Origin of the sequence: Dorea sp. AM10-31 (genome assembly GCF_003435815.1) — a bacterium.
Lineage (GTDB): Bacteria > Bacillota > Clostridia > Lachnospirales > Lachnospiraceae > Dorea_D > Dorea_D hominis.
Genome location: NZ_QTUV01000009.1, coordinates 1 through 57,671 on the forward strand (window position 1 = coordinate 1; position 57,671 = coordinate 57,671).

53 protein-coding genes, 1 tRNA gene, 1 other RNA gene and 1 riboswitch (1 of these 56 running past the window's edge) are annotated in these 57,671 nt (G+C 41.3%); of the genes, 54 read left to right on the plus strand and 1 reads right to left on the minus strand.

Going from position 1 to position 57,671, the window contains the following annotated elements; all coding sequences use genetic code 11:
* The first annotated feature begins 109 nt into the window (after positions 1 to 109).
* From DW125_RS11915 to tadA, 22 genes are all read left to right on the plus strand, one after another.
* Positions 110 to 181: transfer RNA gene (locus tag DW125_RS11915), tRNA-Asn, on the plus strand.
* Positions 182 to 547: 366 nt separating this feature from the next.
* A complete protein-coding gene (locus tag DW125_RS11920; protein WP_158549924.1) occupies positions 548 to 1,300 on the plus strand; it encodes a LytR/AlgR family response regulator transcription factor in 753 nt (250 codons plus the stop codon).
* Between the two features lie 16 nt (positions 1,301 to 1,316).
* Positions 1,317 to 2,624 (plus strand): sensor histidine kinase, encoded by a 1,308-nt coding sequence (locus tag DW125_RS11925; RefSeq protein WP_117538282.1) that lies wholly within the window; start codon positions 1,317 to 1,319, stop codon positions 2,622 to 2,624.
* A 166-nt stretch (positions 2,625 to 2,790) separates the two neighbouring features.
* A complete protein-coding gene (locus tag DW125_RS11930; RefSeq protein ID WP_117538283.1) occupies positions 2,791 to 3,009 on the plus strand; it encodes a hypothetical protein in 219 nt (72 codons plus the stop codon).
* Positions 3,010 to 3,100: 91 nt separating this feature from the next.
* Positions 3,101 to 3,574 carry a hypothetical protein gene (locus DW125_RS11935; protein ID WP_117538284.1) on the plus strand — a complete coding sequence of 158 codons (474 nt, stop codon included), beginning with the start codon at positions 3,101 to 3,103 and terminating at the stop codon, positions 3,572 to 3,574.
* A gap of 125 nt (positions 3,575 to 3,699) precedes the next feature.
* Complete coding sequence (locus tag DW125_RS11940; RefSeq protein ID WP_117538285.1) at positions 3,700 to 5,739, plus strand: hypothetical protein; 2,040 nt, start codon at positions 3,700 to 3,702, stop codon at positions 5,737 to 5,739.
* Positions 5,740 to 5,741: 2 nt separating this feature from the next.
* Entirely contained in the window at positions 5,742 to 6,503 is a 762-nt protein-coding gene (locus DW125_RS11945) for an ABC transporter ATP-binding protein (protein ID WP_117538286.1), read from the plus strand.
* Positions 6,504 to 6,588: 85 nt separating this feature from the next.
* The gene (locus DW125_RS11950; RefSeq protein ID WP_117538287.1) at positions 6,589 to 8,211 is read left to right on the plus strand and encodes an ABC transporter ATP-binding protein; all 1,623 of its coding nucleotides are present in this window, start codon (positions 6,589 to 6,591) and stop codon (positions 8,209 to 8,211) included.
* A 305-nt stretch (positions 8,212 to 8,516) separates the two neighbouring features.
* Positions 8,517 to 9,194 (plus strand): Crp/Fnr family transcriptional regulator, encoded by a 678-nt coding sequence (locus tag DW125_RS11955; RefSeq protein ID WP_117538288.1) that lies wholly within the window; start codon positions 8,517 to 8,519, stop codon positions 9,192 to 9,194.
* 5 nt (positions 9,195 to 9,199) lie between these two features.
* Positions 9,200 to 9,943: a nucleoside phosphorylase gene (locus DW125_RS11960; protein WP_117538289.1), complete on the plus strand. Its 744-nt coding sequence runs from the start codon at positions 9,200 to 9,202 to the stop codon at positions 9,941 to 9,943.
* A gap of 73 nt (positions 9,944 to 10,016) precedes the next feature.
* Entirely contained in the window at positions 10,017 to 10,631 is a 615-nt protein-coding gene (locus tag DW125_RS11965; RefSeq protein ID WP_117538290.1) for an ECF transporter S component, read from the plus strand.
* Between the two features lie 30 nt (positions 10,632 to 10,661).
* Positions 10,662 to 11,438, plus strand: a complete 777-nt coding sequence (locus tag DW125_RS11970; protein WP_117538291.1) for an energy-coupling factor transporter transmembrane component T family protein — start codon at positions 10,662 to 10,664, stop codon at positions 11,436 to 11,438.
* A gap of 27 nt (positions 11,439 to 11,465) precedes the next feature.
* Complete coding sequence (locus tag DW125_RS11975; protein WP_117538292.1) at positions 11,466 to 12,305, plus strand: energy-coupling factor ABC transporter ATP-binding protein; 840 nt, start codon at positions 11,466 to 11,468, stop codon at positions 12,303 to 12,305.
* A gap of 17 nt (positions 12,306 to 12,322) precedes the next feature.
* A complete protein-coding gene (locus DW125_RS11980; protein WP_117538293.1) occupies positions 12,323 to 13,126 on the plus strand; it encodes an energy-coupling factor ABC transporter ATP-binding protein in 804 nt (267 codons plus the stop codon).
* Positions 13,127 to 13,148: 22 nt separating this feature from the next.
* Positions 13,149 to 14,309: a phosphopentomutase gene (locus DW125_RS11985; RefSeq protein ID WP_117538294.1), complete on the plus strand. Its 1,161-nt coding sequence runs from the start codon at positions 13,149 to 13,151 to the stop codon at positions 14,307 to 14,309.
* Between the two features lie 236 nt (positions 14,310 to 14,545).
* Complete coding sequence (locus tag DW125_RS11990) at positions 14,546 to 15,709, plus strand: MalY/PatB family protein (RefSeq protein WP_117538335.1); 1,164 nt, start codon at positions 14,546 to 14,548, stop codon at positions 15,707 to 15,709.
* A 301-nt stretch (positions 15,710 to 16,010) separates the two neighbouring features.
* Positions 16,011 to 17,531, plus strand: a complete 1,521-nt coding sequence (locus tag DW125_RS11995) for a Y-family DNA polymerase (protein WP_117538295.1) — start codon at positions 16,011 to 16,013, stop codon at positions 17,529 to 17,531.
* Complete coding sequence (locus DW125_RS12000) at positions 17,528 to 17,980, plus strand: hypothetical protein (RefSeq protein WP_117538296.1); 453 nt, start codon at positions 17,528 to 17,530, stop codon at positions 17,978 to 17,980. The genes DW125_RS11995 and DW125_RS12000 overlap by 4 nt, the downstream gene beginning before the upstream one ends.
* 469 nt (positions 17,981 to 18,449) lie before the next feature.
* Entirely contained in the window at positions 18,450 to 19,640 is a 1,191-nt protein-coding gene (locus tag DW125_RS12005; RefSeq protein ID WP_117538297.1) for a hypothetical protein, read from the plus strand.
* A 15-nt stretch (positions 19,641 to 19,655) separates the two neighbouring features.
* The gene (locus DW125_RS12010) at positions 19,656 to 21,104 is read left to right on the plus strand and encodes a deoxyguanosinetriphosphate triphosphohydrolase (RefSeq protein ID WP_117538298.1); all 1,449 of its coding nucleotides are present in this window, start codon (positions 19,656 to 19,658) and stop codon (positions 21,102 to 21,104) included.
* Positions 21,105 to 21,150: 46 nt separating this feature from the next.
* On the plus strand, positions 21,151 to 22,095 hold the full coding sequence (locus DW125_RS12015; protein ID WP_117538299.1) for a DUF6128 domain-containing protein: 945 nt from the start codon (positions 21,151 to 21,153) through the stop codon (positions 22,093 to 22,095).
* Between the two features lie 19 nt (positions 22,096 to 22,114).
* The gene (tadA, locus tag DW125_RS12020; RefSeq protein ID WP_117538336.1) at positions 22,115 to 22,612 is read left to right on the plus strand and encodes a tRNA adenosine(34) deaminase TadA; all 498 of its coding nucleotides are present in this window, start codon (positions 22,115 to 22,117) and stop codon (positions 22,610 to 22,612) included.
* Between the two features lie 3 nt (positions 22,613 to 22,615).
* Here the strand turns inward: tadA and ffs are convergent.
* Positions 22,616 to 22,879, minus strand: an RNA gene (ffs, locus tag DW125_RS12025) — signal recognition particle sRNA large type.
* A gap of 65 nt (positions 22,880 to 22,944) precedes the next feature.
* On the opposite strand from ffs, the gene DW125_RS12030 reads away from it, so the two are divergent.
* The 32 genes from DW125_RS12030 to adhE all read left to right on the plus strand — a co-directional run.
* On the plus strand, positions 22,945 to 24,732 hold the full coding sequence (locus DW125_RS12030) for a B12-binding domain-containing radical SAM protein (protein ID WP_117538300.1): 1,788 nt from the start codon (positions 22,945 to 22,947) through the stop codon (positions 24,730 to 24,732).
* Between the two features lie 181 nt (positions 24,733 to 24,913).
* Positions 24,914 to 26,440 carry a VanW family protein gene (locus DW125_RS12035; protein WP_242992986.1) on the plus strand — a complete coding sequence of 509 codons (1,527 nt, stop codon included), beginning with the start codon at positions 24,914 to 24,916 and terminating at the stop codon, positions 26,438 to 26,440.
* Between the two features lie 63 nt (positions 26,441 to 26,503).
* A complete protein-coding gene (locus DW125_RS12040; RefSeq protein ID WP_117538301.1) occupies positions 26,504 to 27,385 on the plus strand; it encodes an AIR synthase-related protein in 882 nt (293 codons plus the stop codon).
* Between the two features lie 140 nt (positions 27,386 to 27,525).
* Positions 27,526 to 28,023 carry a tRNA (cytidine(34)-2'-O)-methyltransferase gene (locus DW125_RS12045; protein ID WP_021860239.1) on the plus strand — a complete coding sequence of 166 codons (498 nt, stop codon included), beginning with the start codon at positions 27,526 to 27,528 and terminating at the stop codon, positions 28,021 to 28,023.
* A gap of 155 nt (positions 28,024 to 28,178) precedes the next feature.
* Positions 28,179 to 28,487 carry a hypothetical protein gene (locus DW125_RS12050; RefSeq protein ID WP_117538302.1) on the plus strand — a complete coding sequence of 103 codons (309 nt, stop codon included), beginning with the start codon at positions 28,179 to 28,181 and terminating at the stop codon, positions 28,485 to 28,487.
* A gap of 43 nt (positions 28,488 to 28,530) precedes the next feature.
* Positions 28,531 to 30,549, plus strand: coding sequence for a V-type ATP synthase subunit I (locus DW125_RS12055; RefSeq protein WP_117538303.1), 2,019 nt, complete (start codon positions 28,531 to 28,533; stop codon positions 30,547 to 30,549).
* Positions 30,546 to 31,031, plus strand: coding sequence for a V-type ATP synthase subunit K (locus DW125_RS12060; RefSeq protein WP_021860236.1), 486 nt, complete (start codon positions 30,546 to 30,548; stop codon positions 31,029 to 31,031). The genes DW125_RS12055 and DW125_RS12060 overlap by 4 nt, the downstream gene beginning before the upstream one ends.
* A gap of 22 nt (positions 31,032 to 31,053) precedes the next feature.
* Positions 31,054 to 31,647, plus strand: a complete 594-nt coding sequence (locus DW125_RS12065; protein ID WP_117538304.1) for a V-type ATP synthase subunit E — start codon at positions 31,054 to 31,056, stop codon at positions 31,645 to 31,647.
* 21 nt (positions 31,648 to 31,668) lie between these two features.
* Entirely contained in the window at positions 31,669 to 32,637 is a 969-nt protein-coding gene (locus DW125_RS12070) for a V0D/AC39 family V-type ATPase subunit (protein WP_021860234.1), read from the plus strand.
* Positions 32,630 to 32,950, plus strand: coding sequence for a V-type ATP synthase subunit F (locus DW125_RS12075; RefSeq protein ID WP_021860233.1), 321 nt, complete (start codon positions 32,630 to 32,632; stop codon positions 32,948 to 32,950). The genes DW125_RS12070 and DW125_RS12075 overlap by 8 nt, the downstream gene beginning before the upstream one ends.
* 28 nt (positions 32,951 to 32,978) lie before the next feature.
* Entirely contained in the window at positions 32,979 to 34,745 is a 1,767-nt protein-coding gene (locus DW125_RS12080) for a V-type ATP synthase subunit A (RefSeq protein ID WP_117538305.1), read from the plus strand.
* Between the two features lie 2 nt (positions 34,746 to 34,747).
* Positions 34,748 to 36,121 (plus strand): V-type ATP synthase subunit B, encoded by a 1,374-nt coding sequence (locus tag DW125_RS12085; RefSeq protein WP_021860231.1) that lies wholly within the window; start codon positions 34,748 to 34,750, stop codon positions 36,119 to 36,121.
* Positions 36,122 to 36,149: 28 nt separating this feature from the next.
* The gene (locus tag DW125_RS12090; protein WP_117538306.1) at positions 36,150 to 36,809 is read left to right on the plus strand and encodes a V-type ATP synthase subunit D; all 660 of its coding nucleotides are present in this window, start codon (positions 36,150 to 36,152) and stop codon (positions 36,807 to 36,809) included.
* 98 nt (positions 36,810 to 36,907) lie between these two features.
* Positions 36,908 to 37,831 carry a LysR family transcriptional regulator gene (locus tag DW125_RS12095; protein ID WP_021860229.1) on the plus strand — a complete coding sequence of 308 codons (924 nt, stop codon included), beginning with the start codon at positions 36,908 to 36,910 and terminating at the stop codon, positions 37,829 to 37,831.
* Positions 37,832 to 38,014: 183 nt separating this feature from the next.
* On the plus strand, positions 38,015 to 38,488 hold the full coding sequence (locus tag DW125_RS12100) for a complex I 24 kDa subunit family protein (protein WP_117538307.1): 474 nt from the start codon (positions 38,015 to 38,017) through the stop codon (positions 38,486 to 38,488).
* Position 38,489: 1 nt separating this feature from the next.
* The gene (locus DW125_RS12105) at positions 38,490 to 40,358 is read left to right on the plus strand and encodes an NADH-quinone oxidoreductase subunit NuoF (protein WP_021860227.1); all 1,869 of its coding nucleotides are present in this window, start codon (positions 38,490 to 38,492) and stop codon (positions 40,356 to 40,358) included.
* Between the two features lie 11 nt (positions 40,359 to 40,369).
* On the plus strand, positions 40,370 to 42,073 hold the full coding sequence (locus DW125_RS12110; protein ID WP_117538308.1) for a [FeFe] hydrogenase, group A: 1,704 nt from the start codon (positions 40,370 to 40,372) through the stop codon (positions 42,071 to 42,073).
* A 78-nt stretch (positions 42,074 to 42,151) separates the two neighbouring features.
* Positions 42,152 to 42,580: a hypothetical protein gene (locus DW125_RS12115; protein ID WP_021860225.1), complete on the plus strand. Its 429-nt coding sequence runs from the start codon at positions 42,152 to 42,154 to the stop codon at positions 42,578 to 42,580.
* 268 nt (positions 42,581 to 42,848) lie between these two features.
* Positions 42,849 to 43,364: a shikimate kinase gene (locus tag DW125_RS12120; protein WP_117538309.1), complete on the plus strand. Its 516-nt coding sequence runs from the start codon at positions 42,849 to 42,851 to the stop codon at positions 43,362 to 43,364.
* A 170-nt stretch (positions 43,365 to 43,534) separates the two neighbouring features.
* On the plus strand, positions 43,535 to 44,827 hold the full coding sequence (locus DW125_RS12125; RefSeq protein ID WP_117538310.1) for a UDP-N-acetylglucosamine 1-carboxyvinyltransferase: 1,293 nt from the start codon (positions 43,535 to 43,537) through the stop codon (positions 44,825 to 44,827).
* A gap of 75 nt (positions 44,828 to 44,902) precedes the next feature.
* Positions 44,903 to 45,001: riboswitch (SAM riboswitch) on the plus strand.
* A 163-nt stretch (positions 45,002 to 45,164) separates the two neighbouring features.
* Positions 45,165 to 46,352 carry a methionine adenosyltransferase gene (gene metK / locus DW125_RS12130; RefSeq protein WP_117538311.1) on the plus strand — a complete coding sequence of 396 codons (1,188 nt, stop codon included), beginning with the start codon at positions 45,165 to 45,167 and terminating at the stop codon, positions 46,350 to 46,352.
* 77 nt (positions 46,353 to 46,429) lie between these two features.
* The gene (locus tag DW125_RS12135; protein WP_021860221.1) at positions 46,430 to 47,926 is read left to right on the plus strand and encodes a HAMP domain-containing sensor histidine kinase; all 1,497 of its coding nucleotides are present in this window, start codon (positions 46,430 to 46,432) and stop codon (positions 47,924 to 47,926) included.
* The gene (locus tag DW125_RS12140) at positions 47,919 to 48,608 is read left to right on the plus strand and encodes a response regulator transcription factor (protein WP_117538312.1); all 690 of its coding nucleotides are present in this window, start codon (positions 47,919 to 47,921) and stop codon (positions 48,606 to 48,608) included. The genes DW125_RS12135 and DW125_RS12140 overlap by 8 nt, the downstream gene beginning before the upstream one ends.
* A gap of 91 nt (positions 48,609 to 48,699) precedes the next feature.
* Entirely contained in the window at positions 48,700 to 49,503 is an 804-nt protein-coding gene (locus DW125_RS12145; RefSeq protein WP_021860219.1) for a TrmH family RNA methyltransferase, read from the plus strand.
* Positions 49,504 to 49,733: 230 nt separating this feature from the next.
* Positions 49,734 to 50,177, plus strand: a complete 444-nt coding sequence (locus DW125_RS12150; RefSeq protein ID WP_021860218.1) for an NfeD family protein — start codon at positions 49,734 to 49,736, stop codon at positions 50,175 to 50,177.
* 5 nt (positions 50,178 to 50,182) lie between these two features.
* Positions 50,183 to 51,115 (plus strand): SPFH domain-containing protein, encoded by a 933-nt coding sequence (locus DW125_RS12155; protein ID WP_442873176.1) that lies wholly within the window; start codon positions 50,183 to 50,185, stop codon positions 51,113 to 51,115.
* A 55-nt stretch (positions 51,116 to 51,170) separates the two neighbouring features.
* Positions 51,171 to 52,163 carry an ornithine carbamoyltransferase gene (gene argF / locus DW125_RS12160; protein ID WP_021860216.1) on the plus strand — a complete coding sequence of 331 codons (993 nt, stop codon included), beginning with the start codon at positions 51,171 to 51,173 and terminating at the stop codon, positions 52,161 to 52,163.
* 17 nt (positions 52,164 to 52,180) lie between these two features.
* The gene (locus tag DW125_RS12165; RefSeq protein WP_021860215.1) at positions 52,181 to 53,161 is read left to right on the plus strand and encodes a biotin--[acetyl-CoA-carboxylase] ligase; all 981 of its coding nucleotides are present in this window, start codon (positions 52,181 to 52,183) and stop codon (positions 53,159 to 53,161) included.
* 38 nt (positions 53,162 to 53,199) lie between these two features.
* The gene (locus tag DW125_RS12170; protein WP_021860214.1) at positions 53,200 to 53,529 is read left to right on the plus strand and encodes a DUF6145 family protein; all 330 of its coding nucleotides are present in this window, start codon (positions 53,200 to 53,202) and stop codon (positions 53,527 to 53,529) included.
* Between the two features lie 9 nt (positions 53,530 to 53,538).
* The gene (locus DW125_RS12175) at positions 53,539 to 54,312 is read left to right on the plus strand and encodes a type III pantothenate kinase (RefSeq protein WP_021860213.1); all 774 of its coding nucleotides are present in this window, start codon (positions 53,539 to 53,541) and stop codon (positions 54,310 to 54,312) included.
* Between the two features lie 2 nt (positions 54,313 to 54,314).
* On the plus strand, positions 54,315 to 55,271 hold the full coding sequence (gene dusB / locus DW125_RS12180) for a tRNA dihydrouridine synthase DusB (protein WP_117538314.1): 957 nt from the start codon (positions 54,315 to 54,317) through the stop codon (positions 55,269 to 55,271).
* A gap of 205 nt (positions 55,272 to 55,476) precedes the next feature.
* A protein-coding gene (gene adhE / locus DW125_RS12185) for a bifunctional acetaldehyde-CoA/alcohol dehydrogenase (RefSeq protein WP_117538315.1) crosses the window boundary here: on the plus strand, positions 55,477 to 57,671 show its 5' portion. The gene runs 421 nt beyond the window's last position; only the first 2,195 of its 2,616 coding nucleotides appear in the window; the start codon lies at positions 55,477 to 55,479; its stop codon lies off the right edge, out of view.

Here is a 57,671-nt window from a genome sequence, read left to right on the forward strand (position 1 = left end):
GGTGATAGGTAAAGGATGAAGTATTTCTTGTATGCAGTTTTGAAGGTATATAAAAAATTGTTAAAACCCCTTGCAAAATATATTGCATGGGTTTATACTATATAAGTATTCCTCGATAGCTCAGTGGTAGAGCATTCGGCTGTTAACCGAAGGGTCGTTGGTTCGAGCCCAACTCGGGGAGTTTGTAAACCTGTAAGGCATAAGCTTTACAGGTTTTTACTATATTGTAAGATATTGTGTTATAGAAACTGTAGTGTAGAAACACTCAATGGCAGATTCGGCAGATAAGAGCAATGTTCTTGTTTTCAAATATATTTACACGAAATTTTCTAAGATTTTTCGTTGAAATTCCCCATTATCGTATATAACTTTTTAAGAAAAAAGGATTCGTTTGAAGTGACAGGAGTTACATAAATGAGTACATTGAAAAGGGGGATGTTAATTTTGTAGTGCCGCCTTCAAGTATCTTGGGATGATTTTTTTGACAATTTATGGTAACATTGTCAAGGATATATTAATGCATAACAACGTGGGGGGGGAGAGTTCTATGATACAGGTATATTTGTGTGAAGATCAGGAAAAGCAATTATTATATTTTAAACAAATAATAGAAAAATATATTACGGATACATATAAAGATGCTCGAATTGTATCAGCCAGGAAAAATCCAGAGCATATATTGCTGGACATGAGAGAATGTGGAGAAAATCCGGCATTGTTTTTTATAGACATCCAATTGGATGGATATATTATGAATGGGTTTGAATTGGCGAAAAAAATAAAAAAGAATGTTAAAAATAGTTATATTGTATTTTTGACATCTTGTAATGAATTGGCTTATAAAGCTTTTGAGTATGAATTAGAAGCGGTGGAATATATAGTGAAGGAACCACAGGATTTTCTCGCAGGAAAGATGAGTATAAGAATAGAAAGAAGATTGGACAGAGTATTTCGAAAAATAGAGGAATCTACAAGTGGAGATATACATCCGACGGTAAGAGTAGAGTCAGGAAGTCGGATTATAGAAATTCCGATAAAGGATATTGTTGTAGTACAGGCAATAAAAAGTAGCCATTTGGTAGATATTTATACAACAAGTCAAAAGATACGAATTAAAGTGACATTAAAAAATATGCTTGAGAAACTGGGAGAAGAATTTACATACGTAAATAAATCATGTATTGTTCAGAAGAGATTGATTAGAGAGATTAATAAGAAGAATTATTTTGCAATTATGTCAGGAGGATTGCAAGTAGAGATTTCATATAGAGAAATGAGAAAATTGGTAAAAGAGCAGTAGAGATGGAGGAAGGAGAATGATTTATAATGTAATAAGCTGCCTTTGCACAGGGATTTTTCTTTGTATAGCGACGACGGAATTATTGACACAAAAATTAAAAAGTGTAGAAAAATTATTTATCATTAGTGTAATTACAGGACTAACGTTGGCAGGAAGTATGCTTGGACACTTGGTTGGTCTGATTGTTCTGCCTGTGGTTTTAGTAATAATTTTTTTTACGGTAGATGAAAAAAGAATTATCAATGTAGGATTAGCAGCGGTAGGAAGTATGCTGAATATCTTGCTAAATAATTTTTGCCTTCTGGTTTTAGATTCTGTTTTTCATATAAGTGTGGAAAGTATAGTAGCCAGATATTGGATTTACTTTTACATTTTTTATGGAGTGATTTTAACATATGTGATGAAGGGAGTAGGAAAATTATTATACTCGGAAAGAAGAATGAAAAAAATGTTTTTTACCGTATCTAAGCGTATTCAGAAAGCGGTGGCTATAAATATATTAGTATATATGGTGATATTTATTATAAACATTTCTATGGGTGAAAAAGTGGGTTATCCCACCGGCGGTTTAGCTTTTAATAATATATTATTTTTGTTGTGTTTGATAGTAACAACATGGCTTCTTGTGAATGTTACAAAGGGAATTGAAGCAGAAGAGAAACAAAAGACCATGCTTCACCAGCAGGAATTGTTAGAAAATTATGTAGAAAATCTCGAAAAGATGTTAGAAGAGACAAGGGCTTTTCGCCATGACTATAAAAATATTTTATCCACGATGTCAGGATATATTCGTGAAAATGAAATGGAGGAATTACGGACCTTCTTTTATAAAAAAATTTATTTACCAGAGGGAAAAGTGGAAGCGCAATCTATGGCATGGGGAAGCCTGAAAAATATTAAACCAATGGAAATAAAAGGGTTTTTATATGAGAAATTGTTATCGGCTTTCGCAAAAAACATAGATGTACGGGTAAATATAGCTGAAAATCTGACAGTTGATTATAAGTATATGGAAGAGTTGGTTCGTATATTGGGCATATTTCTTGATAATGCGATTGAGGAAACAGAGTTTATGAAAAATGGCGAAATTGAAATTATTATACAAGAGACTACAAAGGGAGTTCGATTTTGTATACAAAATAATTTTGAAAATCAGCCGGATATTTCTCGCATGACACAGAAAGGACATTCTACAAAAGGGGAAGGAAGAGGAAATGGCTTATACTGGGCAGAACAAGTTTTAGAGAAACATGAAGACATGATTCATAACTTGAAAATAGAGAAAGAGAGAGTGATTCAAGAGTTGGAAATTATAACAAAATAAAGAAATAAGGTATAAAAAGTATCGTAGGAAATGATTCTTACGGTACTTTTTTACATTGGGGATCAAAAAGTGTACGTTGAGGATAAAAGAATGAAAAAATCTGAAAAAAGAATATAATATTCTTAAAAAGAAAGACAAAACAGATTTTTTCAGAGAAGAGGCGATGATGAAGAATTATACAAAAGCATTAGCGGAACAAATAGTTGCAGTAATGGATAGATATAATAATTATGAAGAATTGGAGAAAATAGTGATTTGCTATGGAACGGTCGTTGTTTCAAGATGGTGTATTTGTAATGCTAAATGTCATTGTAGGAATACTCCAGCTGGATATTCTTCCAATTTCAATACGGCAGCACTTCTTGGCGATTATTCCACAGCATAAGGAAATTTATCAATGTATAGCGGTATTTTCCGCTATACATTGATAGTGGGTTAATGCTAGAATATAATAGCATAGAATGGAGGAAGAGAGTATGAAAAGAAATCGTCGAAAACGCGTATTTTCTATTATATGCTATATTATAAATATCATTATTGTTTTTTACCCTTGGATTATTGTAGGTAATACAAAATATAATATTGTTCAACTGAAAAGAAAGATTGAAACGATAGGAATACATACAATGATTAAACGAAACGGGCTAATAGTAGACAATCCTAATTTCGTAGGGGCTATGGTTAAGGTTCAGGTTGTTCTTTACTTTTGCTTTATCCTTTTGTGTCTTGGATATATTGTGTGTGTAGTAATCGGAAAAAACTGGAGACTGAATTTAGTGACATTTTACGCATCAATTGGGCTTATGATTGTTAATATAACTGGATATAGTATAGCGTCTCTTTGTACAAATACCATACAAGGAACACTCTTCCCGATAATAACAGTAATAATAACCCTGATCGAATTATTGAGTTCAGCATTACCGGAAAAAAAAACTGCAAAAAAATAATAGTTGAAGAATTTCAAAACAGGTATAAAAAATATTATTTAAAAATAAAAAATAATGAAGGATATAGTGCGCTTTTTTACAAAATATTATGGAAACTTTTCAGGAGTAATTGGAAAAATTATGTAATGGTGCTGCTCAGTGGCAGTTTAGCATTGGGCATATTTTTCTGTGGCTTTGGCATGCAGAAGTTATTTGCTTTAAATTACAGAATAAATAAGTCAGTGATGGGAAATGATACGCAGTTTTTACTAAAATTGTATGCGCCACTTGAACTTATATTATTATTTACAATCATTTTGCTTCTTCTATATTATGTTAAATGCAGTACAAATAACTATGAGATGCTTGTGACATTGGGAATGGAGAAAAAACTTTCTGTCTATATTAGAGTTATAGAAAGCATTTTTGGAGGAATCATTATTGGAATAGCAGGGATAGTGGCTGGCAAATTGTTGCTGAATATTTTTGTCTACGTGTTGGAGAAATGGGCAAATTTATCAATGGATATACAGAGTATAGGGGCAGATTGTTATATTAAAGCTCTATCCATCACAGGGGTAATATATATTTTTTCCTGTATGTTTACAAGAGATATTTATGGGAGTTTCCAGATGGGAAATTCAGTAGATAAACGTGATATACAAGAGCGTATGCCAAAGCGGTTTCTTAAAGTTTTGACAGCAATTGGAATGGTTTTATGTGTCAGCCAACTTTATCGATATAGTAAAATATACAATTTTGAGTCGTTTTATATTATTGGAGTTTTCTTAGGCGGACTGCTAGTGTTGTTTAGATACATGTCAGCGTATCTTTGTATAAAGCGACGAAAAAAAATCAGCTATTTGTATAAAATGATAGAAGAAAATAAAATGTGGAATAAATCTCTGACACAAACGGGATATTTATACGCATTAACGGTTGTGCATTTATGCGTATTATTTTTATTTTCTTTTCAAATTATCTCTATTATTCTGGTCGTAAAGCCACAACAATTGTATCCCTATGATATAGTTTGTATCGCTGATGATGGAGATAGGTCTGTTTTTAATAAAATGGCAATTGATTACAAAGTAAATATAGAAGAATATCCGATGGTACGTATTTCGAATTTCGATTGTACAGAACGCTTGGAATCTTTTGGAGAAAAAACTGTACAGGGACAACAGATTGGAATATCGGAAAGTACATATCATAAGTTGAAGGAAAAATTAGATCAATCGTATGTGCCAAAACCACTTGGATTATCGAAAGATGGAAAAAATATTTATATTGTTCATCAACAGGATATGTCTATAAAAGCACAACCGACAGATTTTTGGATGCATTCGAGGAAACCGCTTCTGCATATTGGGCAGCCATGTACCAGAATTAGCAGAGAAACAGCGCTTACTGCGCTAAGGAGTGATATAGGATACTACTTTAAGGAAATCCGCGGAGAGGAAATAGAGAGTCTTATAGGTGTTTTTGGACAAGGAATTAAGGAGAATATCATTGTCTTATCGGATAACTATTTTGATGTAGCGCAAGAATGGTGGAAGACAAGAAATATTTATACAGGAAGGGAAATTGAAAATCCGAAGGAGAGAATACCGGATGTAACGATCAGGCAAGGACCAACAAAATTGGTATTAATTAATGGCGTGAAAAAAATAGATATGCCGGGTATAGAGAAAATATTAAAAAAGTATCAAAAAAAACATATTGATGATGAAGAGTATGATCAGTCAATACGTTCTTATTATTTAAAAGATATGGCTGAAAATAATTTGATAATGGAAAGAAGTGTTAAAATCGTCATAAATATACTTATGAGTTTGTATTTCTTTTTGATTGGAGTTTTTTTACTGCTTATTAAATTGATGACAGAAAGGGAAGAGAATAAAAATCGTAATAGGTTTTTAAAATATATGGGCATGCCCCTAAAAGAACGTGAAAAGATATTATTTAAGGAAAATAGTAAATGTATTTATATTTCGGAGGGAGTTGCATTGGTTTCAGCGTGTTTGTTTTCAATTGTGACTTTTTCGGTAAGATTATATCCTATAGAAACATGGTGGAAATTTTCAAAATATCTGATTTTATTCTGGAGTATTTATTGTCTGGCATACATAGTTACAATGCAAGGTGTTGTATTTGGATATATTAGAACTTTGCGGGAGGAATAAATATGGGAATAATTTTTAAGGCAGAAGAGCTGACAAAGGATTACTATTTAACTAATAATGATAGTGAGGAAAGGAATGAAGCAATACATGTTTTGCAAGGAATGGATTTTCAAATAGAAGAAAATGCATATGTAGCGTTTATGGGAAAATCTGGGTGCGGAAAAACAACACTATTAAAAATTTTGGGACTAATAGAAAAACAAACAAACGGAAAACTGTATTATAAAGATAAGAATATAGGAGATATGTCGGAAAATGACAGGACGGTAATAAGAAGGCAACAATTAGGATTTGTGTTTCAAGACTATTATTTGATGAATAGTTTATCGGTAGAGGAAAATATTGTACTTCCAATGTTGATTGACAAGGCTTGCGCAACAGATAGTATAAAAAGAGCAAAAAAATTTGAGGAAATATTAGAAATCGGCAGGCTTGCTAAGAAAAGGCCTTATGAATTATCTGGAGGAGAAAAGCAAAGAGTAGCAATTTGTCGTGCATTAATTAATAATCCGGAAGTAATTCTTGCGGATGAACCGACAGGAAATTTAGATTCTAAAACGAGTGAAGTATTGATTAATCTTTTTCAAGATATTTATGAAAAAATGAATAAGACAATTATCATGGTTACACATGATCCACTGGTGGCGAGTCATTGTAAAAGAATTATCTTTTTGAAAGATGGACAGATATTAGAGGAGTTGAAAAGAGAAGGAACAAGGGAAGCGTTTTATAATCAGATAATTGGACGAATGCAGAACTTATAGATAAGAAACTGAAGGCGTTTTACAGGCTGTTATAGCATGGAAAACGCCTTGTTTCATAATTAGTAGTAGAAAGAGGAAGAATTTCATGAAAAAAATAATAAAAAAACAAAATATTATATGGATTGTTTTTTGCTATTTGATTTTAATAGGTAGTTCTTTTCTGCGCCCAATGATTCTGAAAAGGATAATGGATCAGGGAATTCTTGGGAAAGATATGAAACTGATACTGCAATTTGCATTTTCCCTTATTGTATTGGTAGTCATAGAAGAACTAACCAGCATAATACAGACCAGGCTATTTGTGGATATGCAGAATAGACTTGTGATCAGTTTATATACAAAAGCCGGACAAGTATTATTTAGACTAAAACAAAGTTATTTTATGGAGAATAGTTCTACGGAAATAGTAAATAAACTGTCAACAGATATTAATAGTGTATGTTCACTTTTTGATAGTAATATTATGTATGTATTAGGATATGCTTTACAAATTATAAGTGGTGTTATCGGCTTAGTGGTAATTAACTGGAAACTGGCGCTTTTGGTATTATTGGTTGTACCGATAAAATATTTGCTAATTAAGATGTTTGCAGAGAAAGAAGAAAAATTGTCAGAACAGGAGATAGAAGCGTCTGCAAATTTTTCTTCATGGCTTGGAGATTCTATTAATGGAATACGAGAGATAAAATTATGGAATTTATATAGAGAAAAGCAACAGAATTTGATTAGCAAACAGAAAGAGATTTTGGAAATCAATAAGAAAGGTAAACTTATACAAGCATATAATATGTCGACAGATTCTGCTTTGAAAGGCTTAATAACAGCGGCTCTATATGGAATAGGCGGATATTTTATTTGTAAGAGTAAACTTACAATAGGGAGTCTCACGGCATTTATTACATATAGTAATTATGTGATTAATCCGATATCAATAGTGATGAATTTAAAACTTATATTTGCGCAGATAAAACCATCTATAAAAAGAATAGAAGAATTTATTAAGACAGATGTGGAAAAGAAAGAAAATATAGAGGGAAAAATTTGTCAGTTAAAACATAGTATTAATATGGAAAATATTTCTTTTTCTTACACGGAACGGTCGATAATGCAAAATGTGAACCTCGAAATCCACAAGGGAGAAAAGATTGCCATTATTGGTGATAACGGAAGCGGAAAATCAACATTGTTATCAATGTTGCTGCGTTTTATCGAACCAGAACAGGGAAATATTTATATAGATGGTGTGGATATAAAAGAATATGATATAGACCAATATAGAAGTATGTTTAGTGTCGTAAGCCAGAATATTTATTTGTTTGCGGATACATTGTGGAATAATATTGTCATGGGAAAAAATATAGGACTGGAGGAAATGAATCAAAAGCTTGAGAAAATGGATATGAAAGGATTTTTAAAAAAATTGCCAAATGGGTATGAGAGCAGTTTACAAAAAAATGGAGAAAATCTTTCGGGGGGTGAACGGCAGAAGATAGGTCTGCTTCGGGCACTTATAAAAGATTCACCGATTTTAATATTAGATGAGGCAACCTCCAGCATTGATAAAGATTATGACAAATTTATTCATGATATGCTTCTGAATGATTGTTCAAACAAGACGATTATCGTGATTACACATAAACAAGAAAATTTGGAAGGTATGGATAGAATATTTCAGATGAAAGAACATAGGCTGATAGAGCAGATGTGATGTATATAATTAGGCATATTATGGCAAAGAGGTACCAGAAAGAAAATGTTATATAAAGCTTTCAGTTCTTCTTTATCTAAATAACTGAGAGCTTTATTTTAATGTATAATGACTGTAAAATAGCAAAAGGACAAATGTCCTGAATTCATGGCAGAAATAATTTGATTTTATTTTAACAGAGTAAAACTGCCGGACATAATTCCTACACATTTTTGCGCTATTTTTTTATAATAGGAAATGGAAATAAGGAAATATCCATTTCATTCTTTGATGCCAATAAACTGCAGTGAGGAAGGAAGACTAAAATGGATCAAAATTTAGAAAAACTAGTAGAACTTTTGGAAAAAGACAGAGAAATATTTCAGATGTTGCGTCAGTGCCCATATGAGATTTTGAGACGTTTTGAAGTAAAGGATTATGAGGCAGACCAGTTTGTACTGAACCAGGGTGAGATTCATAACAGATTTTATATCATCGCTTCCGGGTATGTAGATATCTATGTAGAGTCAGCGCATGGAAAACGTTATCTTCTTTGCACATATATGAAAGGCGATTATATTGGCGAACTGGAAATCTTCAAACAGACAGGTTACATCAGCCGGATACAGTCGCGTGGAAAAGTACGGATTCTGGAACTGGATCGAACGTTCTTTTTACAATGGATCCGGACAGATAAGAATTTTAATGAATATATGATTCGTACACTGTGTGATAATTCATACCGGATGTGTCTGAATATGGGAGAAAATACACTATATACATTAAAGCAGAGAATTTGTCAGTATCTGCTTCGTAATATGGAAATGGATGCAAAATTTGTCATGATTTCTTCAGAAGTTTTAAGTCAGCAGATGGCGGTGACAACAAGAAGTGTCAACCGGGTATTGAAACAGTTAAGAGAACAGGGATTTATTGAACTCGAGAAAGGGAAAATATCAATCTGCGATCAACAGGCTTTGGAAGATATATTAAGAAAGGATTGAGAACTATGAGTACATTACAGCCACATATCAGATGCAGCGAGGAAGATGCGGCAAAATATGCGATTCTTCCGGGAGATCCGGCGAGAGTAGACCGTATCAAAGAGCATTTAACAGATGTGAAAGAGATCGCATTTAATCGTGAGATGAAGAGTATCAGCGGATATTATAAAGGTGTAAAGGTGATGGCAGTTTCTACCGGAATGGGAGGAGCGTCTACAGGAATTACAGTAGAGGAGCTTCATAATATCGGTGTTGAAGTTATGATTCGTATCGGAAGCTGTGGAGCATTACAACCGGAGATCAATATGGGAGATCTGATCCTCATTAACGGAGCTGTCCGTGATGAGGGAGCTTCCAAAGCTTATATCGAAGAGATTTATCCGGCAATTCCAGATACAGGAGTACTGATGAATCTGATCGAAGCAACGAAGGATCTCGGATATGCTTACCATGTAGGACGTGGAAGAAGTCATGATAGCTTCTACACAGACCGTGAGGATGAGATCGATTACTACTGGTCAGGCAAAGGAATCCTTGGTGCAGATATGGAAACAGCCGCTTTATTTATCATTGGCGGTTTAAGAGGTGTTAAGACAGCTTCTATTTTAAATACAGTCAGCCTGTATGAAGGAAATCTGGAAGAAGAGATTAATAATTATGTAGATGCGGACAATGCAGCAGCAGTTGGCGAAGAGCATGAAATCATTGCTGCACTGGAAACAATCGTTCGTATGGACAAGAAGAATTAAGAAAGCGAAAGATACAAAGGTAGTGTCAAGTAAGCTATGAAAAAACTGAGACACAAAGGACGGAGGCAGAAAAATGAAAAATAAAAATAATAACAGCCCATGGTCGCTGAAAATCAATACGGCATCACTTGTATTGATCCCGGCGGCAGTAGGTATCAATTATATTGGGAAATTATTTGCAGGAATGTTAAAACTGCCATTATGGCTGGATTCCATCGGAACCTGTCTTGCAGCAGCATTGGCAGGACCGGTTGTCGGAGCGATTTCCGGAGCAATTAACAATATTATTTATGGTGTAACTATGGATCCGATCTCTACTGTCTATGCATTTTCGCAGGCAGGAATCGGAATCGTAGTAGGGCTGATGGCATATTACGGAGCACTTAAGAGTTTAAAGGGTACGTTGCTTACAGGTATATTTGGTGGTGCAGCGGCAGTTGTGATTTCTACCCCTTTAAATATTATTTTCTGGGGAGGAACAACCGGTAACCTCTGGGGAGACCTGGCATATGCGGCAGCGGTTGCCAAACATTTCCCTCTGTGGCAGGCATCTACGATCGATGAGATCATTGTAGATATCCCGGATAAAATTGTAGTACTTCTGTTGGTAGCAGCTCTTTTCAAAGGACTTCCGAAGAGTCTGATGTCCCTGTATCAGAGCAATCACAGAATCGAGAGCCTGGACTAGGCAGGACAGGAAAGAGAATGGAGGCTAATCATGAAAAGTTTGAGTTTGTATGAAGATAAACAGTCCTTTTTAAATGGACTGACTCCGGGATGCAAGGCTTTTTACATTATTGCAGCACTTGTAATTCCGGCAATGCTGGGAAATAAACTGATCAGTATCGGATTTATTGTTTTAAGTATTTTACTTCTTACCCAGTCAAAAGTAATCCGCAGAACACTGCCAATCCTTGCAGTATCTGGATTTGTATTGATCACTGTAATTATTATTCAGGGATTGTTCCGTGCAGGTAACGAGACTGTAGTACTGGATCTTGGACCGGTTGCATTTTATAAAGAAGGTTTAATATTTGCGGCAGATATTGCAATTAATGTGTTAAATATTATTTTTGCTTTCTGTGTACTCGTTCTGACAACAAAACCTTCTGATATTATTGAGAGTATGGTAAGCCGCGGATTTTCACCGAGAATCGGATATGTATTTGTATCCCTGTTCCAGTTGATTCCGCAGATGACAGAGCGTATGTCTACAATCACAGATGCGCAGAGAAGCCGTGGTATGGAAACTGAGGGAAGTCTATTAATCCGAATGAAGGCATTTATTCCGTTGATTTCTCCTGTGATCATGAGTTCTTTTATTGATACAAAAGAGCGTGCGATCGCGCTGGAAGTTCGTGGATTTAACTCAAAAGAAAAGAAATCATTTTTGAATGTATTCCATGCAAATGCTGCAAGCCGTCCGATTTACTGGATTTTATTAATTGCCACAGTGGCATCTGTAGTATGGAAACTTGTGATGATGTTTGCATAAAATACGCAGAAAGGACAGAGACAGACAATGGCTGAGATTAAAATTGAAAATTTAAAATACAGATATCCGGATACGAAAGAACTTGCACTGGATGGAATCACCTGCGATATTAAGCCGGGAGAATTTATCGGCGTGATCGGACGTAACGGATCAGGGAAAAGTACATTTTGCCAGTCCCTTATCGGACTGGTGCCAAACTTTTACCGTGGCGCTTACGGCGGAAAAGTTTTTATTGATGATATTGAAGTACGCAATGTGGAAGTAGACGAACTTTGCCAGAAAGTTGGAATGGTGTTCCAGAATCCATTTAATCAGGTAACAGGTTCAAAATTGACGGTATATGAAGAAATTGCTTTCGGACTGGAAAACTTTGGTATTCCAAGAAACGAAATGAAGAAGAGAATCGATGATGCGCTGGAACTTCTCGATATTGCAAAATACAGAGACCGTGCTCCGTTTGATCTTTCCGGTGGACAGATGCAGAGAATGGCGATTGCAAGTATCATCGCGATGAATCCGGAAATTATTGTATTGGATGAGCCAACTTCACAGCTCGATCCACAGGGAAGCGAGGAAGTATTTAAAGCAGTTGCCAAGCTGAGTGAAAAAGGTATTACAGTCATCATGGTAGAGCATAAGATTGAAAAAATTGCAGCTTACAGCGACAGAATTATGTTATTAGATGGCGGTAAGTTGGTTGCATTTGACACACCACAGGAAATCTTCGCAAGAGAAGATCTGGCTGAACATGGTGTAGTTGCACCGGTTTATACAAGAATCTGCAAAGATCTGGGACTTCGTGTTCCGGGAACAGATTATTATCCGGTAACTTTGGACGAAGCACATAAACTGCTGGCATGTAAGTAGTGGAAATGGAGGACATTATGAATACGATCGAGATAAAAAATCTGCATTTTTCATACAATGCAGGAGAAGAGATCCTGAAGGGACTGAATCTGACGATTGATGAACGCTCCACTGCGATTATCGGACAGAACGGTGCCGGAAAGACAACATTTGTAAAATTATTAAAAGGACTTTTGCGTCCGACAGAAGGACAGATTTTATTTAACGGGCAGGATATTTCCAAACAGACAGTTGCAACCTTAGCAAAAGATATTGGACTTATTTTCCAGAATCCGAATGACCAGATTTTCAAAAATACAGTTTTGGATGAAGTAATGTTCGGACCGATGCAGATCGGCATGAGCAAAGATAAAGCAAAAGAAGTTGCGTTAAAAGCATTGGATATGGTAGGCTTAAAGGGAACAGAGAAGATTAATCCGTATGATCTGGGACTCTCTGAGCGTAAGATGGTATCGATCGCAGCGATCGTTGCGATGGATACAAAGGTAGTTATTTTTGATGAGCCGACGATCGCACAGGATTACATGGGCAAGAAGAGAATTCAGGCTATCATGAAAGAATTACAGAGACAGCATAAGATTGTGATTTCTATTTTGCATGATATGGATTTCGTTGCGGAAACATTTGACCGGGCAATCGTATTTGCAAAAGGAGATGCACTGCTGGACGGAGATGTGAAGAGCGTGTTCAAGGAAAAGGATATTCTTGAGAAGGCATATTTGGAGCAGCCATACACCATGCAGCTTTGTTACGAACTTGGATATAAAGAAGCATTTTTAAACCCAGAAGATTTTGTCGCTTATAAGAAAGCGAATCAATAGTAAGAAGAAAGAAGGGACCGGGATGAGAGCATTTTGGATCGTACTGGACAGCGCAGGAATCGGAAAAGCACCGGATGCGGCGCAGTTTGGAGATGAAGGAAGTAATACCTGGAAAACCTGTTATGATTCAGGAAAATTGAACATTCCGAATATGGAAAAACTTGGCATTTACCATATTGATGATATGGGATATGGAAATCAGGATCAGGCAGCGGAAGGCTGTTATGGAAGACTGTATGAGAGTTCCCAGGGGAAGGATACAACCATCGGTCACTGGGAGATGGCAGGTGTGATCTCACCAAAACCGTTCCCGGTTTACCCGGATGGATTTCCGAAGGAGGTGCTGGCAGAATTTGAGAAGCAGACTGGACGGAAAGTGCTTTGTAATAAGCCATATTCCGGAACGGATGTAATCCGTGACTATGGAAAAGAGCACATGGAGACAGGCGCGCTGATTGTGTATACTTCTGCGGACAGTGTATTTCAGATTGCAGCCCACGAGGAAGTCGTACCGATTGAGACATTATATGAATACTGTAAGATTGCAAGAAAGATTTTGATGGGAGATCATGCAGTAGCGAGAGTTATTGCGAGACCGTTTGTCGGTGAGTATCCGAACTTTACAAGAACAGACCGCAGACATGATTTTTCACTGGTGCCTCCGAAACCGACGATTCTGGATCAGTTAAAGGCAGCAGGAAAAGATGTGATCGGTGTCGGAAAGATTTATGATATTTTTGCAGGTCAGGGACTGACTGAGACAACACCGAATCATGGAAATGCAAAAAATATGGAGAAAGTATTCGAAATCCAGAAAAAAGATTTTGACGGACTTTGCTATATCAACCTGGTTGATTTTGATATGATGTATGGACACCGCAGAGATATTCCGGGTTATACAAATGCGTTGAATGAATTTGATGAAGCACTCGGAACATTTCTTGCAAATATGCGGGATGATGATGTGCTCTTTATTACTGCAGATCACGGATGTGATCCGGGATACAAGGGAACAGATCATACACGAGAGACTGTGCCGCTTCTTGGATACAGCAAGGCATGGAAACAGGGAATCAACATTGGAACGAGAGACACGTATGCAGATATTGCAGCTACGATCGGTGAGTTGTTCCAGATTGATTATACCGGTGACGGCAGCAGCTTTGCGGATAAATTGAGATAATGATAGAAGGGACCCTAAGGTTAAATTCTGTATGAGTTTACTCATGCAAGAAAGACTTTAGGGTCTTTTTGCGTAAATTTTTTCATTAATATGAAGCGCACATTTTAGAAACTCTGCAGCATGATTTGTGCAAAAAGATGATAGGATATATTGGGGGATAGGGGAACAGAAAAAATCGTGCTATAATGACGTTAGCATTGTAAATGCAAGTACAAAAGAAATGGATGGTATATGGTATGGAAGAACTTGTATATGTAGATCGTAAAAATACAAACTGTAACAAATGGGATGGCCAGACAGGCATGTTTGGCGAGGAAGGCTTACATGCAATGTGGGTGGCAGATATGGATTTCCGCGTGCCGCAGGGGGTGGTGGATGCCCTGAAAGAATATGTAGAGCAGGGAGTATTTGGATATTATAAAATACCGGAGTCCTATTATGAAGCATTTATAAAATGGGAAAAGGAGCAGCACGGATTTACGGTAGAGAAGAAATGGATGCGATTTTCACCTGGTGTGGTTGCGGCATTTCACTGGTTTGTGCAGATTCTGTCAGAGCCGGGGGATGCAGTGATCGTCAATACGCCGGTATATTATCCGTTCCTGCATGCAGTGAAAAATAATAACCGGAAGCTGATCTGTTCAGATCTGATCAACGAAGACGGAAAATATCATATAGATTATGAAGACTTTGAGAAGAAAATTGTAGAGAATCAGGTGAAAATATTTATTCTGTGTTCACCGCACAATCCGGCAGGACGTGTATGGAAAAAAGAGGAGTTAAAGACATTATTTGAAATCTGCAGAAAGCATCAGGTATATGTGATTTCGGACGAAATTCATCATGATCTGATCTTCAGTGAACATCCGCATGTACCGTCTTTATCTGTTGGTGAGTATGCAGATATGATGGTAGCAATCACAGCGCCGTCGAAGACATTTAACCTTGCCGGCGGACAGAATTCCATTGTGATCATTCCAGATGATAAGCTCCGGAAGAAATGGGATACATTTGTAGATGGAATCCGTGTCAGAAGTGGTAATCCGTTTGGATATATCGCAGCAGAGGCGGCATACCGGACAGGAGCTTCCTGGTTGAAAAGTGTGAAAGCACAGATCCGTGAAAATGAAGCATATGTCAGAGAAACATTTGAAAAAGAACTTCCGGATGTAGTAGTCTCGCCGTTGGAGGGAACATATTTGTGCTGGATCGATCTGGGCGCATATGTTCCGGCAGAAAAAGTCAAAGAAGTTGTGCAGAAAAGATGCCATCTGGCAGTTGATTTTGGTGACTGGTTCGGTGGTAGCAGATTTGGCACATTTATCCGTATGAATCTGGCTACATCGCCGGAAAATGTGAAAATCGGCGTGGATGCATTGGTAAGAGAACTGAAGAAGTAGTGTGTGTATGAGATCTTAAGATATGACAGATAATGAAAGTATACTTTCCGGCGGAGAGTATACTTTTTGTTATGGCGACGAGGAAAATGTGCTATGCTTGCATAGCAACATTTGACGACCGCTAATCAGCGAGCTGCCAAGCGAGATGGTATACGAATCGAACAGGAGTTAGCCTGTTCGATTATAGCGACGAGGAAGCTACCGGTGGCAGATCCGGTAGGTTCAGATATTTGACGAAATATGAAAAATAGATTATAATAATTAGAACATATGTTCTGATTTGAGAAAAGGAGAATGCGAGATGGAACACACCTATATAGCGATTGATTTAAAATCATTTTATGCATCTGTGGAATGTCAGGAACGTGATTTAGATCCGATGACAACGAATCTGGTTGTTGCGGATCCAAGTCGTACAGAGAAAACAATCTGTCTTGCAGTCTCTCCTTCTTTAAAAAAATGTGGAATTCCGGGAAGACCACGTTTATTTGAAGTAGTACAAAAAGTCAGCGAAATAAACAGGAAGCGAAAAAGTCTGGCTCTGGGAAGAAAGTTTACCGGAGATTCCTATAATATGGAAGAGTTAAAACAGCATCCGGAACTGGAATTACAATACATTATTGCTGTTCCGAGGATGGCGCTTTATATGGATTACAGCCGTCGGATTTACGGTATATATCTGAAATATATTGCACCGGAAGACATGCATGTATATTCGATTGATGAAGTATTTCTGGATGTGACACACTATTTGAAAACGTATGGATTAACGGCGAAGAAACTGGCAGAGAAGATCATACAGGATATACTGAAAGAAACCGGAATTACGGCTACGGCAGGGATTGGGACGAATCTGTATTTGTGCAAAGTGGCAATGGACATTGTGGCGAAACATATCGAGCCGGACGCAAACGGTGTGAGAATTGCATCATTAAATGAAAGATCTTACCGGAAAATATTGTGGGATCACAGACCACTTATGGATTTTTGGCGAGTAGGTCATGGATATGCACAGAAATTAGAAACTGCCGGCCTTTACACAATGGGTGACATTGCGAGATGTTCTATCGGAAAAGAGAATGAGTATTATAATGAAGAACTTTTATACAAGATGTTTGGCGTGAATGCAGAATTATTGATCGATCATGCGTGGGGATATGAGCCATGTACGATGGAATATGTAAAAGCTTACCGGCCGGAGCAGAACAGTATGGGCGCCGGACAGGTATTGCATTGTCCTTATTCCGGGAAACAGGCAAAACTTGTTGTAAAGGAAATGACAGACCAGTTAGTTCTGGATCTGGTGGAAAAGCAGCTGGTGACAGATCAGATTGTCCTGACGATTGGTTTTGACAGGGAGAATCTGGCGAATCAAAAAGGAAAAAGTCAATTTAAAGGTGAAGTAGCGACGGATCGTTATGGACGCAAAGTGCCAAAGCATGCTCATGGTACGGCAAATTTAGAAAAGTGGACATCTTCAACGAAAAAAATTATGGAAGCGGTATTGGAATTATATGACCGGATCGTAGATCCGGAACTTCTAGTCAGACGTATTACAATCACAGCGAATCATGTAGTGTCGGAATCTGCGGCGCAGGAAAAGAACGGCTTTGAACAGCTTTCGCTATTTGACAATGATCCGGATGAACCGCAGAAGAAGCAACAGGAGCAGGAAGAGCTGGAACGGGAAAAGAAAATGCAGAAGGCAGTGCTGGATATTAAGAAAAAGTTCGGGAAAAATGCAATCTTAAAAGGCATGAATCTGCAGGAAGGCGCGACGGCAGTGGAGCGAAACAGCCAGATTGGAGGACACAAAGCATGAGCGTGTATGGAAAATTTGAGAGTGCAGAAAAAAAGTACAAAGATATCATAGATCTTCCACATCCAACATCCAGAAAGCATCCCCGTATGTCGCTGGAAGCAAGAGCAGCACAGTTTGCACCATTTGCAGCCCTGACCGGTCATAAAGAAGAATTGCAGGAGGAACGCCGGTTGACAAAGTATAAGATTATACAGGATGAAGGTTACCGGGAAGAACTGGATTATGCCTTAGATCATATTTGCCAGAGTGAAGGGGAGATTTATATCAGGTGTGAATATTTTGTCGCAGACAAAGAAAAAGATGGCGGAGATTACAAAATCGCAACAGGAATATTTAAAAGGATAGATTCTGAGACAAATCACCTGGTATTAAAAGACGGGATGGAAATTCCGCTGGGAGATATTGTGGAGCTGGAAGAGATAGAAGATCCTACACTGGATAACGTCTGACGCTCTCAAATAATCTGAAAATGAAAATAAATACAAAAAATATATTGACAAATATATAATACAAGGCTATAATGTAATTACAAAATAACAAATCGAAATTATAAGACAGACGCGAGCTGTAAATAATTCATTTGTTATACGATTTCAATTATACAATTGAAAGTGTCCGAGGTGTAACGCAGGAGGACAACGATATTAAGAAAGGAAGGTACGGACCACCAAAAGGTAGAAGGTAATGAAGATGGAAGAACAATCAGAATAAAGGCGGATATCAATGAACGAATTGGTATCCGTCTTTATTTAGGTATGCATTTTTATATTAAGAGAAGAGTCTGTTTTGATGCTAAAATCGGCATGATATGTTTTCCGTATTATAGCTGTGTGCAAGTTGACGCTCGTTTATGTATTTGATAGAATAAATAAGGTAAATATGGGGAGCTTTTATGGAATAGAATAAGGAGGATAAGCTATGCTGGATTTGACATTTGGAGAGCAAGTCAAGATTATCTTAAAGAGAAAAGGTATGACGATCAAAGAGCTTGCAAAGCTCATTGAAGAGCAGACGGGAAAGAAGATGTCCCGTCAGAATATGACGCAGAGACTGAATCGCGATAATTTTCAAGAGCAGGATATGCGAACAATCGCGAGTATATTAGGCTGTCCTTTTCAATTGAATATTCTGGGAGAGGATACAGCTGCTGAAAATGACAGCATGGAACATATACAGGAAGTGGCAGCAGAGCCGGAAAAAGAGATTGTAGAAGAGACAGCAGAAGAAGTTTACGAAGAGCCGGAAGAGGAAGTCTACGAAGAATCAACGAAAGAAGTTTACGAAGAGCCGGAAGAGGAAGTCTACGAAGAACCAACGGAAGAGAGATTTTATGAAGAAGAACCGGTGGAAGAAGTAACGGAAGAAATCTACGAAGAGCCTGTAGAAGAGCCTGTGGGAGAACCTGTAGAGGAATATGATGATTTCCGAGAGACAGAGGAACTGATCCGGGAAACATTTGAAGAGGAGAACCGGAAAGAAGTTTCAGAGGTCACAACAGGAGAAGCAGAAGAGACAACATCGGAGCCGGAAGAGCCAGAGTCAACAGCGGAAGATGAAGAACCGACAGCAAAATCAGAAGAACCGGTGAAGAAAAAGAAACACCACAGCTGGAAGGATTATTTCCAGAGAATGACTGGCAAACATGCAGACAAGGAAGCAGAAGGCGTAAAGCAGGCGGAAGTGGAAGAACAGAAACAGCAACCGGAACAGGAACCGTCGCCAAAACCGGAACCAGTGCCGGAACCGGAAATAACAGAACCGGAAGAAGAATATAAGGAAGAACTCGGTGAGGAAATAACAGAACCAGAAGCAGAAGTATCACCGGTAGAAGAGGAATTTGCAGAAGCATTTGAGGAAGCTGTTGCGAAAGAGAACGAGCAGGAAGAAGAGACAGAGGATTTATCCATTGGTGAGATGAATCCATATACCGGTCGTGAATATGAGTCCAACAGTGTGCGGATGCATCCGAAACGTATCGGTTATGTACAGGTTTACAGCCGCAAAGATCACAAATGGCAGGATATGACAGAGTGGGCATTTCTTGGTGAGCAGGAACGAAAGAAAGTAGAACTTGGTGATGATTATGTTTCACCGATTTACCTCGATTAGAAAGCGTGAAGATATATGAAATGGGAACAGCTATTATCGACAAAGCGAAGCAGAGAGTCCGGATCCGGCCGCAGGACGGATGGCAATACGGATCTGAGAAGTGAATTTGAAAAAGATTATCACAGAATTATCGGAAGCGCTTCTTTCCGCCGTTTGCAGGATAAGACGCAGGTGTTCCCACTGGACAAGAGCGATTTTATACGGACAAGGCTGACACACTCTATGGAAGTATCTTCGATTGCCAGGTCGTTGGGACAGAATATTGCGGAAAATATTCTGTTATATAAAAAGGATGAGGGCTTCAAACCGCACATGAAGGAAGATATCTGTAATATTTTACAGTGTGCCGGATTGATCCATGACATTGGTAATCCGCCGTTCGGTCATTACGGTGAGGTCGCGATAAGAGAGTGGTTTGAAAGAAATCTTTCAAAGATCGAATTTCACGGACGCCCGGTCGATCAGCTTCTGAATGAACAGATGCTTGCAGATCTGTATCATTTTGAAGGAAATGCGCAGGCACTCAGACTGGTAACGAAATTACACTTTCTGGTGGATGAGCATGGAATGAACCTGACATATGCGTTATTGAATACAATTGTAAAGTATCCTGTGCCGTCCCATCAGATGGATCCTCATTCAGAAGATATTAAGAAGAAAAAAATGGGATATTATTATGCGGATGAGGAGATTTTCCGGGAGATTGAAAAAGAAACCGGAACAAACGGTAACCGTCATCCGCTGACATATATATTGGAAGCGGCAGATGATATCGCGTACAAGACAGCAGATATTGAAGATGCGTTTATTAAGAAATTTATCAGTTACCATACATTGCTGGAAGAGCTGAAAGAAGTGCAAGGATTAACGAAATCGGAGCAGACAGAGACATTTTCCCCGGCAGATGTACTGGAAGAGTTGTATTTACGTGGGAAAGAAAAAAATGTCGCACATCCGGAAGCGTATGCGATTAAGAACTGGATCATATGCGTGCAGGGATTTCTCATCGGTCAGGCAACTTATGGATTTACTTCTAATTATGATCAGATTATGGCAGGAAAATATCCGCATGATCTGTTTTATCATACAGAAGCGGAGAAATTAATGGACATGCTCGGAAAGCTGGCATACCGGGAAGTGTTTACGTCCGATGTGATCTACCGGATGGAAGTTGCAGAAGAGGCTGTTCTGGATTTCCTGATGGACAAGTTCATGCATGCGATCATCAGCTATGACGATGAGCCGGAGAAGTTAGAATCGCTGGATGTGCGTATGGTTTCTTTTATATCGAGCAATTATAAAAGTGCGTATCATTTGCAGGCAAAAGGAAAATCAGATATTGAACGGCTGTATTTAAGACTGCTTCTGGTGACTGATTATATTTGTGGAATGACAGACAGCTACGCCAAACAGCTGTATCAAGAACTCAAAGCAATGGATTGGCCGTGGAGTGGTATTTTTTAACAGGACATGGAATAGATTGTGATAAATAAACCAGACAGGATGTGGAATGGTGAAGCAATTTATCCGATATCTGTATGAATACGATCAGGGGAAAAGAATAAGGAATGTGGGTTTTGTAAAAGTGGAACAAAGCGGAGCAAGAGGAATGGTACACATTCACGGAAAGGGGCTGCGCCTCGGAAGTGAACGGACATTGTTCCTGTACCTGCTTTGTGAAGAAGACAGAGGCTACGTTGGAATCAGGCAGGGTGAGATTGGAAATATCAACCCTGCTGTTAATTATCGCTTTTGTTATGAAATGAAAGGCCATACTGTGTGCGGCGTACTTCTTATGAAAGAAGGAAATAATTATTATGCGGCATTGTGGAATGACATGCCGGTGGTGCCGGAGCGCTTGTGGCTGGGTGAGGAAAGTGAAAGTACATCTAAAAAAGAAAAGTCGAATACAGAGCCCAGTCTTAATTTAGATACAAAAGATGGGATAGAAGATGAACCGGTACTGATTTCAGATCATGCTTCAGGCAAAGACATAAAGCCATCGGAGAAAATAAGTTCAGAAACAGAAACCTATTTTTCCCCGGAGATATCCGCATCTGAAGCAGCCACAGAGCATATGGAAAAATGTAATGCACACCGAATCACAAGACGGGAGATCGCAAGGCTGCCGCGGTGCGAATGGAAATTAGCGAATAACCGCTTTCTATTACATGGCTATTATAATTACGGGCATTTACTTTTCCTGGAAGAAGAGGATGGCTGTTATCTGGGAGTACCGGGAGTGTATCATGAGAAAGAAGCGCAGGCAGCAGGCGTTTTCGGATTTGGGAAATTTGTTATGGCAGAGGAACTGGCATTTGACAATACTATAGATGAAAATATAAATAAAACTGCAGAAACAATTGTAGATGATAACATAGACAAAAAAGAAGCGCAGGCAGCAGACAGTGAAGAAGAGCGATTTGGATACTGGTGCAGGCGTGTCAGAAAATAAAGAAAAAGGACAGCGGAAGATGACAGATACAGATGCAAAATACATGAAAGAGGCAATCAGACAGGCAAAGAAAGCATATGCGATCGGGGAAGTACCGATTGGTTGTGTAATTGTCCGGGACGGGAAGATCATCAGCAGGGGATATAATCGCCGGACGATTGATAAGAATACACTGGCTCATGCGGAGTTGGCGGCGATCAAAAAAGCGAGTAAGAAATTAGATGACTGGCGGCTGGAAGGTTGTACGATGTATGTGACACTGGAACCTTGTCAGATGTGCGCCGGTGCACTGGTGCAGTCAAGGATTGACAGGGTTGTGGTCGGCTGTATGAATCCAAAAGCCGGATGTGCCGGATCTATTTTGAATCTATTGCAGATGCCGGAATTTAATCATCAAGTTGAGCTGGAAACAGGAGTTTTAGAAGAAGAATGCAGTCAGATGATGAAAGATTTTTTCAGAGAACTAAGAGAAACCAAGAAATTGAAAAAACAGGGAGAAAATAAAAACAAGAAATAAAAAACGTGCATTGCGCTTCGAACACTTTCTCCCGGACGTTACCTTAACAGTTAACTCAGACCAGGCTGCCTTACGGCACCCGGGAGGTTCTGCTTAGTGCTGCTTCGTTCCCGACCTGACACGGTTCACAGATTCCCGTCGCGTAAGACCCAGTCATCAACGCCACTTATTAAGGGCAGCTCCGAAAGAAAAATGCCCTCTGCGCAATATCACCCCTACTATAGCGGATTGTAGGTACAAGGTACCGCTAACACCCCGGCTGCACGAGTCTATATTTTAACGTGTTTTGCCCGAATTGTCAATGGAAATACCGGAATTGGAGGAAATATACAATGAAGATTTTGCTGGCAGCGATCAATGCCAAATATATACATTCAAATTTAGCAGTCTATTGTCTGAAAGCATACGCTGACCTGCACTGCCACACAGAACAGGAAAATAATGAATTACAGATTGAGATCGGAGAATATACGATCAACCAGCAGATGGATGATATTATGCGGGATGTCTACGAAAGGCAGCCCGACGTTTTATGTCTGTCATGTTACATCTGGAATTTAAAATATGTTGAAGAACTGATCCGGGAAATAAAAAAAGTCCGTCCGAATCTTAAGATTTGGACCGGCGGCCCGGAAGTTTCTTATGACGCACCGGATGTACTTCGAAGACTGCCGGAAGTTACCGGTGTAATGAAAGGAGAAGGCGAACTGACTTTTCATGCATTGTGTGAAGCATATGTACAGACAGAACAGGAAATGAACGGATGTGAGATCCCGGATGATGTGCTGGCCGGGATTGATGGAATTACATTTCGTGACAGTAACGGCGAAGTAGTAGAAACACCGTGGCGGCAGCCGATCGATCTGAGCGAAGTCCCGTTTGTATATGAACATCTGGAAGATTTTGAACATAAAATCATCTATTATGAGACAAGCAGAGGCTGTCCGTTTGCATGCAGCTATTGCCTTTCTTCTATAGATAAGAGACTTCGTTTCCGCAGCCTTGATCTTGTATTTCGAGAATTACAGTTTTTCCTGAATCATAAAGTTCCGCAGGTTAAATTTGTAGACCGTACATTTAACTGCAAGCATGACCATGCACTGGCAATATGGAAATATCTGGAAGAACACGATAATGGAATTACGAATTTTCATTTTGAAGTGTCGGCGGATCTGTTAAATGAAGAAGAACTTGAGATTATTACTGCTATGCGTCCGGGATTGATCCAGTTGGAAATCGGCGTACAGTCAACGAATCCGGATACGATCCGGGAGATTCATCGAACAATGGATCTTGATAAGCTTGCTGCAAAAGTGGCAAGAGTCAATCAGGCAGGAAATATCCATCAACACTTGGATCTGATTGCCGGATTGCCATTTGAGGATATCAAAAGTTTTGCAGTGTCTTTTGATGATGTATACCGAATGCGCCCGGAACAGTTGCAGCTTGGTTTCCTGAAAGTTCTGAAAGGTTCTTATATGGAAACAAAAAAAGAAGATTATGGATTGCAGTATAAAAGTACACCGCCATACGAAGTGCTTTCGACCAGATGGATCTCTTATGAGGAAATCTTACATCTAAAAGGCATTGAAGAAATGGTTGAAGTTTATTATAACAGCAGACAATTTGAAGAGACGCTTGAAGAACTGGGAAAAGAATATGAGAGTGCATTTACCATGTATGAGAAACTCTGGAGTTATTATAAGAAACAAAATTATCATCAGGTTAATCATAAACGAAGCGAGCGCTATGAGATATTGCTTGGATTTGTACGTGAATATCATCCGAAAAAAGTGGAATACTACAGAGAATTGCTGACGTATGATTATTATCTGCGTGAAAATGCAAAATCCAGACCGGCATTTGCAGGAAAAGAAGTGCTTACGAAGGAAGAATACCGTCAGTTTTATGAAACAGAAGATAAAGAAAGGCGTTATCTTACTTCCTATAACAAATATGACAAAAACCAGCTGCGTAAAATGACGCATCTGGAAAGATTTTCAAGATTACAGAAAACAGTTTTGTTTGATTATCTGGAACGAAATCCTCTTACGCAGGATGCAAGAATCTGTCTGATCGACAGTCTGGCAGATTGTGGGGAAAATCGTTGCAAAGCATAGAAAAAGAGGGTAAAATATAAACGCATAACGCATAGAGAGGAAGGAAGAAATATGAATTTTAATGATAAAAGAGTAAAAAAAGCAGTCGCAGTTATCATTATGATTGTGATTGTAGCTATGGTAGCTACTATGATTTTGCCGGCAATGGTATAAGATCGTTATAGAAGGAGACAAAAGAGCAGTGGGGGAAAAGACAGGAGACAGGAGAAGACAGGGCTTCGGAAGAGTTTCCAGAAGGATGTTACGAAGAAGGAGAAAAAGAAGACAGCTCATTGGTCTGATGACAGTTGTCCTGGTTGTGTTAGTATGGGGTGCCGCTTATCTGGCACTCTATCGTTATGTGTCAAAATATCCGGAGAAGAAGATTTGCGATAACGTATATATTAATGTGGTAAATGTGTCCGGAATGACACGGGAAGAAGCAAAGCGTGCGATGGAAGAACATTTCGCTGAAGATGAGAAGCAGGCAGTTGTATTGAAAACCGGGGAGAAAGAGACAGAAACAACGCTGAAAGATCTTGGGTTTCAATATAAAAAAGAAGATCAGGCAATCGAGAAAGCAGTTTCTTATGGAAAAAAGGGAACACTTCTTAGCAGATACCGCAAACTTCGCAGACTGAAAAAAGAAAAAACAAAGATAAATATGAAGCTGGCGCTTGATGCGGATAAGACAGAGAAAGTTCTGAAGAAACAGGCGGTTCCGCTTGCACCGCATGCAACGGATGCAGCGATTGCGCGTGTGAACGGAGAATTTCAGATTACATCGGAAAAAAAAGGAAAAACAATCGATATAAAAGAAACAAAAAAGTTGTTGGTGCAAACATTGAACCGGAAATGGAATCATAAAAAGCTTGAGGTTACACTTCCGCAGAAGACAGAACATCCGAGGATCAAAGCAGCAGATCTGAAAAATATCAAAGACTGCCTGGGAACATTTTCGACCGATGCCGGTGGAGGTGAGCGCTGGAAGAATCTGAAAAACGGAGCAGAGAAGTTAAATGGCACGATTCTGATGCCGGGAGACGTCGTATCGGTACATGATATTACTTCTCCATATGATGCAGAACACGGCTATGCACTGGCGGGTTCTTATGAGAATGGACAGGTTGTAGATTCTTACGGCGGAGGAATCTGTCAGGTATCTACGACATTGTATAATGCCGTTTTGTATGCGGAATTAAAAGTGATAAAGCGTTTTCCACATTCTATGGCAGTAGCATATGTAGATCCGTCCAGGGATGCGGCGATCGCAGGCGATTATAAAGATTTCAGATTCCAGAACAATTACAAAGATCCAATATATATTGAAGGTGGAATTGATGGAGCAAACCAGCTGACATTTTCAATTTATGGCAAAGAAACAAGAAAAGAAAGTCGTAAGATCCAATTTGAAAGTGAGACGACGCATACAGAAGAACCGGGTGTGAGATATCAGGCAAATGCGGATGCGGCGATTGGTTCGATCGTTGCAGCCGGTGGCGGGCATACCGGCCGTACAGCAAGACTGTGGAAGATTGTAATACAGGATGGAAAGCAAGTGAGCCGGAAAGTTATTAATAACAGCACTTACAATAAGTCGGATCAGGTGATTTCAGTGGGAACGAAGTCGTCAAATGCACAGGCTTCAGCGATTGTAAGAAATGCGATCGGTTCGCAGGACAGAAGTAAGATTAATGCGGCGATTAGTCAGGCGCAGGCTCTGGAATAATCATGGAACAGGAAACAGAGCGTATGTGTCGGAATAAATGCAGGAAAAGATGGAGAGGCATAAATGAGATTTGAAACAAAAGATGGCCATATAATAAGTGAACAGACAGTGATATGTGGATATTCAAAGCAGATCGGTGTGTACGGTGTTGCGGCTGTGGCAAATGCACTGGCAGCAGAAGGTGCAGAGCATATCGGAATCAGTGTACAGATACAGATTCCGGATTATGGATACCAGTCGAGGATTCATGGACTGGAAAAGTCTATCCGGAAAATCTGCAAAGAAAAAGATCTGGAACTTCTGGAAGTAAAGTCCGGAAAAAGTCCGGTGCTCCGTTTTGCACAGGTTGTCGTAAACGGTGTAGCTGCTGTCGCTGAGACTAAGATGCGTAAGCCGGAAGCCGGGCAGGCAGTGGTTCTGCTAAAATGGGCAGGAATGGAAGGAATGCTGCGTGTGACAGAAGAGAAAGAGGAGCAGCTTAAGGAACGATTTTCACCAGCATTTCTTGCGCAGATCAAAAGCTATGCACCGCAGGTATTTTCGATAAAAGAAATGAGAAAAGCACGCGAAGCAGGAGCATTTGGATTGCGCCAGATCGGAGAAGGCGGTATTCTTGCCGAACTTTACCGGATGGCAAAGGAAGAAGGGCTGGGTCTTGATCTGGAACTTCATAACATCAGCCTTTTGCAGGAGACAGTCGAAGTCTGTGAACAGTTCCATCTGAATCCGTATCAGATGACATCAACAGGAAGTTTTCTTGCGGTAGTATCGGACCAGTCAGCATTTCTGCGTCAGATGGAAGAGGCAGGAATTCCGGTCTCAATGATCGGATATTTTACAGATAACAATGACAAGATTATAAGAAATGGAGAGGAAATACGTTACATTGACCGCCCGGCACCGGATGCGGTGTATAGTATTTTCTCAGAGCCAAAAGAAAAATAATAGAATGATCTCATATAAAGAATTTGCGCTTGTAAATGAAGGTGATGAATCTTTTGTATGGGATCGTTTTTTATTGCTGTAGAAAGTGTATCCATTATATAGTATTATAAAATTAAGTTATGCAGAAAAGAGGAGAGATTATGTTAAACATTGTATTACATGAGCCGGAGATCCCGGCGAACACAGGAAACATCGGAAGAACCTGCGTGGCAGCAAATGCAAGGCTGCACCTGATCGAGCCGTTAGGATTCCGTTTGAATGAAAAGAACTTAAAAAGGGCAGGAATGGACTACTGGAAAGATCTGGATGTGACGACTTACATTGATTTTAATGATTTTATGGAGAAGAATCCGGGAGCAAAGATCTATATGGCTACAACAAAGGCGCATAAAGTATATACAGACGTGCAGTATGAGCCGGACTGCTATATCATGTTTGGAAAGGAAAGCGCAGGAATTCCGGAAGAAATATTAGTGAATCATGAGGAGGACTGTATCCGTATTCCGATGCTGGGAGACATACGCTCGCTGAATTTGGGCAATTCAGTCGCTATCGTGTTATATGAAGCGTTGCGGCAAAATAATTTCCCAGGAATGAATCTGGAAGGACATTTGCATCATTTGCACTGGAATGTCTGAATTATTTGAAAAATATATAAAAATTATGTAAATTCCACAACAATAAGCGCGCTTGTTCCTACCTGAATACAAATTATTCTGGACATTTGATAATTGCGGTATTATAATCAAACTTACAACAAAGTTTTAACGGACGCGAGGGAGGTGGTGAAGGAATGGTAGAAGAGACCATTAGAACCATTAAGGACACGGAGTGTGAGGCAGATAAGGCCATGAAAGAAGCCGATGCAGCATGTGCCGAGATTCTTGAAAAAGCGGATGCATCTGCAGGGAGGATAAAAGAAGAAGCAGAAGCAAAAGCAAAAGAAAATGCGCAGTTCGCAATGAATGAAGCAAAGAAAGCCGGAGAAGAAGCGGTAAAGGACGCACTTCAGAAAGTAGATGAAGAGATTGTTTCGTTAAAGCGGGAAGCGGGCAGTAAAGAAGCCGAAGCAATAGCAGCAGTTATTGCACAGCTGGTTTGATCAAGATCTAACCGGAAAGAAAATGTAAAGGAGGGATAGATCTATGGCAGTATTGCAGATGCAAAGAGTCAGTATCTGCGCACTTAAAAAAGACCGCAAAGCAATTCTGGAAAAGCTGCAGGCACTCGGCGTTATGGAGATGAACCAGATCGCTGATGAAGAAGGCTTTGAAAAGATGGACACAGTGAATGCGAAGCTTAGCTTTGAGAAGAAAGCACAGCTTACAGAGACGGCGCTGGGTATCCTTGATATATATGCACCGCAGAAGCAGTCAATGTTGTCCGGGTTAGCGGGAAAAGAGCTTGTCAGTCAGGATGAATTCCAGAAAATCACAGCGAAAAAAGACGAAGTCATCGAAAAAGCAGATGCTCTGCTCACAAAGAGCAAAGAGATTGCAGAGATCAAAGCAAATATTGTGAAGATTGAAAATCGGATTGAATCGCTTGAACCGTGGCTTTCGTTGGATGCACCTATGAATTATGCAGGTACAGCCAGAACAGCAATGTTACTTGGAACGATGCCGGCGGGCACAGATGAAGCGGCTATTCATGAAAAGGTAGCTGCAGAGTGTCCGGAGATTGAAGCACTGGATGTGCAGATCATTTCCGAAGATGCAGACGCGGTTTATCTTGCTGTATTTTGTCTGAAAAAAGAGGCAGAGAAGACCGAAGAAGCTCTGAGAGCTGGAGGATTTGCAAGACCATCGCAGATATCCAACCAGATCCCGGCGAAGGAAAAAGAGAATCTGAAAGCCGAGATCCAGAAACTGAACAAAGAGATTGAAGTGACAGAGGAAGAGATCAAAGGATATGCCACAAGCAGAGAAGAGTTGAAAGTAGTGGGGGATTATTTCAGACTCCGTGCAGAGAAGTACGAAGTGCTTGGCACACTTCCACAGTCACAGCGAACATTCGTAATTAGCGGATATGTTGCAGAGAAAACAGTTCCTGTCCTTAAGAAAGCAATCGCAGACAGATACGATTGTGTGATGGATGTGGAAGAGTTAAAGGAAGAGGAAGAACCGCCGGTTATTTTAAAGAACAATGCTTTCTCAGACAGTGTAGAAGGTGTTCTGGAATCCTACGGACTTCCGCATAAAGGAGAGTTTGATCCGACGACAATCATGTCGTTTTTCTATGTATTCTTCTTTGGTATGATGTTATCTGATGCTGCATACGGTGCGATCATTGCAATCGCATGTTTTGTAGTATTGAAGAAATTCCCACGGATGAGCAAGAGTATGAGAAAGTCCATGAAGATGTTTATGTTCTGTGGTTTATCTACACTTGTGTGGGGTGTATTATTTGGCGGTTACTTCGGAGACGTTGTCGATGTTGTAGGAAAGACATTCTTTAATAAAGATATAACGATCAAGCCATTATGGTTTGCGCCGCTGAATAATCCGATGAAGCTGTTGATCTATTCCATGGCATTCGGACTTGTACATTTGTTTGTCGGCCTTGGAATCAAAGGTTACATGCTTCTGAAAGAAGGAAAAGTATTAGACTTTTTCTGTGATGTTATTTTATGGTATGTATTTCTGGCAGGACTTTTACTGATGCTGATCCCATCTGATATTTTTGCTTCTATAGCACAGGCAAAAATCGTATTTCCACCGTTTGTGAATACGCTTGCAAAAGCGCTTGCGATTATCGGTGCACTGGGACTGCTTCTGATGTCAGGAAGAGCAAATAAAAATCCGGTTCTCAGGATCGCGCTTGGAGCGTATGACATCTATAATATTACCGGATGGCTCAGTGATGTATTATCTTATTCACGTCTGTTAGCTCTCGGACTTGCAACCGGTGTTATTGCATCTGTTGTAAACCAGATGGGCAGCATGTTTGGAAAAGGCGTGGTTGGTGCGATCGGATTTGCGATTGTGTTCGTGGTGGGACATACTTTGAATCTTGCGATCAACTTACTTGGTGCATATGTGCACACGAACCGTCTTCAGTTTGTGGAATTTTTCGGAAAATTCTACGAAGGCGGTGGAAAACCATTTGAACCATTTGAATCAGATACAAAATATGTAGATATTAAGGAGGAAACTTTATCATGAGTATTTGGAGTAATTTAGGACTTGTATATGCGTTACTTGGCGCAGCAGTAGCAGTATTTCTCGCAGGAGCAGGATCAGCAATCGGAGTTGGTATCGCAGGTCAGGCAGCATCCGGAGTTGTAACAGAAGACCCTAGCAAATTTGCAAAAGTATTGATCATGCAGCTGCTTCCTGGTACACAGGGAATTTACGGACTGCTGGTTGGTTTCATTACATTATCCAAGATTGGTCTCCTTGGCGGCGGCGCAGCAGATCTTGATCCACAGACAGGACTTCTGATCCTTGCAGCATGTCTGCCAATCGGAATCGTTGGACTGATCTCTGGTAAAGCACAGGGACAGACAGCAGCGGCAGCAATCGGAATTGTAGCTAAAAAACCGGAGCAGTTCGGTAAAGCAATGCTGTTCCCTGCAATGGTTGAGACATACGCAATTCTTGCACTCCTGATTTCTATTCTGGCAGTAACAGCAATTCAGGTATAAAACAGGAAGGAGCAAAGAAGCGATGACAGGATTAGAAAAAATAAAAAGTCAGATCCTGGATGAAGCGAAAGCGGCAGCAGACAGCAAGATTGCAGAAGCAAAGGCAAAAGCGGACGAGATTGTAGCGCAGGCTGAGGCAGATGCTAAGAAGATTTCCGAGACGATTGCCCACAAATCCGAACTGGATACAGTGAATTACAAAGAGCGTACGGCATCTTCCGTTGATCTGCAGAGAAGAACAAAACTTCTGGCAGCAAAACAGGAGATGATCCAGAACGTGCTGGATAAGGCATATCAGTCTCTGGAGTCTATGAATGAGGAAGAGTATTTTGGAGTTTTATTAAAATTACTTGCAAGATATGCATTGCCGCAGGACGGAGAAATCTTCTTTTCCGCAGGAGATCTCCAGAGAATGTCTGACGACTTTAAAAATGCAGTGGAGAACACTGCGCGGGACAAAGGCGGAAGCCTTAAGATTTCCGCAGAAGAAAGAAAGATTGAGAATGGATTTGTTCTTGCCTATGGCGGGATAGAAGAGAACTGTACTTTACAGGCAATGTTCGATGAGAAAAAAGACGAATTGTCTGACAAAGTATACCATATATTATTTGCGTAACGCGTGACAGGAGGAAGTAACATGAGTGAACAGTATACCTACGCGGTTGCGCGCATACGTGCACTGGAAGTGTCACTGTTTTCAAACAGCACGATCGACCAGCTGATTGCATGCCAGAATTATCATCAGTGCCTGCAGTTCCTGGAAGAGAAGGGGTGGGGAGGCACAGATACTTCCGGAGATGCAGAGGCGATACTGACCAGAGAGGAAGAGAAGATCTGGGAGGTAGTGAAGGATCTTTCCATTGACATGGAGAACTTTGCAGTACTTTCCTATCCAAAACTTTTCCATAATCTGAAAGCTGCGATCAAGGAAGTATGCACGGAGGAAAAGAACCGGCACATTTTCTATGATGATGTAGCGATTCCGGGGGATGAGATGCTGGAGATCGTAAGAGAGAAAGCGTTTACCAGACTTCCGGACTACATGCAGCATGTGGCAGCGGATGCTTATGAGACACTGCTTCATACAAGAGATGGTCAGTTGTGCGACGTGATGATCGACAGAGCAACGCTGGATGCCGTATATGCGGCAGGTAAAGCGTCAAAAGCCCAGATCATCCGGGATTATGCAGAATCAACGGTTGCAGTTGCAGATATTAAGATTGCAGTGCGATCACAGAAAACCGCGAAATCTATAGACTTTATGAAAAGGGCAATGGCGGAGTGCGACAGTGTCAGTGTGGATCAGCTTTCCAAAGCGGCACTTTCCGGTAAGGAAGCGCTTCGTGATTATCTGATGGGAACGGCATATGCAGAAGGTGCGCAGGCACTTCTGGAATCTCCATCCGCATTTGAACGGTGGTGCGACAACCGGATCATCCAGACGATTAGCCCGCAGAAATATAATGCATTTACAATAGGACCGGTAATTGCCTATGTAATTGCAAGACAGAATGAAATAAAAACGGTACGAATCATTCTTTCCGGTAAGCTTAACGACCTGCCGGATGATTCTATTCGGGAAAGGGTAAGGGAAATGTATGTATAAGATTGCAGTATTAGGCGATTATGACAGCATCTACGGCTTTGCTACACTGGGGCTTGACACATTTCCGGTTACTACCCATGAAGAAGCTGCCGAAGAGCTTCACAAACTGGCAACAGGTGGTTACGGAATTATTTATATTACAGAAGCCTGGGCCGATCAGTTAAAACATGAAATTGCAAGATATCAGGAAGAAATCATCCCGGCGATCATCCAGATTCCTGGCATTGCCGGTAATACGGGAGCAGGAGTCGCGGGCGTTAAGAAGTCTGTGGAAGTGGCTGTCGGTTCTGATATTCTGTTTTCGCAACAATAAAATAAGAAATGGAGGGTGATTCGTCCAAATGAGTACAGGTACGATTAAAAAAGTAGCAGGACCGCTGGTCATCGCATCCGGAATGCGAGATGCTAACATGCGTGACGTTGTACGTGTTAGTGAAAAGCGTCTGATTGGAGAGATCATCGAGATGCACGGTGATGAGGCATCAATTCAGGTATACGAAGAAACATCAGGACTTGGACCGGGAGAACCGGTAGAATCAACAGGGGCACCAATGTCAGTAGAACTTGGCCCTGGTCTGATCACAAGCATTTATGATGGTATCCAGCGTCCTCTGGATGATATTATGAAGATTTCGGGAAATAACTTACAGCGTGGTGTTGAAGTTGCTTCCCTGAAGAGAGACAAGAAATGGGAATTTGTTCCGGTTGCAAAAGTCGGAGAAGAAGTTGGAGCGGGAGATGTGCTCGGTACTGTTCAGGAGACAGCAGTTGTTGAGCAGAAGATCATGGTTCCTTATGGAGTAAGCGGAACAGTCAAAGAGATCAAATCCGGTGAATTTACGGTAGAAGAAGTTGTTGCAGTTCTGGAGACGAAGGACGGAGACAAAGAGCTGACAATGATGCAGAAATGGCCGGTTCGTACAGGACGTCCATATGTGAAGAAACTGCCGCTGGATGCACCGCTTGTAACAGGACAGCGTGTTGTTGATACATTTTTCCCAATCGCAAAAGGTGGAGTTGCAGCCGTTCCGGGACCTTTCGGAAGCGGTAAGACAGTTATCCAGCATCAGCTTGCAAAATGGGCAGAAGCTGACATCGTAGTTTACATCGGTTGTGGAGAGCGTGGAAATGAGATGACAGACGTTCTGAATGAGTTCCCGGAACTGAAGGATCCGAAGACAGGACGTTCCCTTATGGAAAGAACCGTTCTGATCGCGAACACATCCGATATGCCTTTCGCAGCCCGTGAGGCATCTATTTATACAGGTATTACGATTGCAGAGTATTTCCGTGACATGGGATATTCTGTAGCATTGATGGCAGACTCTACATCCCGTTGGGCAGAGGCACTTCGAGAGATGTCAGGACGTCTGGAAGAGATGCCTGGTGAGGAAGGTTACCCGGCATACTTAGGTTCCCGTCTGGCAGAGTTCTACGAGAGAGCCGGACGTGTAGTTTCCATCGGTAAAGATGCAAGAGAAGGTTCCCTGTCCGTAATCGGAGCCGTATCTCCTCCGGGTGGTGATACATCAGAGCCGGTATCACAGGCAACCCTTCGTATCGTTAAGGTATTCTGGGGACTGGATTCCGCACTGGCATATAAGAGACATTTTCCGGCTATTAACTGGCTGACCAGTTATTCGCTGTATCTGGATAATATGAAAGACTGGTTTAATGAAACCGTTGCTCCGGACTGGATGGATGACCGTCAGAGAATGATGAGCCTTCTGACAGAAGAAGCAGCATTGGAAGAGATTGTACAGATGGTAGGTATGGATGCATTGTCTCCGTCTGACCGTCTGAAGATGGAAGCAGCAAGATCTATCCGTGAAGATTTCCTGCATCAGAACTCTTTCCACGAAATAGATACTTACACACCACTTCGTAAACAGTATCTGATGATGAAACTGGTTCTTGCATTCTATGATCAGGCTTCAGAAGCTCTGAACAAAGGTGCATCCATGAAAGATCTTCTTGTAATGGATGTCAGAGAGAAAATCGGTCGTTATAAATATACATTAGCTGAAAATATTGAGACAGAATATGAGAAGATCATGGATGAACTCGGTAAAGAAGTAGCAGGAACGATCGGGAAGGAGGACTTCTAATTATGCCAAAGGAATATAGAACAATACAGGAAGTTGCCGGACCGCTGATGATGGTAAAAGGTGTAGAAGGCGTTAAATACGACGAGCTTGGTGAAATCGAACTCGCAAGCGGAGAAAAACGACGCTGTAAAGTACTGGAAGTAGATGGAGATGACGTAGTAGTACAGCTCTATGAGAATGCTGCCGGTATTAACTTAAGTAACAGTAAAGTACGTTTCCTCGGACGAAGCATGGAGCTTGGTGTATCTGCGGATATGCTGGGACGTGTCTTCGATGGACTGGGACGTCCGATTGATGATGGACCGGAGATTTTGCCGGAGGAAAGAAGAGATATTAATGGTCTGCCTATGAACCCGGCAGCCCGCGTGTACCCGGAAGAGTTTATCCAGACAGGTGTATCTGCCATTGATGGTCTGAATACATTGGTTCGTGGACAGAAACTGCCAATCTTCTCTTGTTCCGGTCTGCCACATTCCCAGCTGGCAGCCCAGATTGCAAGACAGGCAAAGGTACGTGGAACAGATGAGAAATTTGCCGTTGTATTTGCTGCAATGGGTATTACATTCGAAGAGTCTAACTACTTCATCGAGTCATTCAAAGAGACAGGTGCGATTGACAGAACCGTTCTGTTTATCAACCTTGCAAATGACCCGGCTGTAGAGCGTATCGCAACTCCTCGTATGGCACTGACAGCAGCAGAATATCTGGCATTTGAAAAAGATATGCACGTTCTGGTTATCCTGACAGATATCACGAACTACGCAGATGCGCTGCGTGAAATTTCCGCAGCGAAGAAAGAGGTACCTGGACGTCGTGGATATCCAGGATATATGTACACAGACCTTGCAACAATGTATGAAAGAGCCGGACGTCAGAGAGGTAAAGACGGAAGTATCACTATGATCCCAATCCTGACTATGCCTGAGGATGATAAGACACATCCTATTCCTGATCTTACCGGATATATCACAGAAGGTCAGGTAATCTTAAGTCGTGAGCTGTATCGTAAAGGATTACAGCCGCCGATTGATGTATTACCGTCTCTTTCCCGTCTGAAAGATAAAGGTATCGGTGAAGGCAAAACAAGAGCAGACCACTCCAATACGATGAACCAGTTATTTGCTGCGTATTCCCGTGGAAAAGATGCAAAAGAACTGATGACAATCTTAGGAGAAGCTGCCTTAACAGAGATTGACCTGAAATATGCAGAATTTGCAGAAGCATTTGAAAAAGAATATGTTTCCCAGGGATATGACAACGACAGATCTATTGAGGAGACACTGGAAATTGGCTGGAAATTATTGTCTATGCTGCCAAGAGCAGAGTTGAAACGTATCGACGACAAATTCTTAGACCAGTATTATGGAAAGCAATAATCAGGTAATGGAAATAAGGAGGTAGCGAATGGCATCGAAACAGATCACTCCTACCCGGATGGAACTGACCAAGACGAAGAAGAAGCTTGTTACAGCAAGAAGGGGACATAAGCTCCTGAAAGACAAGCGTGATGAGCTGATGCGTCAGTTTCTGGAGCTGGTAAAGGAGAACATGGCACTTCGTCAGAAAGTAGAAGCCGGAATCCTCTCTGCAAATAAGAACTTTGTTATAGCCAAAGCCGGAATGGATGAGGCTACGTTGAATACCGCACTGATGGCACCAAAACAGGAAGTAAATCTGGAAGTAGGCAATAAAAATGTTATGAGCGTTGACATTCCTGTGTTCAATACGAAGACAAGGACTGCTGATGCCAATGATATTTATTCTTATGGATTTGCATTTACATCCAGTGATCTGGATGGTGCTGTAAAATCACTGGCGGACATTCTGCCGGATATGTTGAAACTTGCGGAGACAGAAAAAGCATGCCAGCTTATGGCGGCTGAGATCGAGAAGACAAGACGTCGTGTAAATGCGCTGGAGCATGTGACAATTCCGGAGGCTCAGGAGACAATCAAATATATCACGATGAAGCTGGACGAGAACGAGAGAAGCTCTCAGATCCGTCTGATGAAAGTAAAAGATATGATGCTTGAAGAAGCACATCACTACAACGAAAGAGCTTAGAATGAAAAGGCGATACAAAAGATGTGTCGCCTTTTCGTTTCGCGTAGAGAATAAGGCGGAACGGAACATCGGCATCATGGAAAAGGGAAGAGATACAAATGAATTTGACGGATTTCAAATACATTATTGAAATAGATAAAAGAGGATCGATTTCACAGACTGCAAAAGAGATTTACATTGCGCAGCCAAACTTAAGCAAAGCAATTAAAAATGTAGAAACAGAATTTGGCATACAGATTTTTAAACGCTCCTCAAAAGGAGTACAGGCGACAAGAGACGGACAGAATTTTCTGGAATATGCCAGAAAAGTCATCCGGGATGTTGATGAGCTAAGGGAACATTATGGAAAAGAACGCAGTGAAAAGCTGACACTTCGATTTTGTGTGCCCCGGGCCAGCTATATTGCGCATGCTTTTGCCGAGTATATCAGCAACCAGGATGACCAGATGGAGATGGATGTGGATTTCCGGGAGACAAGTACGATGACGGCAATCGACAGTATCGGTCAGAATGGATATGATCTTGGAATTATACGGTATCAGCGGAGAAAGCAGGAGGATTACCAATCGCTTCTTCAGCTTCGGAATCTGGAAATGCAGGTGATCAATGAATTTGATTATTTACTTTTGACTTCCGCAGACGGAGAACTTGCAGAAAAGGATTTTCAGTCTCCGGGAGAATTATCGGACGGAGTAGAAATCTTACATGGAGATTCCAGGCTCCCGAACGGAGAATATATTGAATTTTACCGGGAAGGAAGGGAAGCCTATCATCCGAAAAAGAAAATATATATTTTTGAAAGAGGAAGTCAGTTTGATATTTTAAGAGAAGTGAAGAACAGTTATATGTGGGTATCTCCGCTGCCGGAAAAGATGCTGGAACGGTATCATCTTGTGCAGAAGGAAGTCGGATTTCTAAGACATAAAATGAGGGATGCACTGATATATAAAAAAGGATATGTGATGAATCAGAAAGAAAAAGAATTTCTTGAGCATCTGAGAAGGAAAATTGAAGAAATATAATTGTCTAGAAGAAAGAAGGTGTGCCTGAGGGTGCATCTTTTTTTAGGATATATAAAATTCTATATGGAAGACATCGGATATTGATATAAACATATCAATAATTTCTATGATATAATATACAATAAATTGATAAAAAATAGCCAATATCAGGGAAAAATGAACAAAAAGGAGGATGAGGATATTATGTTAGATACATCGTATTATGAGAAAGCAGATGAAATCATAGCAAGACACACAAGAGAAGAACGATCATTGATCCCGATTATCCAGGATATTCAGGAGGAGTACAGATACCTGCCACCGGAACTTCTGACATATGTGGCAAAACAGATCGGGATTACGGAAGCAAAGGCGTACAGCGTGGCAAGTTTTTATGAGAATTTTTCTTTCGAGCAGAAAGGCAAATATGTCATTAAAGTCTGTGATGGAACAGCCTGTCATGTGAGAAAATCCATTCCGATCCTGGAACGTTTGTATAAGGAACTCGGATTAAATGATAAGAAGCATACATCAGACGATCTGTATTTTACTGTGGAGACGGTGTCCTGTCTGGGGGCATGTGGTCTGGCACCGGCGATTACAGTAAATGATGTTGTGTATCCTAAGATGTCACCGGAAAAAGTAGTGGATCTGCTGAAAGAGTTGAGAGGAGAATAACATGAAGATAGAGAACAGAACGGAATTAAAAGAATATCGTACTGAATGTCAGAAGCGGCAGCGTGCGAAATGTCGCGTTTTGATCTGCGGTGGAACAGGATGTCTGGCCGGGGGTTCAGATAAAATTTACCAGAAAATGCTGGAACTGACAAAGAATGACGGGAATGTATCGGTGGAGTTCGGCGCAGAGATTGCACATACCAAGGTTATGAAGAGTGGTTGCCACGGATTCTGTGAAATGGGACCGCTGGTGAGAATCGAACCACATAATTATTTATATATTAAAGTGTCGCCGGATGATTGTGAAGAGATCTATCAGAAAACAATCTGCGAAGGAAAATCGATTGAACGTTTGTTATATCATATGGACGGACAGGTCTATGCTTCACAGGAAGAGATCCCATTTTACGCAAAGCAGACGAGACTTGTATTGAAAAACTGCGGACATATCGATGCCGATCACATCGAAGGAGCGATGGTGGTCGGAGCATATTCTGCATTAGAAAAAGCATTGTTTGAGATGACACCGGAATCCGTGATCGATATGATTTATGAGTCAAATTTAAGAGGACGTGGCGGTGCAGGATTCCGTACCGGACGTAAATGGAAACAGGTAGCATCCCAAAAGGAAAAGATTCGTTACGTAGTCTGTAACGGTGACGAAGGTGACCCGGGCGCATTCATGGACAGAAGTATTATGGAGGGTGATCCGCACCGCATGATCGAAGGTATGATGATCGCTGCATATGCGGTTCAGGCGCAGGAAGGATATATTTATGTCCGTGCCGAATATCCGCTCGCGATCCAGAGACTGGAGACGGCAATCCATCAGGCGGAAGAGATTGGAATTTTAGGAGATCATATCCTGGGAACAAACTTCAGCTTCCGTTTACATATCAACCGAGGAGCCGGAGCATTTGTCTGCGGCGAAGGAAGTGCGCTGACAGCATCTATTGAAGGCAAACGTGGTATGCCGAGAGTAAAACCGCCGCGTACAGTACAGCAGGGACTCTGGGCAAAACCTACAGTATTAAATAACGTTGAGACTTACGCAAATGTACCAATGATCATTCAAAACGGCGCAGAGTGGTATCTGGGTATCGGTACACCGGAAAGCCCGGGAACAAAAGCATTCGCATTGACAGGTAATGTAAGAAACACAGGACTTATCGAAGTGCCGATGGGAATTACTCTCCGGGAAGTTATTTATGATATCGGTGGAGGCATTCAGAACGGTAAAAAGTTCAAAGCGGTTCAGATCGGCGGACCATCGGGCGGATGTCTGACAGAGAAACAGCTGGACAGCAAGATGGATTTTGATTCGCTGGCGAAGATCGGAGCGATGATCGGTTCCGGCGGACTTGTTATTATGGATGAAAATACCTGTATGGTAGAAGTAGCCCGGTTCTTTATGAGCTTTACGCAGAGAGAATCCTGTGGAAAATGTGTGCCATGCAGAGAAGGTACAAAAAGAATGCTGGAGATTCTTGAAAGAATCGTAGCCGGAAATGGAAAACCGACAGATATAGATGAGTTGCGTGAACTGGCCGATATGATTGAGAGTACCGCGTTATGCGGACTTGGAAAGAGTGCGCCAAAACCGGTTATCAGTACATTGAATGCATTTGCAGAAGAATATAGAGAACATATTGAGGATAAGAAGTGTAAAACAGGGGTTTGTACAAATCTCAGACAGTTCCAGATTGATCTGGACATCTGTAAAGGATGTTCCAAGTGTGCAAGAAATTGTCCGGCTGGAGCAATTGAAGGTGAGTTGAAATCACCGTATCACATTAATCAGGAGAAATGCATTAAGTGCGGAGCCTGTATGGAACAGTGTCCGTTTAAGGCAATTTCTGTTGCCAGATAGGAGGAAACGTCATGGGAGTAATGACTATAGATGGAAGAAAAGTAGAATTTACGGATGAACCGAATATTCTTACCGTCATTCGTAAAGCAGATATTGATATACCAACCTTATGTTACCATTCAGAACTGTCTGTATATGGTGCCTGTCGTTTATGTACAGTAGAAAATGATAAAGGAAAAACATTTGCATCCTGTTCCGAACCACCGAGAGACGGAATGGTGATCTATACAAATACACCGCGCCTGATGAAGTATCGGAAATTAATTCTGGAGTTACTTCTGGCAGCGCACTGCAGAGACTGTACAACTTGTATCAAAAGTGGAGAATGTCAGCTGCAAAGCCTTGCGCACCGGATGGGTGTTATGGATGTCCGATTTGAAAATACGAAAGAATTACAGCCGATCGATGACAGTTCGCCGGCGATCGTGAGAGATCCGAATAAATGTATTTTGTGCGGTGACTGTGTACGTATGTGTGACAATGTGCAGGCAGTAAATGTAATTGATTTTGCATATCGAGGAACAAAAGCGCTGGTAACACCTGCATTTGATAAGAAAATTGCAGAGACCGACTGTGTGAACTGTGGACAATGCCGGGTTGTATGTCCGACAGGCGCAATCAGTATTAAGACCAACATGGATGTTATCTGGGATCTTCTTGCAGATAAAGATACCAAAGTGATCGCACAGATCGCACCGGCAGTCCGTGTGGCAGTAGGAGATCAGTTCGGTCTGCCGCGTGGCGAAAATGTTATGGGTAAATTGGTAAATGTCCTGCATCGTATGGGATTTGATGAAGTATTTGATACATCTTACGGTGCGGATCTTACAGTTATAGAAGAGTCGGAAGAACTTTTGAATCGGCTGGAATCCGGAGAAAAATTGCCACTCTTTACATCCTGCTGTCCTGCATGGGTAAGATATTGTGAAAACCGTTATCCGGAATTTGCCGAGAATCTTTCGACCTGCCGGTCACCACAGCAGATGTTCGGCGCTGTAGTACGGGAATATTATAAAGATCCGGAGAAGAATCTCGGAAAACGAGTGGTATCTGTATCTATTATGCCTTGTACAGCGAAGAAAGATGAGATTTTACGACCGGAATCTTCAACAAACGGTAAGCAGGATATCGATTATGTACTGACAACAACCGAGCTCGTTTCCATGATTCGCAAGTCTGGTATCCGTTTTGAGAATCTGGAAATTGAAGCGTCAGATATGCCATTTGGAATCGGATCCGGTGCCGGAGTGATCTTTGGTGTAACCGGCGGTGTGACCGAAGCGGTTTTGAGACGTCTGCGTAAAGGACATAACCGTGTAGATATGGATAATATCAAATTCAGCGGTGTGCGTGGAGAGAAAGGCCTGAAAGAAGTAGAATTTGATTACAACGGCAGAACCATTCGTGCGGCAATCGTAAGTGGTCTCGGAAATGCAGATGCACTTTTGAAGCGGATCAAGGCCGGGGAAGTACACTATGATTTCGTAGAAGTAATGGCATGTTACAGAGGCTGTGTCATGGGTGGTGGACAGCCGGTACCGGCCGGACCGAGAACAAAATCAGCAAGAATGAAGGGTCTTTATGATTCAGATGTGAATACCCAGATTAAGAAGTCCAATGAAAATCCGTTGGTTCAGACGTTGTACGATGGCTTGCTGAAAGGAAAAGAACACAAACTTCTGCATCGGAATTTTGAAGCCGCAAAAAATGAATAACAGAAAAGATTTCAGGGAACAGCTTATGAAAAAATGCATATAATAAAGCAGATAATTTCCCTGGAAGGAGCAGAACCGATGAGCGAGAAACTGCCTTTTTATATGGCATATCAAAATCAGCTGCCAATCGATACAGCCTGGGAGCGGGAAAACAGCCGGGATGTATCTTATATGAAGAGTATGTATCCGGCCGAAGTGAAAAAGATTCTGCCATATGTAGAGGCAGAATGCGACCGGCTGGAATATGACGTCAGTATGATTTATGATGAGTATCCGGATCGTTTGCAAATACAGATGATATGCGGTCGTGTTTATGCAAATGTGAAAGGTCAGATCGACTTTGCAGATAAGCAGAAGGATAAAACAGATGATCTTCCGACGAAAATGGAAGATGACTGGCTTCGTGAGCTGGTGTGGGTAATGACCTGTCAGGAGATATGCCGCCGAAGGCAGGAGCGGAGAAACTTTCAGAGAAAATATTATTTTCTGAATGAGAGTGTATCCTGAAGAGATAATTTATACAAAATAAGAACCGGAGGAATAAAAGGATTTCCGGTTCTTATTTTTTATGGTAAAGTATCCGTTGGCAGATCAGGCAGAGCGGTATTGGTAGAATTGGTCAGAAAATGATAAAAAATGAGTTCGAATCTTGTAAAGGCAGTAGATCCTGAAGCAAGAAGTGGACGAAAAAGGAATCTTATGTTAAAATGGATAGGATTAAAATGTAATAAGTATCAAAAGATTTCAAACAAATACAGACTAAAGGATGAAAAATATGAAGAATATCGTATTTATCGGAATGCCGGCATCGGGGAAAAGCACAGTCGGTGTTGTTGTTGCTAAGAGACTGGGATATAAGTTTGTAGATACAGATCTGGTAATCCAGGAAGTGGAGAAGCGTTTGCTTAAAGAGATTATTGCAGAAGAAGGAAATGAAGGTTTCTTACGGATTGAAGACCGGGTGAATGCGGAGATTCAGGAAGAGCGTGCTGTTATCTCGCCGGGAGGAAGTGTTGTATATTGCGAGAATGCAATGAGGCATTACAAAGAGACCGGAACGATCGTATATTTACATACGTCGTATGAGACAATAAATAACAGACTCCATAATGCTAAAAACAGAGGTGTTGTGTTAAAAGACGGTCAGACATTAAAAGATCTGTATGAGGAGCGTAGCGCATTATTTGAACGGTATGCAGATCTCACGATCAGTGAGGAAGGACGGGATCTGGAAGAGACAATCGAGGAAGTTCTTCGTGTGCTTGAAAACGGATTAAATGTTACAAAATAATTACATAAAATTAAAAAATATTTTACAAATGTTGGATTTGTGCTATAATAGCAAAGACTCAGGAAGTGGGAGTCTTCCTGTTTTAGATTTTTAAGAGAACAAAATGGGCATAACTGCTATATCCAATATGCTTATATCATAGACAGCAATATTATATAGAGGTGTGGTTAATGGAACAGTATATTATTAAAGGTGGCCATCCGTTAGTCGGAGAGGTCGAAATAGGGGGAGCGAAGAACGCGGCACTTGCGATTCTTGCGGCTGCGATCATGACAGATGAGACAGTTAAGATTGATAATCTTCCGGATGTCAACGATATTAATGTATTACTGGACGCAATTGCCGGAATCGGAGCGACAGTGAACAGAATTGACCGTCATACTGTGACGATCAACGGAAGAGGCATTCATGATTTCAGTATAGAATATGATTATATTAAAAAGATCCGTGCATCTTACTATTTACTTGGCGCGATGCTCGGAAAGTACAAACATGCGGAAGTGGCACTGCCGGGAGGATGTAATATCGGAAGCAGACCGATTGACCAGCATCTGAAAGGTTTCCGTGCACTGGGCGCAGAAGTAGAGATTGAATATGGTAAGATCATGGCAGAAGCTGAGAAGCTTGTTGGTAAACATATTTATTTTGATGTTGTCAGTGTAGGCGCTACGATCAATGTAATGATGACGGCTGCGATGGCAGACGGTCTTACAATTATGGAGAATGTGGCTAAAGAGCCACACGTTGTAGACGTGGCAAACTTCCTGAACAGCATGGGAGCGAATATTCGTGGTGCAGGAACAGATGTGATCAAGATTCGTGGAGTCAGACAGCTTCACAGTACAGAGTATTCGGTTATTCCGGATCAGATTGAGGCCGGAACATTTATGTTTGCGGCAGCGGCAACCAGAGGAGATGTGACAGTATTGAATGTCATTCCGAAGCATTTGGAAGCTACGATTGCCAAGCTGGAAGAGATTGGCTGTGAGGTAGAAGAATTTGACGATGCAGTGCGTGTTGTATCCAAGGGAGATCTTACAAGTACACATGTGAAGACACTTCCATATCCTGGATTTCCAACGGATATGCAGCCACAGATTGGTGTGACGCTTGCACTTTGCAAGGGAACAAGCACAATTACAGAGAGTATTTTTGAAAATCGTTTCAAATATCTGGACGAACTTGCCAGAATGGGAGCGAATGTCAAAGTGGAAGGCAACTCAGCAACTATCGAAGGTGTTGAGAAGTTCAGCGGAGCAAGAGTGAGTGCACCGGATCTCCGCGCAGGAGCTGCACTTTGTATTGCAGGACTTGCAACAGAAGGCATTACAATTGTAGATGATATTGTATATATCCAAAGAGGATATGAGAGATTCGAAGAGAAGCTCAGAGGTCTTGGCGGTGTCATCGAAAAAGTAGAAACTGAGAAAGAAATTCAGAAATTCAAATTAAAAGTTGGATAAATCAGTTGACAAGAACAGTTAAAACGTGTAAAGTCTTATAGGGTAACAAAGAAAATAATAAATATTGCTAACTTTCTCTTATTCAGAGCAGTGGAGGTACAAAGGATCTGTGAAGCTGCGGCAACCCCCATCATGGGAAGGTGCCAACCTGAGCGAGTAATCGAACAATAAGAAGATTGATATATGAGAATATAAACAGTCCACTTGTTGTGGACTGTTTTTTTCGCATTGTGGATGATTATGTGGATAACATAAAAAGGGACAGGTCTTTTTTAAAAGGGGACGGGGATTTTCTGGAAAATCCCCGTCCCCGGGAGAAAGTAGAAGGGAGAATGACATGGAAAAAAGATTATTTACATCCGAGTCCGTTACAGAAGGACATCCGGATAAAATGTGCGACCAGATTTCAGACGCGATTCTTGATGCACTGATGGAACAGGATCCGATGAGCCGTGTGGCTTGTGAGACAACAACAACGACAGGTATGGTTCTCGTTATGGGTGAGATTACTACAAATGCTTATGTTGATATTCAGAAAATCGTACGCGATACAGTAAAAGAGATTGGCTATACAAGAGGAAAATTTGGATTTGACGCAGAGACATGTGGTGTGATCACAGCAATTGACGAGCAGTCTGGAGATATCGCTCTTGGAGTTGATAAAGCGTTGGAAGCAAAAGAGCATACAATGGACGATGATGAGATTGATGCGATCGGAGCCGGCGACCAGGGTATGATGTTCGGATACGCAACGGATGAGACTCCGGAACTGATGCCATATCCGATTTCTCTGGCGCATAAACTGGCAAGAAAACTTACAGAAGTAAGGAAGAACGGAACGCTTTCTTATCTGAGACCGGATGGAAAGACACAGGTTACAGTAGAATATGATGAAAATGATGTTCCGAAACGTCTGGATGCAGTTGTCTTATCTACACAGCACGATCCGGATGTGACACAGGAGCAGATTCACGAAGATATTAAGAAATATGTATTTGACACAGTACTTCCGGCAGAGATGGTAGACGAGAATACAAAATTCTTTATCAACCCGACAGGACGTTTTGTTATCGGTGGACCACACGGAGACAGTGGACTGACAGGACGCAAGATCATTGTAGATACTTACGGTGGAATGGCACGTCACGGCGGCGGAGCTTTCTCAGGTAAAGACTGCACAAAGGTAGACCGTTCAGCAGCGTACGCAGCACGTTACGTTGCGAAAAATATTGTTGCAGCAGGACTTGCCAAGAAATGTGAAATCCAGCTTTCTTACGCAATCGGAGTTGCTCATCCGACTTCCATTATGGTAGATACATTTGGAACCGGTAAAGTATCTGATGAAAAACTGGTTGAGATCATCCGCGAGAACTTTGATCTCCGCCCGGCAGGAATTATCAAAATGCTGGATTTGAGAAGACCAATTTACAAGCAGACAGCAGCTTACGGACACTTTGGACGTACAGACATCGACCTCTCCTGGGAAAAGACAGATAAGGTGGATGTACTGAAAGCATATTTATAAAATTTTTAGAAATGTTTACAGGCGCTTTGATGTGAAGCGCCTTTTTTCATGCTATACTTGAGTCTGGAGGTGTTCCTATGAAAATAAGAACAAGACTTGTGATAGCATTTTTAACGATTACGCTGATTCCGATTATATTGACAACAACTATGGGAATAGTCCTGTGCAGACATCAGATCAGCTCAATCGAAAAGACATATGGAGTTACTGATACAACCTGGGAGAGCTTATCAAATTCTATGCAGGTATTGTCAAAAGTAACTGAGAAGCCGTATGAAGAACTAAAGAAGATTATTGCCGAAGATCCGGAAGAGATGGGCGATGCGACCAGACTTGAGAAAGTAAATAAAAAACTGGAAAAGAATAAAGCCTATCTGCTTGTGCGAAAAGGAAATACCATTGTTTACATTGGTACAGACAGTGGGGAAACAAAATATGTGATCCGTCAGCTTCCGAAGTATGGTGAGGCAGATGCCGATGCGAAAAATGGACTTTATCTGGGTGGCAATGCTCAGGTACTGATCAAGCAGATTGATTTTAAATATCGAAGCGGAGAAAAAGGAAGCGCATTTATCGTTACAGACATGAAGAACGTTATACCAGAAGTGGAGGAGCTTTTTGTAGACTTGATCTGTGTGGTTGTTATTGTTTTAATCGCAACGGCATTTATTTTGCTCATGTGGATCTACCGCGGAATCATGCGTCCGTTGTCAAAGATGAAGAGGGCAGCTTATAATATCAAAGAAGGTAATCTGGATTTTGAGATCAAACCGGAGTCTGATGATGAGCTCGGCCAGCTCTGCAGTGATCTGGAAGATATGCGTAAGCGGTTAAAGGACAGTGCAGAAGAGAAGATTCAGTTTGACAAGGAGAACAAAGAGCTGATCAGTAATATCTCCCATGACCTTAAGACACCGGTGACAGCAATCAAAGGATATGCAGAAGGAATCATGGACGGAGTAGCGGATACACCGGAGAAAATGGACAAATATATCCGCACGATCTATAATAAAGCGAATGAGATGAATACACTGATCAATGAGTTGACATTGTATTCCAAGATTGACACAAACCGTATTCCATATAACTTCAATATTATATCTGTAAATGATTATTTCACAGATTGTGCAGAAGATTTGTCGCTGGAACTGGAGTCAAAAAATGTAGAATTTGGATATTTTAATTATGTAGATCCAGAAGTGAAAGTGATTGCAGACGCGGAACAGATCAAGCGTGTTGTGCATAATATTGTAAATAATTCGTTGAAATATATGGATAAAAGAAAACCGATCATCAACCTTCGTGTAAAAGATGTCGGTGACTTTATTCAGGTTGAACTGGAAGATAACGGCAAAGGAATTGCAGCCAAGGATCTGCCAAATATTTTCGACCGTTTTTACAGAACGGATGCTTCGAGAAATTCGTCCAAAGGCGGAAGCGGTATCGGGCTTTCTATTGTTAAGAAGATTGTGGAAGAGCATGGTGGTAAGATTTGGGCAACCAGCAGAGAAGACACAGGAACAACGATGTATTTTGTTTTGAGAAAATATCAGGAGGTACCATTGAATGAGTAAGATTTTAATAGTTGAAGACGAAGAGACGATTGCAGATCTGGAGAAAGACTATCTGGAACTGAGCGGATTTGAAGTGGAAGTTGCAAATGATGGAGACAGTGGACTTGAGAAAGCACTTCAGGAAGAATATGATCTTCTGATTCTTGATCTGATGCTTCCGGGGGTAGATGGATTTGAAATCTGTCGGAAGGTCAGAGATGAGAAGAACACACCAATCATTATGGTATCAGCAAAAAAAGATGATATTGATAAGATTCGTGGACTGGGATTGGGAGCGGATGATTATATGACAAAGCCGTTCAGCCCGAGCGAGTTGGTGGCACGTGTGAAAGCACATCTTGCAAGATATGATCGGTTGATCGGAAGCGCGGCAGAAAAAAATAAAGTGATCGAGATCCGAGGACTTAAGATTGACACGACTGCAAGAAGAGTATGGGTAAATGGAGAAGAGAGAACATTTACAACAAAAGAATTTGATCTGTTGTCATTTCTTGCGGCACACCCGAATCATGTGTATTCCAAAGATGAACTGTTCCAGAAAATCTGGGATATGGAATCTGTCGGTGACATCGCAACTGTAACCGTGCATATTAAGAAAATCCGTGAAAAGATCGAGATGGACACATCCAACCCTCAGTATATCGAGACAATCTGGGGTGTCGGATACCGTTTCAAAGTATAACAATTATTGTGAAAAAGGTGAAGTAAAAAGCGATTTGCAGGCACCATAATCAGGGGTGCTTCAATATTATAGTTATTAAGGGACAGAGAGAATGATTACAAGTACAGCAAACGGAAAAGTTAAAAGACTGATTAATTTAAAAAAGAAGAGAAAATTAAGAGATGAAGAACATGTATTTCTTGTGGAAGGCATCCGGATGTTCCGGGAAGTGCCGGTGGATGAATTACAGGAAGTATATGTATCTGAATCTTTTTATAAAAAAGAAAAAGTGCTGGTAAATGCGATTGCAGGGCAAGCCGGAGTGCACATAGAAGTGCTGACGGATACTGTATTTGCACATGCATCGGATACAAAGACACCACAGGGTGTTCTCTGTGTCGTGCGACAGAAATCCTATAAGCTGGAGGATCTGTTAAAAGGCGAAAAGAGGCATCTGCTAGTGCTGGATAATTTGCAGGATCCAGGAAATATGGGTACGATCGTGCGGACTGCAGAAGGCGCAGGTGTAACAGGTGTGATCATGAGCCGTGACTGTGTGGATATTTACAATCCGAAAACAATCCGTTCAACGATGGGTTCTATTTACCGGATGCCGTTTTATTATGCGGAAGATATCCTGAAGGCAATCCGCAAGATCAAAGATGCCGGGATTAAAGTATACGCGGCGCATCTGGACGGGGAGAAGTCTTATGATGAAGAAGATTATGCTTTCTCCTGTGCATTCCTGATTGGAAATGAGGGGAACGGGCTGCGTGAAGAAACCTCGAAAATGGCAGATCACTATATCATTATTCCAATGAGCGGAGAGGTGGAGTCGTTAAATGCCGCAATAGCCGCTTCGGTATTGATGTTTGAAGTGAAGAGACAGAGAAGAAATACAGAGAAAAATTCATAAAATCATAAGGAAGTCAGTAGACAGTAAGAATTGCGTTATCGGAGAAAATATAGTAAGATAATGATACCAGAGACAAAAAGTCCGGCATCCACATGAGTTTACTCATAAGTGGATGCAAGACTTTTGGGCTCGCCCCGATATGAGCATAAAAGAGGGATGTCAATCCCACGATATGCGAATATCGGGCAGATTGAGGGAGTGCGAAGCACGGAGCAAAGTGAGGAATATTTATGCAGACTGTATACTGGCTTATATTATTTGTAATATTATTAATTATCGAGATCTTGACTATGGGACTTACGACAATCTGGTTTGCCGGCGGAGCGCTGGTGGCATTTGTGAGCGGAGTGATCGGCTTCGGTCTGCCTGTGCAGGTTGTTGCATTTCTCATAGTTTCTGTTATATTACTGGTGCTTACAAGACCACTTGCCGTGAAGTATTTTAATAAAGAGCGGCAGAAGACGAACGCTGAGAGTCTTATTGGGGAACAGGCACTGGTGACAGAAGATATTGATACACTGCAGGCAGCAGGACATGTAGAAATCCGTGGACAGGAATGGTCGGCAAAGACAGACGAACCGGATGGAAAGATCGCAAAAGATACGATCGTTGTAGTGGAAGGTATCCAAGGTGTGAAGCTTATTGTCAGAGAGAGAAGAAAAGAGGAGGAGTAAAGATGATGGCACTAAATACGATTTTTTTAGCAATATTAATATTGATTGTTGTGATGCTTATTATATCCTGTGTGAAGATTGTCAGACAGGCAGAGGCACTTGTAATCGAAAGACTGGGGGCTTATCAGGCAACATGGAGTACGGGACTTCATTTTAAAGTTCCGATTTTTGACCGTGTGGCAAGACGTGTTGATCTGAAAGAACAGGTTGTAGATTTTGCGCCACAGCCGGTTATTACAAAAGATAATGTAACAATGCGGATCGATACAGTTGTGTTTTATCAGATCACAGATCCGAAGATGTTCTGTTATGGAGTTGCCAATCCGATCATGGCAATTGAGAATCTGACAGCAACGACACTTCGTAATATTATCGGTGATCTGGAACTTGACCAAACATTGACTTCCAGAGAGACGATCAATACGAAGATGCGTGCTTCCCTGGATGTGGCAACAGATCCATGGGGAATTAAAGTAAATCGTGTAGAGCTGAAAAATATCATACCACCTGCAGCTATTCAGGACGCAATGGAGAAACAGATGAAAGCAGAGCGTGAGAGACGTGAAGCAATCCTGCGTGCAGAAGGTGAGAAGAAGTCAACAATTCTGGTAGCAGAAGGTCATAAAGAATCGGCAATCCTTGATGCGGAAGCAGAGAAACAGGCAGCAATCCTGAAAGCAGAGGCACAGAAGGAAGCAATGATCCGTGAAGCAGAAGGTGAAGCAGAAGCAATCTTAAAGGTGCAGCAGGCGAATGCAGACGGTATTCGTTTCCTGAAAGAAGCAGGAGCAGATGAAGCCGTGCTGACAATGAAGAGCCTGGAAGCATTTGAGAAGGCAGCGGACGGAAAAGCAACCAAGATTATTATTCCATCCGAGATCCAGGGCATGGCAGGACTGGTGAAGTCCATGACAGAGATTGGTGGAAAAGATAAATAAAATAAACAACGGCCAAAAAGGCTGACTGGACAATAAGGAAAGAAGGACACGAAGGATGAACCTAAAAGGCAGACATTTTTTAACACTGAAAGATTTTACAAAGGAAGAGATTACCTACATGCTGGATCTGGCAGCAGATCTGAAAGATAAGAAGAAAAAAGGAATTCCGGTAGATAAATACAGAGGCATGAATGTTGCGCTTATTTTTGAAAAGACAAGTACAAGAACCAGATGTTCTTTTGAAGTGGCGGCACATGACATGGGAATGGGAACCACTTATCTGGATCCAAGTGGATCCCAGATTGGCAAGAAAGAGAGTATTGAAGATACAGCAAGAGTACTCGGAAGAATGTTTGATGGTATCGAATATCGTGGATTCGGTCAGGAACGTGTAGAAGAACTGGCAAAACATGCAGGTGTGCCGGTATGGAATGGCCTGACAAATGAGTATCATCCGACACAGATGCTGGCAGATCTGCTGACGATCCGTGAGCATTTTGGAACACTGGAGAATATCCATCTTGTATACATGGGCGATGCAAGGTATAACATGGGTAACTCTCTGATGATTGCGTGTGCGAAGATGGGAATGCATTTTACAGCATGTACTTCTGAAAAATATTTCCCGGATGCAGAGCTTGTTGAAACATGCAGAGGCTATGCAAAAGAAAGCGGCGGAACCATTACTTTGACAGAGGATGTAAAAGCCGGAACCAAAGGTGCAGATGTTATTTATACAGACGTGTGGGTATCTATGGGTGAACCGGATGAAGTATGGGCAGAGAGAATCAAAGAACTGTCACCATATAAAGTTACGAAGGAAGTAATGGATAATGCCGGAGAGAAAGCAATCTTCCTGCACTGCCTGCCTGCATTCCATGATCTGAAGACCAAAATCGGTAAAGAAATCTATGAAAAATACGGTCTTACAGATATGGAAGTAACAGATGAAGTATTTGAATCTTCACAGTCCAAGGTATTCGATGAGGCAGAGAACCGTATGCATACGATCAAAGCGGTTATGGTTGCAACACTTGGTGAGAGATAGAAAGTCGGAGCGATAAGATGAAAGCAGAGATTTTACGACTGCTGAAAGAGAGCAGCTCTTATATATCCGGGCAGCAGCTTTGTGATCATTTTCAGGTGTCAAGGACTGCAGTCTGGAAAGTAATGGAACAGTTAAAAAAAGAAGGTTACACAATTGAGGCGGTACGCAATAAAGGCTACCGCCTTCTGGATAGTCCGGATGTTTTGTCAAAAGCAGAAATTGAAAGTCTGGTTACGACAAAATGGGCGGGCAGACAGGTTGTTTACTACGACGAGACGGATTCCACGAATAATCAGGCGAAAGCGGCGGGTGAGAAAGGTGAAGTACACGGTACACTGTTTGTCGCAGATCGACAGACTGCCGGTAAAGGAAGACGCGGACGCGGCTGGGAGTCACCGTCTGGGAACAGTGTTTCCATGACTATTTTATTAAGACCGGAGATACCTCCGGTGAAAGCACCGATGCTGACACTTGTAATGGCGCTTGCGGTAGCAGATGGAATCAGGGATGCGCTTGGTGTGGATGCGGGAATCAAGTGGCCGAATGACATCGTACTGAATAAGAAGAAAATCTGCGGAATCCTGACGGAGATGAGTACGGAAATTGATTATATCAATTATGTTGTGATCGGAGTCGGGATCAACGTCAATCAGGAAACATTTCCGGATGAGATCAAAGAGACGGCAACATCTTTGAAGGTGGAGACGGGTAAGCCTGTAAAGCGTGCCGGAGTTATTGCGACGGTTATGGAAAGATTTGAACAATATTATGAACAGTTTGTGCAGCGGGAAGATTTGTCCGGAATCCGGGAGGCATATGAAGCGTGTCTGGTTAATCGTGACCGGGATGTGCGGGTATTGGATCCGGCGGGAGCATATGAAGCACACGCAAAAGGAATTAACGATACCGGTGAGCTGATCGTAGTTCTGCCGGATGGCACTGAGCGTGAAATCTATGCCGGAGAAGTGTCTGTGCGAGGAATCTACGGATATGTATAGACAGCCGGGACAAACTGTTGTAAAATAGCGGAGGTATTATGTACGAAGAGAAAATCGTCCTTTGTGGGGCAAATTCTTATGAAGAAAAATATTATCTGAATCCTGATTTTTCAGGACTACCGGATCATATCAAAGACGAACTGAAAATCATGTGTGTGTTATATGTACACGACGTAGGTGGCATACTGACACTGGTCTATGAAGAAAACGGAGAGCTGTGTTTTGAAGTGACATCTGAAGAGGGAGATCCGATGTTTGATGATATTGGAAGCCAGTTGAAAATCAAACAGCTTCAGAGAGAAAAACAGGAATTACTGCAGTCGTTGCAGTTATATTACAAAGTGTTCTTCCTGGGAGAAGAGCTGTAGGAGGAAAATATGTTATTAGTTATAGATGCGGGAAATACAAACATTACACTCGGCATTTTTTCGGAAGACAAGATCTCCGGTACTTTCCGTATGAAGGCAAAACAGCCGCGTACATCAGATGAATATGGAATCACATTGCGTGAATTGGTGGAAAGACATGGAATTGAAGGCGAACAGATTACAGACGTAATTATCGCCTCTGTAGTTCCGGATATCATGCATTCTTTAGGAAGCGCAATTATTAAATATTTTGGCGTAAAACCGATGGTCGTTTCAGCAGGAATTAAGACCGGAATCCGTATCGTTACAGAGAATCCGAGACAGGTAGGGGCTGATCGTATCGTGGATGCGGTTGCAGCATATACATTATTTGGAGGACCTGTTATAGTTGTAGATTTTGGAACAGCGACAACGTATGATATTGTCGGAGCAGATGGCACATTTGAAGCAGGTGTGATTGCTCCGGGAATCCGCACTTCCGCGCAGGCATTGTGGGGTGAGGCAGATATGCTGCCGGCGATCGAGATTAAGAAACCGGCATCTATTTTGGCGAAAGAGACGATTTCGGCAATGCAGGGCGGTCTGGTCTACGGACAGATCGGACAGACAGAATATATCATCAATCAGTTGAAAAAAGAGTCTGGTTATGAGAATGCAAAAGTCGTTGCGACCGGAGGACTTGGAAAAATCATTGCTGCAGAGACAGATACGATTGATGTGTATGATCCTCAGCTGACTTTAAAAGGACTTCATATTATTTATCAAAAGAACAGGAAACGTTAAGCATGAAGATTGGAGAAGTAAAGCTTGAAAATCCATATATCCTCGCACCAATGGCGGGGGTTACAGACCTGCCCTTCCGTTTGCTCTGCAAAGAGCAGGGGGCAGGGCTTTTATGTATGGAGATGATCAGTGCAAAAGCACTGCAATATAAGAATAAAAATACAAAGACTTTATTGGCGATTCATCCGGAAGAATATCCGGTTTCATTGCAACTGTTCGGATCGGAGCCGGATATCATCAGTGAGATCGCGAAAATGATCGAACCACTTCCATTTCAGATCCTGGATATCAATATGGGCTGCCCGGTACCGAAGATCGTGAAGAACGGAGAAGGTTCTGCACTTATGTTAAGACCGGAGCTTGTCTATGAGATTGTGTCAAAGACGGCAAAAGCAATAAAGAAACCTGTGACAGTGAAGATCAGAAAAGGATTTGACGATGCGCATATTAATGCAGTGGAGATTGCAAAAGTTGCAGAAGAAGCAGGAGCAAAAGCAGTAGCCGTACATGGAAGAACAAGAGAGCAGTATTATTCCGGAAAAGCAGACTGGGATATTATAAGACAGGTTAAAGCAGCAGTGTCTATTCCGGTTATCGGAAACGGTGATGTGACAACCGGAGAGCAGGCAATCCGGATGCGGGAAGAAACCGGCTGTGATGGCGTAATGATCGGACGAGGCGCCCAGGGAAATCCATGGATTTTCAGAGAACTTCTGGAATACGAAAAGACTGGAAAACTGCCGGAACGTCCTTCGCCGGAAGTGATTCGCGAGACAATGCTAAGACATGCGAGACTTCAGATGGAGTACAAGGGTGACTTTATTGGTATCCGCGAGATGCGAAAACACGTTGCTTGGTATACGAAAGGAATGAAAGGCTCATCCAAATTAAGAGATGAAATCAACCGGACAGAATCTTACGAAGAATTGGAAGCACTTCTTTATGAGAAGATCAAATAATGATAGCTACTTTATTACACCGCATTGATAGTGTGGTAAATATATACAAAAATCCTCCTGAAAATTATTGCTTTTCAAAGCGATTGTTTAAAAATTAACAAATATGTTAAAAAAATACCAAAAGTAATTGACAAAATATTAACGAGCATGTATAGTATGAAACATAGAAAGAAATCACATATACCATTTACAGGAGGATCAGAAGATGGCAAAGAAAAAAGAGACAGTACCAACATTCATTGATAGCGTGGAAACTCTTGAAGCAAAAATGAAAGCGATGAGAGAAGCACAGAAGATCTTTGCTACATACACGCAGGAACAAGTTGATAAGATTTTCTTCGAAGCAGCAATGGCAGCCAATAAGATGCGTATCCCTCTTGCGAAACAGGCAGTCGAAGAAACAGGTCGTGGAATCGTTGAAGATAAGGTTATTAAAAACCATTACGCAGCAGAATATATTTATAACGCATACAAGAATACAAAAACCTGTGGCGTGATCGAAGAAGATAAAGCATATGGAATTAAGAAGATTGCAGAACCAATCGGACTGGTTGCGGCAGTTATTCCTACAACAAACCCGACATCAACAGCAATTTTCAAAACACTGATCTGCTTGAAGACAAGAAATGCAATCATCATTAGTCCACATCCGGCAGCTAAGGCATCTACAATTGCAGCAGCAAAAGTTGTTCTGGATGCGGCAGTGAAAGCAGGAGCACCGGAAGGAATCATCGGATGGATCGATACACCTTCACTGGAGCTGACGAATACCGTTATGAGAGATGCAGATATTATTCTTGCAACCGGCGGACCTGGAATGGTAAAAGCAGCATATTCTTCCGGTAAACCGGCACTCGGAGTTGGAGCTGGTAATACACCGGTTATTATTGATGACACAGCAGATGTGAGGATGGCAGTAAACTCCATCATTCATTCTAAGACATTTGATAATGGTATGATCTGTGCATCTGAGCAGTCTGTAACTGTACTGGACAGCATTTATGATGAAGTAAAGAAAGAATTTGCATACCGTGGATGTTATTTCCTGAAACCAGGCGAAGAGCTTGATAAAGTTCGTAAGACAATCATCATCAACGGCGCATTGAACAATAAGATCCCTGGAAAGTCTGCTTACGAGATTGCAAAACTGGCAGGTGTAAAAGTTCCGGAAAATACAAAGATCCTGATCGGTGAAGTAGAATCCGTTGATATTTCAGAAGAATTTGCACACGAGAAATTATCTCCGGTACTCGCAATGTACAGAGCAAAGACATTTGATGAGGCACTTGGAAAAGCAGCTCAGCTTGTAGCTGACGGTGGATATGGACATACAGCTTCTTTATATGTGCATCCGGCACAGACAGAAAAGATTGCAAAGCATGCAGCAGCAATGAAGACATGCCGAATCCTTATTAATACACCATCTTCACACGGTGGAATCGGTGATCTGTACAACTTCAAACTTGCTCCGTCTCTCACACTTGGATGTGGTTCATGGGGTGGAAACTCTGTATCAGAGAACGTAGGCGTAAAACATTTGATCAACATTAAGACGGTAGCTGAGAGGAGAGAGAACATGCTGTGGTTCAGAACACCTGAGAAAGTATACTTTAAGAAAGGCTGTATGCCGGTAGCACTGGATGAACTTGGAACCGTAATGCATAAGAAAAAGGCATTTATCGTAACCGACAGCTTCTTATATAAAAATGGATATGTAAAACCGATTGAAGAGAAACTGGATGAGATGGGAATTCAGCACACATGCTTCTATGAAGTAGCACCGGATCCGACATTACAGTGTGCACAGAAAGGTGCAGACCAGATGCGCGCATTTGAGCCGGATACAATCATCGCACTCGGTGGTGGATCTGCAATGGATGCCGGAAAGATTATGTGGGTGATGTATGAACATCCGGAAGCAAACTTTGAAGACATGGCAATGGATTTCATGGATATCCGTAAGAGAGTATTTACATTCCCGAAAATGGGAGAGAAGGCATATTTCGTAGCAATTCCTACATCTTCAGGAACAGGATCTGAGGTGACACCTTTCGCGATCATCACAGATGCAGAGACTGGTGTAAAATGGCCGATTGCTGACTACGAACTGCTTCCGAATATGGCAATCGTAGATGTTGACAATGCAATGACAGCCCCAAAAGGACTGACAAGTGCATCCGGTATTGATGTTATGACACATGCGATCGAGGCATATGTATCTATCATGGCAACAGATTACACGGATGGTCTTGCTATGAAAGCAGTGAAAATGGTATTTGAAAACCTGCCATCTGCTTATGAAAACGGAGCAAATGATCCGATTGCAAGAGAACATATGGCAAATGCTTCCTGCATGGCTGGTATGGCATTTGCAAATGCATTCCTTGGACTGAACCACTC

Bases quoted from the DNA above. Each gene is read 5' to 3' on its own strand.
- DW125_RS11920 (WP_158549924.1), top strand. From the start codon at position 548: ATGATACAGGTATATTTGTGTGAAGATCAGGAAAAGCAATTATTATAT.
- DW125_RS11925 (WP_117538282.1), top strand. From the start codon at position 1,317: ATGATTTATAATGTAATAAGCTGCCTTTGCACAGGGATTTTTCTTTGT.
- DW125_RS11930 (WP_117538283.1), top strand. From the start codon at position 2,791: ATGAAGAATTATACAAAAGCATTAGCGGAACAAATAGTTGCAGTAATG.
- DW125_RS11935 (WP_117538284.1), top strand. From the start codon at position 3,101: ATGAAAAGAAATCGTCGAAAACGCGTATTTTCTATTATATGCTATATT.
- DW125_RS11940 (WP_117538285.1), top strand. From the start codon at position 3,700: ATGGTGCTGCTCAGTGGCAGTTTAGCATTGGGCATATTTTTCTGTGGC.
- DW125_RS11945 (WP_117538286.1), top strand. From the start codon at position 5,742: ATGGGAATAATTTTTAAGGCAGAAGAGCTGACAAAGGATTACTATTTA.
- DW125_RS11950 (WP_117538287.1), top strand. From the start codon at position 6,589: ATGAAAAAAATAATAAAAAAACAAAATATTATATGGATTGTTTTTTGC.
- DW125_RS11955 (WP_117538288.1), top strand. From the start codon at position 8,517: ATGGATCAAAATTTAGAAAAACTAGTAGAACTTTTGGAAAAAGACAGA.
- DW125_RS11960 (WP_117538289.1), top strand. From the start codon at position 9,200: ATGAGTACATTACAGCCACATATCAGATGCAGCGAGGAAGATGCGGCA.
- DW125_RS11965 (WP_117538290.1), top strand. From the start codon at position 10,017: ATGAAAAATAAAAATAATAACAGCCCATGGTCGCTGAAAATCAATACG.
- DW125_RS11970 (WP_117538291.1), top strand. From the start codon at position 10,662: ATGAAAAGTTTGAGTTTGTATGAAGATAAACAGTCCTTTTTAAATGGA.
- DW125_RS11975 (WP_117538292.1), top strand. From the start codon at position 11,466: ATGGCTGAGATTAAAATTGAAAATTTAAAATACAGATATCCGGATACG.
- DW125_RS11980 (WP_117538293.1), top strand. From the start codon at position 12,323: ATGAATACGATCGAGATAAAAAATCTGCATTTTTCATACAATGCAGGA.
- DW125_RS11985 (WP_117538294.1), top strand. From the start codon at position 13,149: ATGAGAGCATTTTGGATCGTACTGGACAGCGCAGGAATCGGAAAAGCA.
- DW125_RS11990 (WP_117538335.1), top strand. From the start codon at position 14,546: ATGGAAGAACTTGTATATGTAGATCGTAAAAATACAAACTGTAACAAA.
- DW125_RS11995 (WP_117538295.1), top strand. From the start codon at position 16,011: ATGGAACACACCTATATAGCGATTGATTTAAAATCATTTTATGCATCT.
- DW125_RS12000 (WP_117538296.1), top strand. From the start codon at position 17,528: ATGAGCGTGTATGGAAAATTTGAGAGTGCAGAAAAAAAGTACAAAGAT.
- DW125_RS12005 (WP_117538297.1), top strand. From the start codon at position 18,450: ATGCTGGATTTGACATTTGGAGAGCAAGTCAAGATTATCTTAAAGAGA.
- DW125_RS12010 (WP_117538298.1), top strand. From the start codon at position 19,656: ATGAAATGGGAACAGCTATTATCGACAAAGCGAAGCAGAGAGTCCGGA.
- DW125_RS12015 (WP_117538299.1), top strand. From the start codon at position 21,151: ATGGTGAAGCAATTTATCCGATATCTGTATGAATACGATCAGGGGAAA.
- tadA (WP_117538336.1), top strand. From the start codon at position 22,115: ATGACAGATACAGATGCAAAATACATGAAAGAGGCAATCAGACAGGCA.
- DW125_RS12030 (WP_117538300.1), top strand. From the start codon at position 22,945: ATGAAGATTTTGCTGGCAGCGATCAATGCCAAATATATACATTCAAAT.
- DW125_RS12040 (WP_117538301.1), top strand. From the start codon at position 26,504: ATGAGATTTGAAACAAAAGATGGCCATATAATAAGTGAACAGACAGTG.
- DW125_RS12045 (WP_021860239.1), top strand. From the start codon at position 27,526: ATGTTAAACATTGTATTACATGAGCCGGAGATCCCGGCGAACACAGGA.
- DW125_RS12050 (WP_117538302.1), top strand. From the start codon at position 28,179: ATGGTAGAAGAGACCATTAGAACCATTAAGGACACGGAGTGTGAGGCA.
- DW125_RS12055 (WP_117538303.1), top strand. From the start codon at position 28,531: ATGGCAGTATTGCAGATGCAAAGAGTCAGTATCTGCGCACTTAAAAAA.
- DW125_RS12060 (WP_021860236.1), top strand. From the start codon at position 30,546: ATGAGTATTTGGAGTAATTTAGGACTTGTATATGCGTTACTTGGCGCA.
- DW125_RS12065 (WP_117538304.1), top strand. From the start codon at position 31,054: ATGACAGGATTAGAAAAAATAAAAAGTCAGATCCTGGATGAAGCGAAA.
- DW125_RS12070 (WP_021860234.1), top strand. From the start codon at position 31,669: ATGAGTGAACAGTATACCTACGCGGTTGCGCGCATACGTGCACTGGAA.
- DW125_RS12075 (WP_021860233.1), top strand. From the start codon at position 32,630: ATGTATAAGATTGCAGTATTAGGCGATTATGACAGCATCTACGGCTTT.
- DW125_RS12080 (WP_117538305.1), top strand. From the start codon at position 32,979: ATGAGTACAGGTACGATTAAAAAAGTAGCAGGACCGCTGGTCATCGCA.
- DW125_RS12085 (WP_021860231.1), top strand. From the start codon at position 34,748: ATGCCAAAGGAATATAGAACAATACAGGAAGTTGCCGGACCGCTGATG.
- DW125_RS12090 (WP_117538306.1), top strand. From the start codon at position 36,150: ATGGCATCGAAACAGATCACTCCTACCCGGATGGAACTGACCAAGACG.
- DW125_RS12095 (WP_021860229.1), top strand. From the start codon at position 36,908: ATGAATTTGACGGATTTCAAATACATTATTGAAATAGATAAAAGAGGA.
- DW125_RS12100 (WP_117538307.1), top strand. From the start codon at position 38,015: ATGTTAGATACATCGTATTATGAGAAAGCAGATGAAATCATAGCAAGA.
- DW125_RS12105 (WP_021860227.1), top strand. From the start codon at position 38,490: ATGAAGATAGAGAACAGAACGGAATTAAAAGAATATCGTACTGAATGT.
- DW125_RS12110 (WP_117538308.1), top strand. From the start codon at position 40,370: ATGGGAGTAATGACTATAGATGGAAGAAAAGTAGAATTTACGGATGAA.
- DW125_RS12115 (WP_021860225.1), top strand. From the start codon at position 42,152: ATGAGCGAGAAACTGCCTTTTTATATGGCATATCAAAATCAGCTGCCA.
- DW125_RS12120 (WP_117538309.1), top strand. From the start codon at position 42,849: ATGAAGAATATCGTATTTATCGGAATGCCGGCATCGGGGAAAAGCACA.
- DW125_RS12125 (WP_117538310.1), top strand. From the start codon at position 43,535: ATGGAACAGTATATTATTAAAGGTGGCCATCCGTTAGTCGGAGAGGTC.
- metK (WP_117538311.1), top strand. From the start codon at position 45,165: ATGGAAAAAAGATTATTTACATCCGAGTCCGTTACAGAAGGACATCCG.
- DW125_RS12135 (WP_021860221.1), top strand. From the start codon at position 46,430: ATGAAAATAAGAACAAGACTTGTGATAGCATTTTTAACGATTACGCTG.
- DW125_RS12140 (WP_117538312.1), top strand. From the start codon at position 47,919: ATGAGTAAGATTTTAATAGTTGAAGACGAAGAGACGATTGCAGATCTG.
- DW125_RS12145 (WP_021860219.1), top strand. From the start codon at position 48,700: ATGATTACAAGTACAGCAAACGGAAAAGTTAAAAGACTGATTAATTTA.
- DW125_RS12150 (WP_021860218.1), top strand. From the start codon at position 49,734: ATGCAGACTGTATACTGGCTTATATTATTTGTAATATTATTAATTATC.
- DW125_RS12155 (WP_442873176.1), top strand. From the start codon at position 50,183: ATGGCACTAAATACGATTTTTTTAGCAATATTAATATTGATTGTTGTG.
- argF (WP_021860216.1), top strand. From the start codon at position 51,171: ATGAACCTAAAAGGCAGACATTTTTTAACACTGAAAGATTTTACAAAG.
- DW125_RS12165 (WP_021860215.1), top strand. From the start codon at position 52,181: ATGAAAGCAGAGATTTTACGACTGCTGAAAGAGAGCAGCTCTTATATA.
- DW125_RS12170 (WP_021860214.1), top strand. From the start codon at position 53,200: ATGTACGAAGAGAAAATCGTCCTTTGTGGGGCAAATTCTTATGAAGAA.
- DW125_RS12175 (WP_021860213.1), top strand. From the start codon at position 53,539: ATGTTATTAGTTATAGATGCGGGAAATACAAACATTACACTCGGCATT.
- dusB (WP_117538314.1), top strand. From the start codon at position 54,315: ATGAAGATTGGAGAAGTAAAGCTTGAAAATCCATATATCCTCGCACCA.